This is a genomic window from Rhodococcus sp. WS3 (genome assembly GCF_003797085.1).
Classification (GTDB): Bacteria; Actinomycetota; Actinomycetes; order Mycobacteriales; family Mycobacteriaceae; genus Rhodococcus_F; species Rhodococcus_F globerula.
The window spans coordinates 1-57,671 of the sequence record NZ_RKMA01000005.1 but is presented as its reverse complement, the minus strand read 5'-3'; the positions used below and the strand labels follow the sequence as shown (position 1 = coordinate 57,671).

The following is a 57,671-nucleotide window of genomic DNA, read 5'->3' as shown; positions in this document are numbered from 1 at the left end:
ACCGAGTTGAGTGGTACGAGCCCGACGGAGAGTTCCTGGGAACCTGCACGGAGTTCCCTGGCTTGTCATGGCTTGCAGATACTCAAGCAGCCGCTCTGGACGGCATCCGCACAGCAGTTGCCGAAACGCTCGAGGACATGGCAGAGACCGGTGAGCGGATCCCCGAACCGCTCAGTGAGCGTGGATATTCGGGAAAGTTTCAGGTGCGGATCACGCCGACCTTGCACCGGAAGCTTGCCCGCGACGCCGCTGAGGAAGGTGTGTCGCTTAACGCGTTGGTCTCCGAACGTCTCGCCTCTGCCTGCTCGATGGGCGTTGGGTCGGGAAAGTTGTCGTCGACGACGGCCGGAAACTAGTCCATTCCCTCCGTAACGTTATGTGGCGTGCTGGATTTGGAGGGTGAACCAGTCGGTGAGCCATTGGATTGCGTTGCGGCCGGAGTTGTCGACGGTGAGTTGCGTGTAGTTGGTGTGTGCGCCGGAGGCGACGAACGTGGCGGCGTCGAGTCCTTGGCCGACGAGTGCTGTTAGGTCTTCCGCGTCTTGTGTTTCGGCCATTGTGGTCAGGGAGCTGGTTAGTCCGCTCAAGTCCATGTTCTGGGTTTGGCGGCTGATCTGCGTGGACGAGACGGATGGGGAACTTTCTTTGCCCAGTAGTGATGTGTCGGTCTGTTTTGGGTTGCCGGTGATCATTGTTGTTGCGGCGGAGGCGAGGTCGAGTCCGATCGGGAGTAGTCCGGCGAGTGCGGCGGGGTTTCCTTCGAGTACCTGCCAGGCGATTTCTTGGATCTGTCCGACGTTGTTGGCGATCGCGATGATGTCGACTCCGGAGAGAAAGTCGCAGACGGCGGTCGCGATCTGCGTGGTGCCGGTCGGGTCCGGGATGGCGGAGAGGATCTGCGAAATCCATGTGAGGTCGACGTCGGCGGCCATTTTCACCAGTGGTGCGAATTGGTTGTTGAGGTCTCCTGCGATCTGGTGGGCTCCGGGGACATCGAGAGCGGCCACTTTCTGCGGCAGCATCGCGAGATTATTCAGGATCGCTGGGTAGTTGATGGAGGTGATGCCGGTGGCGATGTTGAGGACTTGATCGACTACGACCTGTGCCTTGAGGACTGACAGCACGCTCGATGCCTGGCCGAGGATCTCCGGCGGTGTGGTGGCTAGGGGCGCTACTTGGTTGCTTAGTGCCGCGGCGGTGGCGGCGAGCGTGCCGGCTTCCGGTGAACTTGTCGTCAGGGATGTGTTCCCTGTGTCGATCAATTGCGTTGCAGTGGACGCGATCCTGTTTACGTTTGACAACGCGACCGACAGATCCGAATCGTGGGCGTCTGCGAGTACTTGGTTGGCCGCGTTTTTCGGGGTACCTGCTGGGGCGCTGGACAGGTTGCTGGTCGACTCCGGGTTCGCAGTCCCGGAAGTGAGAAGGTCCGCCAACGGGCTCAAGGTGCCCAGCAATGACGTTGCGCTGTGGGCGATGTTCGAGATGTTGATTGCTTGACCTGCGGGAGGATTGACCGCTGCTGTCAGGTCTGCAACGTCGGCGCCGATGCCGCTGAGGTCGGCGTGGGAGAAATCGGACGTCAGTGCCGTTGCCAGACGTGAGCCGCTGCCGACGATTGTGGAGTCGGGTGATGCGCCGGGTGACTTACTCAGGACGGTTCCGAGCGCTCCGAGAACACTGTTGCGGCCTTTGTCGATGGAGCAGTAGAGGTCTTTCGGGTCGCAGATGGTCGCGACTCGTCCTGTGAGCGTGCCCATTCCCTGGGGGCGGGGGTCTGCGATTCCGGTTCCGGCGGCGGATGGGCCGACGACGGATTCCCCGGCGGTTCCTCGGCCGGGGTCCGCGAGCAGTCCGACGGCGAGGACCTTGTCGGCGCTGATCGGGCCTTTCTCGTTTCCGATGGCGGAGGCGATGTCTCCGGTGGCATCGGCGCCTTGGGAGTAGCCGGAGAAGATGAATTCCGTCTGGGGGCATTTCGCGGCGACAGTGCTTACTTTGTCGTTGATGGCGTCGATTGCCGTTGTTTTGCTGTCGCCGTAGGTTTTTCCTTGATCGAATGCGGATGCAGCGTACGGGGTGTAGAACAGTTCGACTGTGTCGCCGTATGTCGATTTCAGCGTGTTTCCCACTGTTGCGAGCATTCCGACGGGAACGCCGGGATCGGCGTCGGACGTGGTTTCCCACGTCCCCGGGGTCATCACCGCAAGGACCTCGGTGCATCCAGCCGGTGTCGCGGATGCGAGTGAGGGAACCGTGAGCGCTAAAGTTCCGGCTCCGAGCGTGGACATGGCGAGCCCGAGTGTTAGTGCGTGGCGGCTGGAATCGGTCTTTCTGGTACGTCGACGGCTCGATGATGTTGGTGCGTTGTACATGTGGGTACCTCATCTGCCGCCGGAGAATGCTTGCCCGGCAGATGAGGTGGAGTCCGTTTCTGCCGGGATGATTGTGCGTTCAGTGTCGACGGCGGTGGGTACGGACGACAAAGTCACTGTGGATAACTTCGCCGGTTGGCTGGTGAACGAGAGGCCAATGTGTTGGGGAGGATGGGTCGGTACCTCTAGTGATCGGGAGCTGACTACGCCCATCCTCCGCGGGTGGATGTTCTTTGAGCGCCAAATTATCAATGCTGCGTATTTTTCTAGGGACTAGGGTCCCGGGATTGGCGCTTGACGCAGTCTCTCGATCAGGAAGCTCGTCGGCCAGTGGGTGCGATCAGCAGACCGACGAGAGTCCAGTTGCTCCAAGGGACCGGGTGGGGAATCAGCGCGCCTAGAGGGCTGTTTCACCGCAGGGAGAAACCATGTGTGGGGTTCACAGTGGCGCCAGCATGGGGAGTAGGGCGGCGCCCGCGGATACGATAATGCCTGCGGCGCCGGCAACGATGCCGAGTAGGGCCCGTAGCGAGGCTGCTTCGTCATCGGCGACCGCGGGCCGTGACGTGGCGACGGTGCCGCACACCGCGGCGGCTACTCCCAGTACGAAGCCGAGTCCGACCATCCAGAACGCCGCAATGGACAGTGCCCCCAGGGTGATCGACGCCGCGGGTAACCGCGAGCGGTGTTGCTGCTGCGTGTCGTTGTCGCCGTAGGAGGCACACGGGAGGTTGTCGGTGTGGCGGCTGTGGGGGACGGTGGTCATGCTCCTCCTTCGTGTCGTCGGTAGTCGTGTCGACGGGCATCTGTCGGCATTCGCGGTCCGGGGATGTCTTCGGTCTGTTCGATCGAAGAATTCGCGCGGGGGTGGTCGAGACCGCGTCTGTGGCTGATCGTCGCGATCGGCCGAAGGCCAGTGGCTTGTGACGGACTCGGCCAGGGCCTTTGCTTGTGGCGTAGGCCTCATCAAAATTTAGCACTCATGCACGTCGAGTGCTAACTCTTTTCACTAAGTAACTTTCACCGGCCGCTGATATCGACCAGATTGTCGTTCACGGCCGATTGTCGTTTCTGGCTGCGGTATCGGATGTCGAGGTGTATCGACGTGGGGTTTCCCTGGCTCGAGTAGCAGGCCACCGCTTTCGATGCGAGGCCCCACCGAGCATCGCGGCCGATAGCGGATCATCCCAGCCTGAGATTGTGTGACGTTCAACGGTGAAGATTACGCCCTTGTGGTACGTCAGGTACGATAGGTACTTCAAGTTGGACTTGCCTTCGACTGGTAAGGAGCGCCATGAGTACCGAAATTGCCCGATCGCAGACATCTGTCGCCGGCTACGACATCGATTCCGTGGCGGTGGAGCACCTGACCGCAGCAATCCGCACCGACGGTCTCCCTCACGCATTCAGCGTCCACGTGGCGGAAATGTGGCAGGCCTACACCACCGAACTGCACCCTTCCCGCCCCGTTCCGGAGCGCGGTCGAGAGAAAGCCACGCGAGATTACGACCTCCACGCACCGGCAGGGAAAGGCACTGCCAGCGGTGACATCGTCACCGCGGTCGCACAACTTTCAGCAGCTTCCCTGACCGGCACACAGCGTCTGGCGCTCGCGCAGCTTCTCATCGCGTCGGTCTCTGTATCCGATGAGGTCTCGACGACACCACCGGAGACCTCCACAGATGACGAGGATCCATCCAGGTCAACAGCATTGGCGAATGCACGAAGGTCAATTCTCGATTCCCTCGATGTCCTCGACTCCAAGGACGTCGCCCGCATACTCGCTCCGACAAGTGAAGCGACCCGCAGCGTCGCGCAGAAACGTCGCAAGGCCGGTGAGCTGATCGGCCTGCCCATCGGGACCCGACCCAACTACAAGTACCCAGCGTTTCAGCTCGACGAGGAGCGGCACAAGATCCACGACGTGGTTCGGCACGCGAACCTGCGGCTCCATGTCGAGCGGGACCCGTACGGCGCGGCGAGTTGGTGGCTGACGAGTACGGATCTGCTCGACGGAAACAGTCCGCTCGAGGATCTCGAGGCCGGGCAGCTCACGGAGATCGCGGTCGACAACGTGCTCGACTACTCGCGTCGAGGCATGTGAGCGGGTGCGCAAGTACAACGGAGCGCCTGCACACACCGCGATCGTGCCGGCTGGGGCGGAACTGTGGCGTGTTCACCGCACCGACAGCCGCTACCCTGCAAACAGTTTCAACTCGACGGGGATCGCACCGCTGACCGATGCAGTGGCTTTCGATATCAGAAAGCACCGAGGTTTACCGCGCCAGGGTCGGTTCGATCCGGTCCATGACGACACGGTCTGTCCTGGAGGATCGGGGTTGGGCGGATACCTGTACGTCGGATTATCGGTAGGTGCCGTGGTGGCAGAGGGAATTCTGCGAGGTACCGACATCCCCAAATCCAAGTTGCTTTCCTACGCGGCGGTCGCCGACTTCTCGCTGACGAAACTGACACTTGGAGAAGATATTTCGGTGGTCTCCCTCGACACTCAGGTTGGACTGGCTGCGATCAACCAGGACGGATCGTTGGTCGGGTGCACGTGGCGGGACTACCGGGATTCGCGTGTAACCTGCACGGACATCTTGGTGGGGACTCCGGGTGCTTTGGGTGTCCGCTACCCCTGCCGACACGGCAAGGACGAACGTGCTGTCATGCTCGTCGACCGCCGTAACTCGCTGCCCGTGGACATAACGGACACCAGTGATCTCTCTGTGCCGGGATGGGGACTGGACCTGGTCCGCCGAACCCTCAGGCTTGGATTCGACCTGGATATCGACCTTCCCTGATTACTCTCCGCTGGCCCAGGTGGAACAAATGTCGCACGCGTAGTTTTCGGGAAATCGGGGACAGTTGCGTTGTTTGTCTGGGAACCTTCGACCTCTTCGACTACGGCGAGCGCGACTACGACATGCTGTTCGCGTCGAAACTCGACCTACTTCTGGAAGAAAACGAGAGCGAAAAGCAATTTTTGACGGCACTCACCCCCCGAATGGCACTGAAAGACATGGCCTTTCGGCGACATGACCGCGTCGGTGCGTGAGGTCGTGGCCACGGTCAATGTGCTTCTTGGTGCGGGGGCTGACCCGTGGGGAGTGGCCTCGTGGTGGTTGGCGCCGTCCACGCGACTGCCGCAGGGGCGAACTCCGGCTGATCTCGCGGTAGATCCGGATCCTGCCGCCCATCGGAAGCTCGAACGACTTGCCTCCGCGGTGCTAGCTGACTGATGCCGGATATAGAACCACCGGCCGGAGGCCTGTTCCGGCCGGCTCATCGCAGCACACTTGCCGCCGGCACGACGGTGTGGCGAGTCCACAGCAGCCGCCGCAGCGCGTTGGCACCCAATCCCACCGCGCAACCGGACGAGCTTTCCGGTGGCCGATTCGACTCCCTCGACGCCCCGCGTACGCCTACCTGTATATCGCTGACAGCCCGGACGGAGCGATCGCCGAAACTATCTGCCGGGATCTGCCTTTGGACCCGACCGTTGCGAGGATTGTGCCTGCCAGTGCGGTGACGGGCCGCACCTTGACCGCGTTGACGCTCACCCGCACCGTTACCGTTGCGGCGCTGCACGGCCGGCACCTGTCTGCGGTCGGTCAGGATTTGTGGTTGACCAAATGTGAAGCGCGACATTACGTCACCACGCGCAGGTGGGCACACGCGATCCATGCTGTCGACCCTGTTATCGGGGGACTCGCGTACCGCCTTCGGCACAACGAGGACACTCTCGCGTGGGTCCTGACCGCGGATCCGGCCGTCATGTCGCATCCGGCTCTTGCAGTCGATTCGTCTGTCGCTGCATTGCCTCTCGATCGTGATTGCCTCTCGATCGAGGCAGAGGCCGCGATCTGGTAGAACGCATCGTCGCCGATCACAGTGCCATTCTCTCCCCAACATGAGCGCATGACGTGGTCCCGGGGCGATATCTCTCGAAGGAGGGGTCGCCGGCAACGTGGATAGACATGCGACCATTGGCATCAAAGAATTTTGCTCATCGCGCCGCTTCGAGCTGAACGATTTCGTCACATTGATTGGAGCGGAGCGGTGGCTGAGGCTGGGGCTTCGCCGCCACGACCGCAACAGATAGGAACTCTAAGTGACCGAGCCAATCAACGAGCTGTACCCGGTCGTTGAGCCGGTGTTTGCGAGTCGGCGGCGTCAGCAGCGCGCAACGATCACCAAAGCGAACATCCTCGAGGCCGCTGCAAAAGAATTTGCTTACAACGGTTACGCCGCAACATCACTCGCCGATCTCCTGACTGCCTCGGGGACGACCAAGGGCGCCGTGTATTTCCATTTCACGTCGAAGGAGGCAATTGCCCGAGAACTCGTTGCTCACTGGTCGGCAGCGCTTACTCATGCGGCCGCAGCCGCGCGCGACTCGCAGTCGCCTTCCGTCGCCCAGATCAGTTCATTTTTCGGGGACCTCGCTGCGAGCATCGCTGTCAGTTCGCTTGCCCGTGCGGGACTTCGGCTCACCACTGAAACCGGGATCGACGCGGCGCGAGAGGTGTTTGCTCAGTGGATGGATATCACGAGCAGTCTTGTCGATGCTGTAATCGCCTCAGGGCGGCTTCCCGACAACTCTACGACGCGGCAACTGTCGTGGAATCTGTGTGCGGGGTTCATCGGGACCGTGAACATCATCCGGGTTCTCGGGGATACCGGCGATTTCACTGCTCGCATGCAGAGCCTGGTCGCTATCCACCTGGCTGCATGTACAGCCGCGAAATCAAGCTGAATGTGTTGTCGACGAAGGCGCTGTAATTCTCCGTTGAGATGGTGTGCAGCGGCAGACAGGGTTTCCGGAACAATGGGATTGCTGATGCGGGCCACGATGACGCCATCGATTGTTGGATGGCTGCTCGTGATTAGTCCGCGGATTCGGCCCTGCTGACTCTTGTGACTTCGCCTCGACCGGCGATTTCGCACGCACCGCACAGGTCGGGGGACTTCGAAAGTCCCGAGAGATGCCGGAGGCTCGGTGTTGCGGTAGTCATCTGGACATATTCATCGGGACCCGTCCGTATGCACCAGGCGCCGCGGTTATCGCAGTTGACGTACGTCGGCGAATGCCCAGTCCCACCAGCCAATGCCATTGGCGTCCATGATTTCCGTCAACGGCTCCTGCGACGAGGAAGGGTCTACGTTCCAAGGCGCTACGTCGACTACAAACGACTACACGCTGGTGCCGAGCCGCCAGAGCTTCTTCCAAGGCGCTACGTCGACTACAAACGACTACACGCTGGTGCCGAGCCGCCAGAGCTTCCTAGTCAACCACCAGCGCGTTGGGGAGCAGGCCGTCGCCCGACTACGTGTTGGAGTCGGGTTCGAATGTCATGGGCGACGAGTATCTCAGTGCTGTCCTGTGAACCGCTCCACGAACGGTTTACGGTTCAACCAACTCGGGCAGTAGCTGGTTGGCCCACCGGACTGTTCCCCCGACCCTTCCGGTGGCCACACCGCGTGCCGGGCTGGATACACAAACCCCCGGCCCGGCACGCCACCGCCAGGATTTCGGGACAGGCATAGTAAGCCGTTCGAAGAGCTCCCGCACTAACGACATTTCGGCCGGGGCTACCGGTACGTAAATGCCGAAGTCAAGATTCCACCGGTACGGTCGATCGGGCCCCGCCGCCCGGAGTTGAAAACACAGCTCCTCCGCAGGGGCGTCAGGCCCCGCCGGATCACAGTCCCCCGCTCGTCCAGCGGGGCCTGTGCACGGCCGAGCATGGGGAGCGGATTTAGGATTTGTAGGTCGGGTATGCCTGTGGGGCGGCACTGCATTCACGGGTGGGAATCAGGACCGCAGATCTGCCTACCGGCTGTCACTCGCCGGGGGTGGAAGTAGGGGAAAGTGCATCGCATCGGAAAGCGATGCGCACCCGCCGACGCTTAGTTCTCGGATCGGGCGTCGGCGGGTTCTCCGCTCGTAATAGATCCTCACATCTACTGCAGGGCGTAGCGATTCTTACCGCCACCCGTACCCGGTATCAGGCGCCGACATTCCTCGGACGCCAGCCATTCGAGCCTCCGACGGCCGGCGGGATCACTGACCTTGATCGTTGCCCTGATCACGGGATTCTTGGTGTGGAAAGCGAACACTGGCGCAACCGATCAGCGTGAGCTGCAGGCCAAGCGTGAAGAGTGGTGGCGGCGGTTTCAATACGCCGCCGAGCTCGCCTTGGACGAGAACAACGAACGCCGCGCCAACATCGGTGTTCTGATGGTGCGGAAGATGGTGACCAGCACTCTTGCTGGTCCGGATGAGTTGGCCGCTGCGGACGTCATTCTTCATGAAGTGCTCGCATTGGGTGATACTGACAGTGAAGACTCGGAGGATCAGTTATGGCGGACTTGACACCGCAAGGCGCGGCGCATGTCACTGATGCGCAGATCAATGCCGCGCGGACCAAGTTGATCATCGACAAGAAGTTGAAGAGGGCGTCGAAGCCTCAGATCAAGCGATTGGCTCAGCTCAAGACCAGTGGTGAGCGGCGCCTCATCGCTAGCTGACCTCTCAATTCAATGCTCGGCCGGCAATGTTCGGCCGTATCCTGAAAAGAACCAACGCCGCCCCGGTTCCGGGACGGCGTTGGTGTTTTCTGTAGGTCCCTACTCTGACGCAGGCACCGCCTGTCGGAGGGACACTCCGGCTGATCCAGCGCTCGATGCCGACCGGGCCACTCATCGAAAGCTTGCACGGCCTGCCCCGCGGTGCTGTCCGACAGATATGTGGCCCTCGATCCCTCTACAGCGGAGTTGTGAAAATACGTTGTCTTCTGAAACTGGCGTATGCGATTACAGGCTGTGACCTATCCAGCGTTCGTACTCCTCGGCTGGGGCCAACTTCGGAAAGAATTCGCGGCGCAGGTCGGCAATGAGTTGCAGATAGTCGGATCCGTCGGTGAGTGCAGCGGTCCGCAGTCCGTTGAACACAGCCGACAGCGGTTCTTCCATGCTTGCGTCGATCAACGCGCGACTGGCGACAAGCGCAGCCGACGCTTGCCTCTCTCCGTTGTCATCTGTCGTCGACAGTTCGATCCGGGACTCGGACTGAAAGGCCTCCCACACATGTGCACCAGCGTGATCGTCGAACGGGTACGGCAACGGATCGGCGTTGTCCAACGCATCGAGTCCGGCGCGAATCCACTCAATCTCGGCGATGCCGGCGATCGTGTACGCGCGACGAGCCGACCATGCCGCGATTCGCCGCAGTTTCGGTGCTCGACATCGGACCAGGGCATCGACGAGCATCCGGTCGTGACCTGCGAATTCCTGAGCGTAGTACTGGCCTCGGAGTGTGTCCGTAGGTGGACGTCCACCCCATCGGATTGCTTCCTCCTTGGCCCACGTCGCCATCTGCTCGTAGCCGTACTTCAGGTAGAGGGTCGCATCTCCCGCCGGATCAGGATCCCAGAAGTTCCGAACCGCGTGGGTCACGATCTCGTCCTTCCAAGCGGCATCGGTCTTGCGGAGTCTGCGCATGGCAGCGGGCTGGGTCACCTTCCACACCTGCACCAAATATGATTCCGTTGGTTCAGTCACCGTGAGATCCCAATTGAGGTCGCGGCCCTGCGCCGACACTCGGAACGTGTGCAGTCCCTTGGTGATCGACACTCGCGCGAAGTCCGGTAACAGCTCCCCATCCGTGGTGATGACCCGGACCTGTTTGCTGACTTTGATCGTCGCTTCTTCCACTACCTCCCACGAGGAGGAAGAAGGATCGAGCTCGTCAGGCTCGTGGTCCAACACCTCGACCGTCAACGAGGCAGGGCCGTACGCGATCCCGGTCATGATGGTGACAAAGTTCGGGCCTACCTCGATCACGCTGCCAGTTTCCGACGGCTCGTACGTCTCGGCGGTCTGTGATCCGACGACGAACTGATGATGGTCGACAACAGCGGTCCCGGTCTGTTTCACCCCTGGAATCTATCCCACAGTTCATGGTCCCGAATGCAGCGCAGCGCTGTGCTCCTTGGTTTCGAATATCGAGCGCCGCAGGTGCGGCGTATCTGTCCAGAAGGCGTCCCGGGAGCTTGCTATTGCAGAAATGTTGAGGTGGGTAACCACTGGGGCAGTGGCGCGTTGGGGCCCTTCGCACTTCGTTACGTGCACCCCTCAATACCAGTACCTCCGTCGCGAGTTTGCGGCGGATGGTGCGCGCGAGTGGAGGTGGTCGGGGGAGAATCCGTGAATGAACGAACAGAACGGCGAAACCAATGCCGTGACGGGTGTTGGCTCTCGGGTCAAGGTCACTGTGCCTGGTCCCGGCAGCGGCGGCGTGGCATATACCGGTGTGGTGATCGAGGACTACGCGGACATGGTCATCGATTCGGAGTCGGTGGGGCGGGATTGGGCTCCGGTTCATCGGTGGGCTATCGCGTTGGATGACGGAAGGCTGATTTTTGCCGATGACGACGATCTTGCGGCCCCCGACTGACGGATAGCTCTTAGCTCATGCGGGCGTTCTCGCCGAGAGTTGTTCCCGCAGCTGTTTCATGATGTCGGCACGAGTGTGAGCGTGAGCGACGTGTGAATCCCGCTCACGGGCTTCGCGTCGACGTGCTGCTTGTTCGGCTAGGCGGGTCCGATCGTTTTCACGGGAACGTTCGGCGGGGGAAGGTTGTGACCAGTCGATCTGTGCCAGTCGCCAGCGCAGGAACGCAGTCGGTCGTGTGAGCTGCGCGGGCCAGACCCAACCCCGGGATTGGGTGTCTGTGGTGAGTTCACGGGCGATGTCGCGACCCGTCCACCGGGTGACGTCGATGTCGGCGTTGGCCAGAACATCGCAGATCTGGCCGACGTGTTTGGTCGTTTTCAGCGCCGGGATGTGAGCGATCAGTTGGGCGGCGGTGCGTTGCAACATGATTGGTCGTGGCGTGGATTTTTGTTGGTTCGTCGGCTTGCCCGCTCGCGTGTGCGCGTGCGTTGGTGAGAACTTGAAAACAAGCGATTGAAGAACAAATCCCCCAGAGGGGGATAGGGGGCCACGGCCGCCGGTTTGTGGAGAAGTTCGCGGCGCTGTGCGGGCGCGGTACGCGGCACTGCGGAGGGCTGCGCGGGTGGCGCGGGTGGCCTTCTTCATTGGGGGTGCGAGCGCCTGGACCGCAGCGCGGGGTGAGATGAGTGCCCAGACAGAGGCTGCCCGGAACTGCCTGTGCCCATGGTGCGCTTCGGCGGCCATCGATTCGAGTTTCGTGAGGTAGCGGCCGCGTTCTTGCTCGACGGCCATGCCGAGGGCGCCCAGGACTCGTCTGGCTCGTTTGACGACAGTAACGCTGACGCCGGCGCGGTTGGCGATCCTCTCGCGTGATGCGGTGACGCCGCGCCCGGTCTTTCCTTCTGCCAGGGAGGCATGTGTGACGGCGACAGCGAATGCTGCTTCGGTGCTGATGGTGTTTTTCTTGCAGATTTCGGTGCCGGTGGGGGAGTTGAGCAGGGTTCGGACTTGGTGCTGCCATTGGGCACGGCTCGTCCAGACGGGGGTTCGTGCGCGGCGGCCAGTGGTTACTGGCAGAGCCCAGGAGTTTCCTCGCTGCCCGCTTTCGGCATTCAGCGCTTCGATGCGGGCGACGTTTTCGGTGGCCTCACGTACTGCTGTGGCCCATTCCTCGGCGTCTTCTGTCGTGGGTCCGGCAGCCCTCGTGGCGGCAGCGTCGGTATGCGACGCGCCGAAAGCGCTGTTTTTGTGAACGGTTGTGCCTGGTTCAGGGTGTGAGCTACCCTGAGACAAGACCTGCACGGTTTTGTCCCTTCGGGGATATGCAGTACCGAAGTTGAAGCTCCACACTTCTTCTTCACCAGTTACGACCGGAGCCCTGCCAGGGGCTCTCGTTTAGCTCGACGAACTTTGTTTCACAAACCCCCGCAAGGGGGTTTCGTCGTATCTGGGGTTGTACTGCGGCTATGGAGTTAGATATCGAGGTCGTTCACATGCGCGTACTCGGTGGGTGCGAAAAAGCCTTTCGGTAGATGGATATAGCCACCCCACATCACAGCACGCGGAGCCACCTTTTTCGGGGAGCCACGCGGAGCTGGATTCAGCCATCGGGGCAGCTCAAGCACCTTTCCAGGGATGATGTAGTGCACCGTCATGAGTGAGCCTCACGCAGTGAAAACAGGGCTCCGACAACGCCTGCCAACCCAAGAATCGCAGTGAGAATCAGAAATGTCATCGATCGCTCGCAGTCTCACTCGTGGGGCAATTAAGGATTCCTCGCAACACGGACGCGACAATGCGAATCTGCTCGACCGAGGCGGTCTCCGGATCGGATGCCACGAGGTCGACTGTGTCGATGATTGATGCGAACTCGTCGGCAACCGCCGAGTGGGTGGGGGCGAGAATCAGCGGGCCGTACATATCGACCAATTCGGCAAGATCCATCACAGCTACGGGTACGGTACCGCTGAGGCGATGGACTTTCAGGGTGTTGCCAATACCCAGGATTACCCACGTGCGCCCTTCACGGTCTACTGCAATCTGATGGTTCATGCGGCCTTCCGATCGTGCGATTCGATCTGGCGGTCCCACGCCGCGTAAGCGTCGCTGATGAAGATGGCTGTGATCGACTCTTGATGCCGACAAAGGACAGCTTCGATGACGCAGAGAATTGCTTCCAACCCGCCGAAGTCATTTCCCGCAAGGTGATCGCGTGCATCAATGCAGGTGTCAGTGAGCGCGGTCCAGGCCATCTTCAGGCTGTGGGTATTGGCTGTGGCAAGGCCTGCAGCGGAGAGGGTTTCGAGGGCAGACCACTGTTCGACCGTGGCGCTCTGCATCGCTGTTGCACGGCACGCCATTGCAGCCTGGTCAGCTGCGATCCGAGGGAATTCGGGAACGGCAGTCACCAGCCCCCACGTCTGGTCGGCGTAGAGGTCCGCGAACCAAGTCCACCGGTCGGCTGCTGGGTGGCAGTCGCTGGCCGGGGCTTCGACGATGCCCCGAGCGAGTGCGTCGAGTTGGGCGACAGGCGAGGGGCCCGTCATGCTGCCGCTACTTCGAATAGTGAGAGCTGTGATGCTTTGGAAGGGGTTACTGGAACAGCACTGGGTGCTGTTGTCAGGGGTGCGGGTTTCTGCTTCCTGGTCTGCCTCTTCGCGTTCTTCGTCCGGCCCCGAGCAACGGCAAACTCTTCGATCTTGTCGGCCGGAATCTCTCGGCCGGAGATGGTGAAGAGGCGGCCAGCCTGAATCTGCTCGCGAACTGTTTTCCCCGCAGCGAGCCTTTCCTCGAGTTCGGCGGTGCACTGCGTAAGTAGCGGGCATGCCGAGCACGCGGCGATCGCCCGCTTCCACGGCGCCGGTTGGTGTCCGCTGACGGTCCAACCCACGCCCTTTCCCGCGCACAAACCTTGATTTGCCCGGGGCTGGGTCACAGGTGCTTTGCCGCGGCTTTCGAGCTCTGCGGCGATGCGGCGCGATGACGGGCACTGCCGCATTTGAGCGGAGTAGACGAATCCGCAGCGCCGGCACCGTCCCTTACCGGTGTGCGTGTTCGACATCGCGCGCAGTTTCACGGTCGAGTAACGGGCGAGAGGTGACTTCGGGTTATCGGAGCGGGCATCGCCTGAGGAAAGCTCGCGTAGAGCAGTGGCGACGGGCGGACAAAGCGGAAGAGTAGGTGTGTAGGTGAAGTCACAGGCCACGCAAGACGTGCCGGCGGCGTTCGGAAGATGTTTGGCGAGAATCTCGCGAAAAGGTCCGTAGGCAACGCGGTCGCCGTCGTCGAGATTGCCACTCGTGGCTTTGGAATGGGTATCAGCTAGGCGAACGGCCCTAGTGCCATCTAACGTGTTCATTGCAGGTCCTCACATATCTGCATGGGGATTGCTGGGCGGCTAACCCACCAGTCCCGCGGCTGTCCGACTGTGGCTAAACAGTCGGCGGCTGGATGGTCCCCTGACTGTGGCTAAACAGTCAGGGGACCAGTTACATCAGTTCATTCCCTCCTCCGTTTCGTGCGTCTGGTGCACTCCAACATGACGATCACGTCTAAAACTATCTGACATTATTAAGTTATGTGCGAATGTTAATAGCGGGAGGGCATGGTGTCTAGGGAATCTGTAGGCGGTGCGATGAAAAGGGTGAGCGTGAGTCGACGTGTGCTGCGTGGCTTCGAGCCTGCGCGCCTGGTCGAACTTCGCACTGCCCATGGTCTCTCCCGCCCCGACCTCGGTCGGATCGCCGACGTGTCCTTGCAGACCATTCACAAGTGGGAATCCGGCGGCCAGTCGCCTCAGATCGACGTCCTTATGCGTGTTGTCCAAGCCCTCGGCGCTTCGGTTTCCGACCTCGTCGACATCAAACCGGAAGATCGATATCCCGGAGATTGGCGTGTACTTCAGGGGCTCACGCAACCGGAGTTGGGAGCAAGAGCCGGCATCAGTACGTCGATGGTCGGAGCGATCGAACGCGGCGACTCCCGTCTTACCGACAACTTTGCCCAGAAGCTCGCCGATGCGCTGGGCATTCCGGAGAGTGAGCTCCGTGCGAGCTATGAACGGGTTCGGAGTCGCCCGCCAGGAACGCCGGCGTAAAGACGCAAAGCCGCCCGGCGTCTCGACACAGTCCGTCCGCTGTCCCACCGTAAGCCTCTCTCGTTCAAACCCGCCCTGATGTTGGTCAGCGTATGGCGGAGAGCTTTCAATCGCAAGTTGCTAACGTTTTGCGCGATTGCGAGGATAGACCTCAGTGAGATGAGTTAATGGCTTCGTCAGAACAATGAGACACAAGACTGAAAGGTTGGGCGGATTGATGAGCACTACTTTTGCCGAACGGCTCCGGTACCTCTTCGACAATGTTCACCCGCGAAGTCGCGGTCCGTATACACAGACAGAAATCGTCGATATGCTTCGTTTCAGCGGTAGCAAGATGACCACCGGGTACATGTCTCAACTGCTCAGCGGGAAGCGCACATCACCGGGCGTGGAGGTAGTTCGAGACATCTGTCGGGTTTTCAAGGTTCCGATGGACTATTTCGGAGACGAAGAGACTTACGAAGAGGTCAAGCAACAGATTGAGTGGATTCAAGGGCTGCGCGATTCAGCAGACGGAAACATCGCCGCTCGGACCTACGATCCATTCCGCAAGTTGGCCAGCCGAGACGACGACGACTCCTAAGCGATCACGACGTAAGTAAGACCAGCTGCGATTGCCCCTGCGATTGCACCAGCAACGACCTGCCCCTTTGTATGGTCCCCAAGGTGAACCCGAGACCATCCGATCATCGGCGTAAGCGCCAGCGCCAATAGCCACCACGGCGAAACCGACAAGGCCAGGACAACTGCAATCGCTGCGGAAGCCCCAGTATGGCCACTGACTTTCCAATGCAAAGCACTTGTGATGACCGCAGCTACAGCCAGCGCCGCCAGACCCGAAGACAAGAACGCAATCATCTCGATCGGCGCACCAGCGACGACCTGAACTATCAGTGCACCCAGGGTGACAACCAGCAATGATGCGATCAACATGTGGCGTTCGTTGATCCTGGTGACGTGATGATCACTGATCTTTGCTCGCCGCATACCCACCAGAATGAAGATCATCGGAACGACGCCGCCGAATACGGCGACGAAGACTCCCCAGCCCGGTGCCCCTACAGCCATACCGATGATCATCGACGCAACGATATTGAGAATCCACGGCGCCCCGACCTCGGTAATGACGCGTGCAGCTTTGTCAGCCGCGGTGCGAGGGACTCGGGTGTCGATGTCTGTCATTGTCCTGCGACCATCTTTCTTTCGTTCTCAATTGTCATTTGATAGGCGCTGCCCAGCGCCGCTGCCCATGCAGTATCAGTCGTGTCGGTGCCGGGGAAGAAACTGTTGTACCCCAAGCCGTCAGCCACTCGGCCAGTAACGAGCCAGTCTGCGATTGCCGACGCTGCGACTGCTGGGGGAAGCTGGGCACCAGTCGGCAAATCGCTTTGCTCCACCTCGAGGCTGAGCGCATCGAGCACTTCCGCCGCCTTGTCGTTGACTTGCTCTGACGCACTGCTGCCCGGCTTGGAGCCTCGCTCTGCGCCTGGCCACCGGATTAGCAACTCCTCGCGTAGAGGAGTGAACTGCTGGAGGGCGTTCCTCGCGCGAAACCAGTTCAATGCCAGGGCGAGCGACATTCCAGCCCCGAGAAACAAAACACCAGATAGTGCCAGCAATCGAGAAATCGCGAAGGGCGTGGGCGTCGGCTCCATGAACCCGTAGCGCGCGGCGAGGAGATACCCGATCCGCAGCGCAGCGTAGGCGGTGAGGATTGCTGCGCCAGGGGTGACCAGGAGTAGTGCCCGCCCTGTGACGGTCTGACGATCTGCCTGGGTAATAGCGACGACCGTCACCATCAGCGCCACCAAGAATGGATAGGTCATCCCCAAGATCAGACCCTCGGCAAATCCTGGAAGGAATGCGTACTCGTTGTCGAAAGTGAGATTGTCGACGTTCGCCGGCCACGGGCGACTGAAGAAGAAGATGAACGCGAGTGAGCCTGTGAGGATCGACAGCGTGATGTGAGCGCGAATGAGATTTTTGCGCAGACCGACCTTGCTCGTCGTCACGTCGGTGAACCCGATCGCGGTGCCGGCGCAGATTCCGCAGACCATCAACATCTTCAGTGCAGCGGGAAAGCTCTCTCCGAAGGTGTTGCTGGCGAACGCTTCCACCGGCCGGATGTTGACAAGCATGTGGATCGACATGCAGGCAAGCCCGAGAAAGGCTCCTGCGAGAGTCAACGAACGCCGAAACCACCACCGGTGCAACCGGGTTGCTGCCACCACGGCCAATAACGCCGCAGCCAATACAGTGATCAACCGAAAGCCTCGTCGAGTCGTGACCTGAGTCCAGGGCTCCGGTTGATGCGGCTGCCCCCGTTCAGCCGGTGTAGCAGCAGGTTGCCAAACGCTTCCGCGTCGGCTTCCTCCGGAGATTTCGTGTCGTCGCAGTCGCGTTGCAGCATCAGAGCGGCGAGGTCGTGGCTCTCCGGAGGCAGGACCTCGCGTGCGAGTTCGATTGCCGGCTTCCCGACGTGCCCCAAAACGATATGGCCAAGTTCGTGGGCGATGGTCCGTTCACGCGCGTGGACCCACCGTCCGTACTTCACCTCGTCGTAGTCCGGATGTCGGATCCATTGGCCGAAAATTCGATTGGGCAGATCGGGACCCTCGTGGATCACCAGAGGGCGACCTCGGTCGCGTGCGAGTGCTTCGGCAAGACCTGTCAGCGACCTCAATTCGTCACCTTCGGCAATGCGGAACAAGCGGTCGACTGCGCGAGCCACCGTCGACGTATCTGCCACTTCACGAGCCTCCTCTCGTCAGCCCTTCTGTCGCCGACCACGTAACGGTAGTGTCCCGTTTGCGAATTTTCGTAGTCGGGGTATCACCTCTCGCTGTAGCTGAAGTTCGCCACCGATGACGCCGTACCGCGTCTCGCATGCGACGCACTAGGGTCTGCACAATGTCAATTCGCTTGCGCCCAACCCGCCGCGGTACAGCTTGTGTAGCCATTACAGCAGGAGTCTTCTTGCTGACAGCCAGTGCGCTTACGCCCACCTTTGTCGCGGATCGTCTCGTAAAGATTCCGCTGAGCATCGAGGCAGCCACTGTCTCGACCGGAACGGCTGAGTTGCTTGACGCTGCAGCTCTCGCCAAGGGAACGCTGACTGTTGACGCGAATGTACCGATCACGGTCAATCAGCTTGTCACCGTGCAGGAACCGTCGAACGCGGACGTCGTGACCTTGCAGTCTGCGATGCAGATGACACGTGATGACCGGTCCGGGCAGGCTGCGATCGTGAATGCGAGCGTCGATCTGGTGACAGTAGATCGGCGCACAGGGACCGCGGTCGACGAGCCGGTCGGCTCCATCCAGTCGTCGTCCGACAAGCCCGCGGACCCCGTGGCGCATGAGGGGCACCAGTTCAAGCTCCCCTTCGACACTCAGAAGCAGTCCTACCCCTACTTCGACACCACGTTGCGGGAGAGCCGTGACCTGGATTTCGTCGGCGAGGCGGAGCTTGAAGGCTTGCCGGTCTACCAGTTTCACCAGCAAATTGAACCGGCTCTGATCAGCGGCACGGTTTCGGTGACCCCATCTGATTTGGGGCGGGACGGGACCGCTCCGGTGACACTGAAGCGTTTCTACGGCATCACTCGCGATCTGTGGGTCGAGCCGGTTACCGGAGCTGTGGTGCAGGTTGAGCAGCATTACCGCCAGTACCTCGGCACGGATGTCAACGATCCCCAGGCCATCACCATCATCGACGTTGTACCGAATTTCGACCCACAAACACTCAGTGAGCAGGTCGCGTTCGCGAGCAAGTACAAAAATCTCATCCAGTGGGGGACGGTGTACGGTCCGGCGCTCGGAGCTGTGGCGGGACTGCTCCTTCTCGCAGGTGGTATCTACCTCGGTGTCACGTCGGGGAGACACCGTGAAACCCCACCCCTTCTGATCGAACCGAAGCGGACCGCAGAGGAAAACGCCGAACTCATGCTCTCCTGACGCCCAGGTTTGCCAACACCCGCTCCGACCAGTCGGGGCGGGCTTTTTTGTGCGTATGAACAGGGACACAAAAAGTGCCTTCTAACTGGCTAAACGACACGTCCCTAACGGGATCTAGTTACTGCGGTCCCCGAAGTTCTGCATAGGCAGCCTGAGCTTTCGGGAGGGCCGCGGTGTACTCGGAATTCGAGGTCTCACCGTTCTTGTAGAAGTGTTCCTTCTCGTTGTACCCGCGAGGATCTGCATGCTGAACAGCCAGGGCATAGGCCACCGGATCAGCAGCGTTGATCGAGATGGTCGCGGAGTTGTCCATAAATGTGTCCGTCGCGGCTCTGACCGCATCAGTGGAATCAGCTGCAATGTTGTATCGGAAGCGCCAACCGAATACGTCGCGGATATCTGTTGCCGGCGCGGCCATCGAAAGTCCCGACGTCCAACCAGTTTCAGCTTCGCTCGCGAGTAGCGCAGCGAGTGCCTGGCCCGGTGTACCGCCCCGCAGCTCCACGGCTTCGACGACCGCTGTCGCGTTGTCACGTTCAATCTTGACGCCGAGATCGCTGACGGCTTCGGCACCGAACGGAGAAACGGTCGTTGTGGATGCGCTGGTAGTAGCAGGGGAGCGAGTGGCCGGCGGTGAATCGTCGCTACTGCATGAAGACAGTCCGACAGCGAGACCGGCAGTGATCAGCGCTGCGATGACGCTTTTTCGGTACAAGGGGTCCTCCAGGATCAGTAGCGGATGTCGTCGATGAGCCAGCGGTCGCCTTCTCTGACGAGGGTGACCCAGACCGTGGTGTCAGGTTTGACCGTAGCGGTGCTGCTGTCGGCAATCGCGGTCTGCTTGATCGTGGCCACGCGTTGGATGGTCCTCTCGGTGTCCTGAGGGCAGCCTGAACATTCGACACTGACGTCCGCGATGACCTTCGCCTGTTGCTGTGCCCACTTGTCCCACTGCACGCTCGGGCCACGCTCGGTGCGAGCGTCGATGACCATACGGGCCGCGAGTTTGTCGGTCAGCCACTCTCGAGCCCGTCCGTAGGCGTCGTTCTGGGTCATATCGGTGGCCGGGTACCAGGTGAATGCCACGGTCAGACCCTGCCGGGCGATTTCCTCGGCTGCTCGAGCTTCAGTTGGGGGTTCGGTGAGCTCGATGTCAGCCGGCACTTCGGTTGCGGTGATCGCCGTCGCCGATGCGGTCGCAGATGGTGCACCGGCCGTGGTGTCCTCGACGTCTGGGCGGGAGACGAACGAGTAAGCCAGGAAGGTGACACCTGCCACCACCAGCACCACGATAACGAGCGTTCGTGCTCTCATCTGGCTCTTCTCCCTTACTCCGATCAGGCCGTTGAGCAGGATAAACGACACGTCCCCTAAGTTCCGAAGGGGTGCCTGCCCCTAAAGCGTCGACCGGGCACCGCCAGGCGATCGCATTGCTGGGAGAGGACGGTCTGTGACCATCAGGTGAGGCCGAATGAAGAACTGTCCTCGACCTCGCCTGAAAATGGCACTTGAAATGCGTAGACGACACGTCCCCTACATCACGCGGCGGGCCTTCATCCCTGACTGAAGTGGAGCTTCCTTCACGACATCGCCAGTGGTAGGCGCGTGGACCATCAGCCCATCGCCCGCGTAGATGCCCACGTGACCCGGACCATTTGCCTCCCAGCTACCGAAGACCAAGTCTCCGGCCTGGGCTTGGTCAATCGGGATCTCGACTCCGACGGTCCATTGCTGTTCGGAGGTCCGCGGGAGGGAAACTTTGCCGGCGCTGGCCGCATAGACCGCGTAGGACGTCAAACCTGAGCAATCGAAACCTCCACCTGTCGGGCCTCCTGTTCCGCCGCCGCCCCACACATACGGAGTTCCGAGGTACTCCCTCGCAGCCATCACGGCCTGCATGTTTCCGCCTGTGGAGGTGGGAACGAACCGGCCGCGGGAGTTCGGGTTGGTGAAGGTGGCGCGCGCTGCGGTGATTTTTGCGACGTAGTTCTGAGTTTCGACGTAGGGAGGGACGCCGTTGTACTGCTGAACGGCTCCAGGACCGGCGTTGTATGCCGCGAGCGTCAACTCGATCGCATCTCCGGGAATATCAGATACGTCTCGGTGGAGAGCGCACATGAACTCGGCCTGCGACATGACCGCATCGCCGATCGAGTTGGGGTCGATCTTCCCGTCACCGTCGTGGTCCTTGCCCCAGGTCGCCCACGTTCCGGGCATGAACTGAGCTGGACCCAACGCCCCGCTGGGGGATACGGGGGCATTCTTGCCGTGGCGGAAACCGTTCTCTTGCTGGAGCTGTGCCGCCAATAGAGGGGAGTCGATTTCCGGGCACACACTGCCGGCTCGTCGAAGCCACGGCTCGAACTCGGCCGGCACGATGTTGAATGCCAGCTCGCCGCCGCCGGCCATGCCGAAACCTGCGCAGTCGGCGGCAGTTGATCGCGCTGCGGCGAGTTGCACATTGCTGCTACTGCTGACGTCGACGTCCGGGCTGCCGCCGTCGCTGCTCTGGCGGGAGATGTCCGGGAGAACGGTGATTGGGTCGAGGGCGGTTCCGCCCTGCATCTTGCCGCCTTCCCAATACTCGAAGTGCAGATGAGGACCAGTCGACGAACCGGCGTTTCCGATGTTGGCGATGTGGTCACCGGCTTTGACGTGTTGGCCTGTCTTGACGAGGACACCGTCGGCGAACATGTGACCGTAGACGGTGCTTACGGGTTTTCCGCCGACGTTCGAGTCGATGACCACCCAGTTCTCAAAACCGACACCTGGACCCTCGCCCGACGATCCTGCCGCGACAACGTTGCCGTCGAGGGCGGCGAGGATCGGGGTGCCGACGGGGCCGGCCAAGTCCACACCTCGGTGCTGCGCGTTCCAACGCTCACCGAATCCCGAAGTGTATGTGGCAGTGCCGGGTTTGACTGGCATCTGGATTGGGCCGGCCACCGCCAGTTCCGCACCTCCAGCGGGCAGCTGTGTGCCGCCGTCGCTGCTCGAGCGTGAACCGCTGTCGCTGTTCGAGGTGGCGCTTCGGCAAGCATCCCGCGGAATGACCGGCGCACCAGTGGAACACGCGGAAGTGCCGATGACGATGGACGCTGCGCCGACCAACAGAAGTGCCTTCTGACGCCTGCTCGTCTTCACAGTCCACCCGGAATCGGAGTATCGAGATCCGGGATCGGAATCGGGCCCGGCACTGGTGTCGCGGTAGCGCTAGGAGTCGTAGTGGCTGCAGGTTCGTCGAGATCGAAGGTCGACGCAGGTGAGGACGTGGGCGCACTTGACGAGGACGGCTGGGGCACTGTCGTTTCGGTCTCGCTGGTCGTTGAGGTGGTCGATTTGCTCGGCGTGGTTGTGGGCGCAGGCGGAGTGATCTTTACGACCTTGGACAGATCAAGTGTCGGTAGAGGACTTCCGACCACCCATCGCTTCCCTCCGCTCGTCTCTTCGACAGTGAGCGCGATCCGCATATCTCCGGCTTGGGTTGGAACAGTCACTTCAGCAGTACGCGCGCCGTCAGGGGCGGCCGTCAGTGCGCTGATGGTCGGACCGGTGATGACCACGGGAGTCCGTGGTCGGGCTGCCAAGACGTACTCTCCGGGCTTGGTGGAGGTGTAGCGCCCGATTGCGTTGGACCACTTAATATCTGATGTGGTGGTGTCGATGAAAGCGTGCGCGTAGGCCATTGCAGTCGCCGGCGCATTCGATGCGACCCAGGCGGCGGTTTTGGCGACGACCAGGGACTCACTCACCTCGTCCAGGTCGTAGTTGATCACCTCTGCCGGCGTGACCGGTTCGACGGTGGTGTCGGCCTCCTGAGCTGTCGCACGCGGCATCGGGTCCTCTCCGAACACCGCACCTAGCGCGAATAGGAACACCACGACACCGGTCACCGTGATCGCCAGGTGGGTGCGTGAGTAGAGCACCCACCGACGAATAGGTGCGAGAACGGGATTGGTTCCGGACTGAGACATCAGATGTACCGGTCCCTTGTGGTCGTGTCGGCCGGGGCAGCAGCGGTCCAGACCCTCGCGTTCGGTGCCTCACTTGCTGGTGTGCGGCGGGGCGTGGACGCGGGGGACTGGCTCGTCGAGTGCTTGTCACGGGTGGGGGTGTAGACCTTCATCGGTGCGATCGCGGAGCGGTCCCCACCGTCCCAACGCTGTCCGACACTGGCGGACAGAAGTTCCTTGCGTTCCTGGGCTTGGCTGTTGGCCTCGTCCTGGTCGAGGAACTTCCCGGCGCGGGCGCCGGACTTGATTGCGCGCTCGGCGTCTTGACCGTCTACTCCGCCCTTGCCTCGGGCCATGTCGCGACTGGCCACGGCTGCGATTCCCGCAATACGTGCATCGCGCTCAGCCGCTGCGTCACCTGCTTGGACCAATCGAGCTGATCTGCTCTGGCCCTGCGTTTTCCGAGCGTCCGCGCGGGACTGGGTCAGTGCCTGCTGCCTGCGATTGTTGAGCGCGCGGCCCTCAGGCCTGGTCGACGTCTCGCCGTCACTCTCACTGGTTTTGCCGTGTCGACGTTCCCAGCGTTCACCGGCCTTGTCTGCGAGTTTTCCTCCAGCGGTTCCCCCCGCCGGACCGGCAACGGTAGTGGCGGCGGCAGTGAATGCCTTGCGTTTGATCGCTTGTTTTGCTCCTCGGGCCTTGCGGTTGACCATGCTCGCGTTGTTGCGGCTGAACGTCTGGCTCATGCGTTTGAACGGCCGCATGATGGCCCAGCACACGACCGTCAGCAGCACCATGAACCACAGCCGCCAGGACCCGTCGACGGTGCCGTTGGCATTGACGTACAGCTGTACCAGCGCCATCAGATAGAGGGCGACGATGACAGCGCCGGCCACTCCCCACATGTAGGCAGTGCCGAGCATCCGCAGGATGCGGGTCAGCCACCCGGGCGCCGCGACCGCGAAGGGAATCCAGACCGGTGCGAACAAGACCGCGAACCGAATCGAAAGCAGCGCTACCAATTTCAGCAGAGAAGCGCCGATCCACAACAGCGACGGCATGCCCAGCTTGAGCATGCTCATGAAGCCTGTGGACGTGCGCCCGGAGTCCTTGCCCTGGAACTGTCGGTAGGAGAGCTGATAGTCCGAGTCCAACTTTTCGACGATGGTGCGGAACTTGTCGGCCTTTTCCTCGGCGAGGGTCTCCTGCGCCTTCGGATCGTCCTTCACTTCCTGTTGCTGCTCATACGTGAACGCCAACGAATCCCGCAGGTCCGGGCCGAGTTTTGCTGTGTCCTCGGGGTCGTAGTTGGTGCCGAACCAGCCCTTACGCCAGTCCGGGAGGAAAATCTTGTCGACCAGCACGTTTCGCGGATCGGTGCTGCCTCCCGCCAGGGTGCCGCCATCTTGCCCCTCCCCGAACTGCACCGAGAAAATCTGGTCCTGCGTCTCGGTGATCAGTGAGCCGAAGGTGTCGTCGGCTACCTGAAGTGCCTTCTGCGGAGCGCCGACCATCAGTGCCCCTAAAGCCAAGCCGGCAGCGGCGACCCCGGCGATTTTGGTGATCCCGGCAGAATCTGAGTGCAGGGCCCTCCACAGGATCATTGCGCTCACGATGACCAACGCAATCCCCAACCACTGACCGTAAATACCCCGCATGCCCTCGCTGATTGAGAAGACGATGTTGTCGAAATTCGCCAGGGCAGATTCGACTCCGGCATCCGCCGCGGCCTGCCCGGTCTTGGTTTGGTCGTCGAGCCAGAACGCCGCCGCAGCCATCGACTTGCCGATAGTCAGGAATGTGTTGCCCAAGGTGGTGTCCCCAACAGCCCCTGGTGCGCGCACCAGGTCTTCGCCGCAGCCAAGGTCGTAGGTGTGCCATTTGAGCCCGGCCCACCCGTACGTTTCGTAACCGGTACCGCCAGAAGCGGAGTGTTCGGCGCTGGTTGAGTCGAAGGTGGTCTCGAGCACTGCATTCGGGAACTCCGGTGACGGGACGTCCTTGCAGTCGAATCCGCTGGCGGACGCGACGTCACCACCGAGGCCGATCAGTGAGACGGTGGCGAGCATCAGTATCACCAGAACGCGCCCCACAAACCCTGTACGCCACCCAAAATGGCGCGGTGCTGTGGATTTTCCGGAATGCGCGCTCCGGGTTCTCAGCGGGCTCATACCGCATGTCCCATTGCTGCTCGGGTGGCCCGCGAGTCCAGGGCGTCGAACACGTGCGCCAGGTGCACGAAGTGCGTCCAGTCGCTGCGAATAAGTTCGATGTCGTCGGCCATCTTCACGATGAACCGGCGTGCCTGGTCCAAGTGGTCAGTGTTGGTGTCTTCATCGAGGGTGTCCTCGCCGCCGCCGCCAAGATTGGCAAGTAGCGACTCGTAGCCTTCTCCGATGGGCAGGTTCAGCAGCTTCAGAGCACCCTCGATCGCGTGTGCGTTGCCGCCGAGATCGCCGATGATGACCTCGTAGGTCAGCGCTGATTTGTCGTCTGTGCCATCAACTCCGAGGTAATCGTCGGGAAGCTGCGAGCACACCAGCGCCCGAACCTTGTACTTACGGCTGTCACGCGCGATCCGCAGGTTCAGGGTCCGGCCGGCACCCGTCTGCTCGAGGTATTTGTTCTCGTCGAGGAACAGCACCTTGCGCTCGTAGCGCGGCAGTTCGTAGACGAGACGGTTCGCAAGCCACGCGGCCATGTGCATCAGCGGTCCGGCCATGCGCTGCTGTGGAGTCCACTGCGATGGGTCTGTGCCCTCCGGTGGCAGTTGCAGGCCGGGCATGGTCAGGACCGTGAGGCGAATGCGGTCGTTGATGATGTCGTCGATGTCGCCGGTGGTGCCGCGCTCCGGGAAGAGCACTCGGGCTTCTGCCAGATCGGACATCATCGCCAGGTCCTGGTGCAGGCTCTTCGCGCACGACCGCAGATCGACGTTGTCGTCTTCTTTTGCGATCCGTTCGATGGCGTCGAGAACTTCGCGGAGGTTGTGGTGCCGTTCGCCGCCGACGATGTTTGCCGCGCTCGCAAGCACGGTCTCGGTCCACTCGTGCTCGAGGCGGGCAGGGGTGAGCATCATCTTCAGAACAGAGACCGCCACCGAGATGCGTTCGGCGTTCGCGGCACGCATATCGGCCTCGTATTGCCCCTGCGCTGCCGCCTGGGGGTTGGGGTCGTCCTGGTAGTCGACGCTGGTCGCGTCGTACTCCGGATCATCGCGGCGCGGGTCGATGATCACCCGGTACGGGTTGAGCGAGCCGGGGCGCGAGGTGCGACCGGTCAACGCTTGCACTTCGGCGATGCCGCGCAACTCGGGCAATTGAGCGAGTTTTTTCAGCGGGCCGGACGGGTCGAGCACGACGCCGTAGGCACCGGCACGCACAGCCTGGTAGACGAGTACTCCAGCGAGGAACGTCTTGCCAGATCCGGGGAGGGCGACGATCGGCGTCAATCCGGACTTGTGCTTTTTCTCGTGCGCTGCGAACAGATCCCATACGGCCGGTCGCGGCGCGATCGACGCGGTTTGACCGACCACTACACCGGTGCGGTCACCGATCCGGTCACCGACCGCTGCCATGCCGGAGGAGAGGGCTTCGACGTTCATCCGCCGGCAGTGCGCGATATTGGCCAGGGGCTCACCAGGGATGAACTCGCGCAGAAGTTGGTACTGGCCGTGTTCTTGTTCGAGGCGGATGCGAGGGGCGTACATCTCCTGCAACATCGAGACCTTTTCCTTGGCCTCCTTCGGCGTCGAACCGACGATGAGAACCCGGTACCAGCCCTCGGTGCGCACCGACAAGCCGGAATGGTCTTCCTCGATGTCGGAGATGACCTGCCGCGCAAGCGCATGCTGCTCAGCCAGCTCCTGCGGCGGAACCTGGTCGTGCTCGATTGTGTAGTGGTCGAACTGCGCCTCGATCTTCGACGTCAACCGTCGCAAGTTCCGAACGGTTTGGCTTTTGGTCTTGAGCTTGATCCGTTCCGACCACTCCAGCGGCTCACCGGACGGATCGCCGAGCACCTGCCACGGCAGCATCTTCTCCGGGATTGGTAGGGGCGCCATACGCCCGACCGTGAGGACGATCGCGTAGCCGGTGTAGTTCCGGCCACCCACCTGACCGTGCACGGTCGTGTAGCCATCGCCGGGGGTGAGTTCAAGGTTGGTGAGGTCTTCGAGCGTCGCGACGTCGGACTCTTCCCAGCCGCCCCCACCGGAGATAACCCCTTCTGCGTCCAGCGGCAGTCCGAGAGTTGCCGAGCGCAGAAGTAGGTAGTCCATTTCGGCGGGGGTCGCGGGCTTGGCATTGACGCCTTCACCGGACAGATGCCGTTCGATCGTGGCGAGGTGATCGGCGATCGCCTTCTGCTCGCCCAGAAACGCATTGCGTGCCCATTTGCCCACAAGCTCAGCGATCTTGCCCAGTAGTGGCATGTCGATCACTGGAACAAGCCATTGGCCGAGCGTGTCGAGCCCCTGGGCCATTGCCGAGCGCTTCGGCAGTTCAATGCCCCAGTAGCGGCCCTTCTGTGTGGGGTTGCCCCACAGCATTGCGTGCTGCTGCCCGCGCAAGTAGTCCGCCCATGACAGTGCTCCGGGTACGTCTGGAATCGGTTCGGCCCACGCGTCATGCTTCTGCGCCCACTGGCGCACCGGCCACGGAGTGCGCACGAGACGGCGGTGCATCCCGCTCACGCCGGATTCGGCAAGGTTCGCCAACACCATGCCCTCGTTCTGAATGTAGCGGCGCTGCTTGCCGACTGGGCGCATGTTCCACGGACCGGGCGACTGTACGAACCATGCCGTTGATTGGCGGCACGTGCGAGTGATGTTGCCCTCCACCCCGACCAGTTCGAGACGCACGGCCTTGCGCTCCCGATCGGCACGTTTCTTTGCCGCAGTGTGCTGTCGGGTGAACTCCGCATCCGAAGGGGTGTTCTTGTTGCGTTTCTTCCCGCGTCGGCTGCCTTTTCCGTTCGGCTCCGGTTCTGCCTCAGGCGTCGGCGTAGAGGTCGGTTCAGGCGTCGCAATGCCGATCTCCGGGGCTTGCGACCATGCCAGTTCCCGGACGGGTGCCGGGGCAGAGGCAGCAGATGGCGCGGGCCGGTTGGTGGACGCGCGATTCGCAGCCATAGCGGCCGCCCACGACGGTGGTAACGCGCCCGGCGGAACGATGGCCGGCTCCGGTTCGTCGAAGTTCGGATCGAACAATGCGGCGATCTCGTTATCGGGATGCAAAGTCATCGGGGGGACTCACCTTCGATTGGCGTGACGGCGGGTGTGCGACCAGTGGCGCGCGAGATGGTGGAAAGACGGAGCGTGACCGTCTGCCCGGGCTTCGGAGGGCGCGGCGCGTTCAGGTCGTTCCACGCGGCCCGGATTACGGATCGGACCGGGCGATCGGCGTTGACGACTTTGGTCACTTTCGAGGTCAGGACGAAGACGATCCCGATCATCACGATGAGGGAGTTGAAGCCCAGCGGAATGTGTACGACACCGCGCGCGATGACGAAGACGATCACCATCAGCGCGGCTCCGAGTCCAAGCGCTGAATAGCGAATCCGGAACGGAAGTGTGAACCCGGTCGGCCCGAGGTAATGCTGATCCACCCGGTGCAGCAAATCGTCATTGTCGATCACAGTCGGCTTTCCTTCGCTCGTAGCGTGGGTAGATCAGACCTGGATGCCGAACAGGCTCAGCAGCCAGTTGCCGATGCCGGTCGCAGCGCTATCGCTTTGTGCGATACCGAAAAAGGCAAGTCCAACGAGGGACAGACCGCCGACAGTGAAGACCTTCGAGAGATTGCCTCGCAGACCGCCCACCAGGACCGCACACGCGATAAGAACGAGGATCGTGACAATGACGTTGTCACCGAGCCAGGAACGAACGCCTGTGGTGTTGACATCGGTTGTTTGGGCGAGCAAGTCGACGGTTCCGGGGGTCATGGTCGTCAGATTGACGACCGTGGACGTGAGAGACATGAGAACGCTCCATCGCTGAGTTCGGCCAGTGCACCTGAATGTGGATGCGCGCGACCGTAAGTCGATTTCGCTTTTTATCTCAACGGGGTGTCTGCGTCCGGAACGGTTCATCGGCAGGGTTTTCACAGCAGAGCTGGGTCCGAAAGTCGTTCAAGAGACATGTGCGCGGCGGTGCGCCCGCCAATTTTCGCAGTGCCTCGGTGGTCGTTCGGTAACGGCGCTGTGCGCGAGAGTAATTCGTGGTGGTTGCCAACTGGTACAGCAGGGGCGCGTGTTGGCGCGGCGGCGAGGGCCTAGGGGGCGTAGGGGATATGGGCAGGCATATGGACCCAGTCAGAGCGAGATGGAGCGGGTGCGCAGGCATGCTTGCTGCACGCCCTATAGGTGCGTTCTGGCAACGGCGGGTCAGCGTGAGCCCATAGGGGCGAATTGGGTATTGGTGCGCTGGGGTACGGAGAACGCGCTCAGATGCGCGGTGAAAATGGCGCCGGATTCGGAGCCGGAATTCGGTGATGGATTCGAGCGCTCGAAAAAGCGCTTCCCACCCCCACCCCCTCCGGGGGCCACTCCCCCCGGCGTTCCTTGGGGGGAGTGTACTTCAGAATTACGCTCAGCGCCAACGCAATTCGGAACGCCCTAGTGAAACGCTATGCGCAGTGCCCGAGGTCGCGCACTGACGTCCATTCACCACTCGCATGCCGTCACGCGCTCCGTCCCGCTCACATTACCGCTTGATTCTCCGGATGCACCTCCTCGCCGCATCGCCTCTTGCATCGCTCGATCGACCGCTGCAATGAGCGTTAGTCGCAGCGCCTGAAGACTCCCAGGAGAAGCGCTCGGTGAGCGATGAACGAGCGCGCCGAACAGCATCCGATGAAGCGCTATGCGAACCACCGGCATCACCGCTCACGAAACGCTGATTTCGGCGACCTCGCACGCGGGGAGTCGAGCGTTCGCCAGAGGATACGTCGAACGCGTTGGTGCCCAGGGCAACTCCGGGAAACGGGAAGCGTCAGGGGAGGGGGACACCCCGTTGAGGAAAGAGGCGGGTTTCTGCCACTGTGCACCAAGACGCCCCACGGATGACGTTCGGAAGATATCAGCACAAACGAAAGGCGCAGGCGGTGAACGGAAATCAGGACCCACTCAAGGACTGGCTGGTCGCGACGTGGCGTGACCTTTTCGGTGAGTCCAATCAACGAGGCGAGGACGCGAAGCAATCGCATATCAGCCGTTTCACGCCACTCTCGCCGATCATCGTTGTCGCCGCTGGCATTGCTGTGTACTCCCCACGCATCATGGCGGCGGCAGGCAATGCAGCGGTTGTCGATGCACTTGCCAAGCTCCATAGCTACCGGACACTGCTCGTTGTCGTTGCCGCCACTTTCATCGCGATTGACGTCCTGCGTTACCGCACGCACAAGTGGTCACAGGTACTCGAATCGGTGGTGCGCCAAGGCTCCGGTCATCTACCGAAGAAGATCACCGTCAGCTTTCCCCCCGGGTGGCGCGTGATCCGCCGCGCAACGGTCAAGATGCAACGCGGTGCAGTGATCCGGCCAAAGCAATTCGAGGAACTCTCCCGCGCGATCGAAGCCGCATTCCCCGGCAACGACAAGTGGGAGGTCAAGGTTCGCCATGAGGCACAGCACGACCGCATCGTCATCAGCCGCGAGACGATCACCCCCGACACGCGCTCCGACCGTCAGAAGGTTCTCCAGTCGGCGCTCGATGGCACCTCGATCTTCAAGGACCCGAAAGTGACGGTCTCGGCGCGGGACCAGGACGGCGTCGAGACCGGATACCGGATCTCGTTCGAGAAGTCGATGAACGCCGGCGCCAAGGGCTTCCAGATGAAGGTCGAGGAAGCTCTCACTTCTCTTGCCGGTCAGCACGAGTCCGGCCGCAACTGGACCACCGACTGGTACCCGGACAAGGGGTACCTGAACATGCGGCTCGTTGCACCGATGCCCTCCCGCGTCGACCACCCCTTGGAGTTGGTCGACGAGAACCTGCGGCATCTGCCGTATGCGACCGGCGTGGCCGACCGGACCATGTACTGGGACATCTCCACCAGCTCCAACAAGCCGCACTGCTTGATCGTCGGTCCGACCGGTGGCGGCAAGACGTCGGTGATCCGCACCTTGCTGACCGAGGCTGCACGCCGCGGAATCCCTTTCGTCGGAGTCGATCCGAAGATGATCGAACTCGACGGACTCGAGGGCTACCCCGGCTGCGGCGCGGTCATCTACGACGCGCTACGCGCAGCGATGTTCGTGCGGGCTTTGCACTCGGAGATGATGGCGCGCAATGCCTACATCCACGACATGAAGATCGAGGGCTCACAGCTGCCGTTGATGATCGCGGTGCTCGACGAGTTCTTCATTCTCTCCGGCAAGTGGCAGCGTCTGATGAAGACCGGTGACGACGAGACCCGCGCACTGCTCAAGGAGCTCGATCCGCTCGGCGCATGGGCCGATCTCGCCGTCCTTGCCCGTTCGGCCGGCATCCGGTTGCTGCTGGGCGTGCAGCGCCCCGATGCCGGGTTGTTCGGTGGCGCTTCGGGTAACGCCCGCGACAACTTCGGCACCCGCATCAGTCTCGGCAACCTGTCCCAGGACGGCGCGCTGATGATGTGGGGAGACTCCACAGTGGGCCGCGAAGTCGACACTTCTGTCAAGGGGCGCGGCATCGCACTCGGGGACGACGGCAACCCTGTCGACGCGCAGATGTGGTGGACCCCAAACGTCGATCGGCATCCGAATAAGTGGGGGCAGCTTTCAGCGGAGGACAAGGCGATCATCAACGGTCTCGCCCCTTCCGAAGCGCCTGGATTCACCTGCTACGCAAACGAGCTTGCCGAGTTCATCGCTTCAGAGCGCGCTCTGGCCAAACATGCCCGCAAGAACGGTAGGGCGCTTGAGCCCGTCGTGATCGGTACCGGTGAAGAAGATTCCAGCGCAGCGGCCCCGGTACCTGGCGCTGAGTTCGTCGCCGAATCCAAGCCCGAACTACCTGTGGACGACGATTTCGCGGACGTCATTCCCGCATCTGCTGTCAAGGCGGGAATGACCGTTCTGGTCGACGACGAAGGCGGGGAACTTGTTCCCGTCACCGTCGACTCGGTCGACGTCGAGCGCAATGCCAAGGGCGACGTCACTGCGACCGTACTGATTGTCGGCACCGGCCGCGTGAAGACACGAATCGCGTTCGACGGCACCGGCGTCGTCGTACTCCCCGAAGCCGACCTCGAAGGAGCGTCGGTGTGATCCCCAAGTTGTCCGTTTCACCACCACCGGAAGGAACACCCATGACCCGCCGCATTTCCCAGTCGATCACCCCGACCTCCGAGGACGTGGCCGCGCTGCGCGGACCGTTCATCTCCAAGGGCGCGAATGACCCCATCATCAAGGCGCTGAGGGATTACTTCAAGGACTCAGCTCCCACTTGGCTGGCAAAGCTCAGCGAGGAACAGGAGCTGACCCGCGAACGGCTCGCAGAAATCCGCGACGCCTCAGCGAAGCGACGCGTTGTCATCGAAGCGTTGCCAGAAGGAACAGCCCGAGACAAAGCGCTCGCTGAGCTGGAGGCAACGGAGGCCGTCGTCTCCGACATGGACACGGCACTGGCCGGTGCCAGTGCCTTCGGAGTCAGCTAACGATGACGACGCTGACAGTAGATGTCGAGATCACTTCCAAGACCACTGCCCGTGCAACTCTGCCGGACGCCGATGTACCGCATATGGATCTGGAGGCCACCGAGAACAGGTCTCTCTCGGCGGTTGTGCACGAGTTCCTGACCAGAGTCGCCAAGGGACAGGACTCCGACGTCGAGGTTGTCTACCGGACGGGAAGGGACACCAAGTTTCTGACCGTCAGCCCGGACGGCAAGGCGAAAGAGCGCGCCCCGAGCACGCCCCTGCCGATCGTCAGGAACACCCCTGAGACAGTGGCGGCAGAGAACGTGTCTCCGCCGCTGGCCGGGCCGGTGGTTGTTGCGGCTGAACCGATCGAATACGAGGCTGTACCGGAACCCGTCCACGCGCCCGCGCAAGCGCCGAGGACAGAGCCGGAGTCGGTCGTTGCACCCGCCCCGTCCCCGGCGGCGCAGTGGACAGCAGAGCCGGTCACAGGGCCAGTTAGCGTCCCGCTGCCCGTGCTCTCGCAACTGTCTGCCCCGCGCGCCAACCCTGCAGAAAGCGATCCTGCGCGGCTTGGTGTGCGGGGTCGGCTCAATGCCGTGCTCGGACTCAAACTCGCGCCGAAGTCGGACTCACTCGAGATGCGGTTGCGCGGTGCGCAAACGACGATCGAACGCGCTCTCCCCGAAGGCGCGATGATCACCTTCGCCAACGTCAAGGGCGGCGTCGGAAAAACGCCGATGTCGATCAGCTTGGCCGAAGCACTGGCCGAACACCGTGGCCCGGCAACAGTCACCTGCCTTGATCTCGGTGAGGTCGGTGGCAGCTTCGCCGACCGTGTGGCCGTTCCTCCGGCTGCGGGGCAGGACGTCGTCAGTCTGCTGGCCGGTATCGACCCGGCCGCTACTGACGTTCCGCCGTCCAGAGTGGCGCGTTTCCTGACTCGCCAACCAGCCGGGTCCGACATCGTCACCGGCAGGGTAGGAGTCGACGCGACCCTGACCTACAAGGAAGCGGCTGCACTCGGAATGATCCTTGGTCGGCACCGCGATCTACTGGTCACCGACACCGGCAACTCGAGCCTGTCCGCCAGCTGGCAATGGGCGATCCGGGCGTCGCACGTGGTTGTCATTCCTGTCCCTTTGCGCCGGGATGCAGCCGTGGCAGCGCAACGCACCCTCTCGACGATTGCGGCGGTCCGACCAGACGTCCTCGCGCGCACGGTCGTTGTCATCACCGACGGCCCTGGCGATGCTCCGATGGTCGAAACCGAGGCGGTCGACGCGTTCTCTGCGCTGGGAGTGCCGGTGTGCAGGATGCCGTTCGAGCCGTTGTTCGCCTCCGGCGAGCGCATTGCACTCAGCCAGCTGCGCAGAGAAACACGTGATGCGTTGACCGTCCTTGCCGCGACCGCTGTCGATCTGATGGTGGGCGCCGTGGACTGATGCGCTGGCACAGCCCACACCGGCAGTGACCGTCCTACTTCCGATCCGATTCCACGAAGATCCCCGGCCCCCTAAAGGCTGAAACCAGATGAAAGGCGATGCTCATGAGCAATGACATCACTACCGGTAACCGAGCTGCCCGCCGGAACTCGGGTGGTCGACACCGCAAGACTCAGCACCAGGCCACGACCGCGCTGGTCGTCGCCGCAGCAGTATCCGCAGGGATTGTGTTCGCGCCCCTAGCTGGTGCAGCGCCGACTCAGGGCGGCACCACAGGCGGAGGCACCCAGGGAGGAACATCGGCGCCGGCGCCCGCTCCCGCGTACGTGCCCGAGGCCCCTGCCGAACCGATCTACTGGACCGCGCCCCCGGCGCAGCAGCCGCAGTACACCGCGATCCCGAACTACGACTACGGCACCGGGCAGTACGCAGGAAACGACAACTACGTTGCACCACTCGACTACTCGACGTTGCACGCGCCGGTAGCTGTCGAGGCAGCGCCGATCTACATCGCGCCACCGGAAAAGATCATGATCGGCGACTACCACCTCAATCAGGCGAATTGGATCACCGACGAGGACCGTGAGCGCACCAACAACACCGCCGGACTGATCCGTTCCCAGGTGGCCACGGCCTGGAAGTCTGTCGGTGTCGAACCGGACCGCGCTGACCGCGTCGCCGCCGCGCAGATGACAGGAGCCGTCACTGGTTTCGTCGCCGCAGGAGCGGCGTGCGCTGTGCCCGGTGCACTCCTCGGTGGCACAGGCGGCGGTCTCTACGGTGCCGCGCTCGGTGGTGTAGTTCCCCTGCCCATTCCGCTGCTCCCCGAGGCCACCACCGGTGTCGCTGGCACCGCACTTGGAGCGGTCGGCGGCGGCTTGCTCGCCGCAGCTCCCTGCGCTCTCGCTGGTGGCGCGCTCGGCTTCGTCGGCGGAACCGCATTCGGTGCAGGCGACGACGAGGGCCAGCCGATCGAAATCGCCCTCCCCGACATCGACCAGCCCACCATCATCAACGAGACCGAGACCGTCCTGGGCCAGTGGGAACAGTCCGGCCCGGTCGGTGAAGCCACCGCGTCCGGGATCCGTGACGTTGTCGCCGTAGCTCCCTCGATCGACCAGCAGGCCCGCTACTGGGTCGCCGTGCAGCCCGGTGGACAGCAGGTCATCGAGGCAGTCGACGGTGCGCTGGAGACGTTCTTCGATGGTTCCGCTGGAACGGCCGCAGAGATGATTTCAACCGCTTTTGGCCTGGGTGCTGGAGCCCCGGTCACTGCCTGACCACGAAAGGTGGGTGGACACCATGAAGCTCAGCAATAAGCCCCAACGGCACCCCGCCGTCGTCGACCTTCTCGGTGGCACACCCGCCACCGCTCAGCCGGGCGCAGCTGCGAAATCAGCTTCGCCCGGCGGGCCGGTGGCCTTGCCACCCTTGGTCGCACCACCGAACGCGCCCCACTCCGGCGACGATTCGCAGCCCCGCCGAACGAACAAGAAACTCGTTATCGCCGGTGTAGCCGGGCTTGCTGTTGTGGCGATTATCGGCGGCACGATGTGGGGCGGTGATGGAAACCAGCCCGAGAGCACAGCGGCCGCCTCCACCACCACGGAGACCGCGTTGGACGCCCTCCCGATTCTCGACCTGCCGGAAACGAGCGCCACGACCACACCTGCATCCTCCGATGTCGACGACGAATGTCGCGCTGACCGTGGTGATCAGAACAGCGGTGCAGGTGTGATTGCCGCGTGGAACCACGCCTACTACATCGCGCGCAACGCGGTCACGGCTCGTGCGCTGGCCACGCCGAATTCCTCTGTCGTTCCGGCAGAACAGCTTCAGGGATTCATCGACTCTGTACCCGTCGGCACCAATTACTGCATGCGCGCCAAAGCACTGTCCGAGGACGTCTATCTCGTGGATCTGTCCGAGCTACGACCCGAAGGCGCAGAGCGCATAACCCAAACCGTCACCACCAAGAAGATCGACGGCAAGTGGTTCGTCGACGTCTTCAATTGACCGGACACACGACAGGACGCCGAATGCCCTTCTCTCGCAACACCTTCACCAACACCTTCACCAAAGCCGCCGCCACGCTCGCTAGCGCCGTGATCCTGGTCGGGTGTGGAAGCGACGACACCCGCGAAGCCGCCTCGGTCAGCACATCGACCAGCGGCACCATCGTCACCGACACCAGCACCGACCTCGGCAGCATTGTGATCGGTTGGGGTGAACAGCATTCCGACAGCGAAATCACCACGCCCAAACCCGAAGACGTCACCGCGCGCTGCACCGGACGCGGCGACGAACTGGCCGTCGACATCGCAGCACCGCACGGCTGGAAGATCCACGCCAACCATGGATCTCAGACCCTCACCATCGGCAACGTCGACCAAGACCTCCCCACCGTAGACATCGACACCACCAACCAGTTCCTCGAGATCCTCCAGTCCGTCGACTGGTCCGAGACCGACCAGATCGACATCGCCGCCACTACCGACGCTCGCGAAGCTTGGAACCCCGCACACAGTTGCCGCGTCCAACTCTCCATTCACATCGACTGCCGCTGACCAGCGCACACGACACGTCCCGCCCAGTGGTTCACGTCGACTTGTGCTCGCGGTCCGGCTAGCGGAAAGTGCCCTGCTCCGAACTTCGGAGCTGGGAACTTCGCTTGTTGGACACGCATCGACTGTGAATAACCATCAGTGGATTGTTGTCGCAACGAATATCAGGCCCTCCGACTCCGCGCTGATGTGCTGGTCAGCACCTGTTAGACGAGTCAGGAATGTCTCGACACCCCGTTGAGGCGAAACGCCGAAGTGGGGGACTGTAGGCGCCTGTGTCCCTTTCGGCAATTGAGGTGCCCATGCCCGTCAGATATGTGAGAAGCCGCCGTGCCGTTGCACTGATCGCCGCCGTGACCGTTGCAGGTGCCGGCGTCGCGCTCACCGCTCCTACGATTGCCAATGCGGCGCCGACCAAGTGTGCAGCGACGTTCAACCTGTTCATTCCCGGCACCTGGGAAACCACCGAAGATGCTGACCCTTCAGTGCCGGTGGGCATGCTCAAGCCTGTGGCCGATGCTCTCAAGAGCGCGCATGGCAGCGAGGCCGTGCTTTACACGCTGCCGTACATGGCGCGCGCATTCGACAACGGCCACACCTACGCAGACAGCAAAGCCGACGCCCTCACCAAGTCGAAGCAGGTCTTGTCGAAGGTCGAGAATGAGTGCCCGAAAACGAAATTCACTATTGTCGGCTACTCGCAGGGTGCGGACGCTGCCGGTGACCTGGCATCTGAGATCGGGAATGGCAAGGGCCCTGTGGACGCTGGTCGAGTCCTCGCAGTCGGCTTGCTCGCTGATCCTGGTGCCGGGACGAAAGGTGCTGCGACGGTCGGCCCGCGGACTTCGGGCCGCGGTATCGCCGACCCGCGCCCACAGGGGATGGGTGCGCTCTCTGGCCGTGTGGCCTCGATCTGCGATCCGGGAGACCTGTATTGCTCGATCGAGAAGGGGTCGAGCCCCCTACTCGGTTCGCTCGGTTCGATTCTGACCGAAAGTCCCAGCGGCGCCGCTACCGACACGTTGGCCGGCGGGAACAGTCAACTCGCTACCGCGTTGACGTCGGACTTCTCCGGCTCCGATCTGCCTGCGCTGGCGGCGAACGTGGCCGCCCTCGGGCAGCAGCTCACAGAACCGGCCGTCGACATCAATCAGGTGGCGGTGGCCGCGTCATCTATCGCGAAGACTCTCGCTCCATTGGCGGACCTGCTCGACTCGGGAGCGGCGAATCCGCAAGCGAACGGTCAACTCGCGGCCGCGCCCGTTGGTACTGCCGAGTACAACGCCTCCGAAGTCCTCACCAAGGCGGGGCAATCCGATCTCACTGCAGCTCTCGATACGGCCACGAAGCTCGTCGACACCGCGACCACGCTCACCGGCGGTAACGGCGGTGAATCGCTGCGCCTGCCGTCGACCTCTACGGAGGTGCAAACCCTGACCACGGCTGCAGAGTCCCTCGGCGTACAGGTCGCTCCACTCGCGTCGACCCCCTCCGATGCGCTCACCTCGGCCACCAGCGTGCTGGCGGTACTGAAACCGACGGTGGTGGTCAATCAGGTTCTCAATGTTGCCACCGGTATCACCTCGCTCGACATGCCTGGCATCCTCGAGAATCTGACTGTGCTGCCGCAGAAGGTCGCCGCGCTCGATGCGCGCGGTGCCCACGAGATCGCGGGCCAACTGAACAATCAGTTCTCACCGTTGGTCACGATGGCGGCAGCTGTTGATCTGACATGGGTCTCGCAGGTGCTTTCGGTCATCCCCGACCCTTCCGGCGCTTCCCAGATCGCGGCGCTCGTCGCGTCGATCCTCGCGAACGTCGACGTCATCAAGTTGGCGAACATCGTCGGGCAGATCCAGGAGATCGCCTGGGCTGCTGTCGAAAAGCTCCTTCCTCCGCCCGGTCAGCTGCCCGACCCGCTCGGCGCAGCCGCAGCCCTGACCGGACTCGTTCCGGTCGGCCTGGATCTGGCGTCGGTGGCGATGAACATGCTCTCCGGTAAGGCCACCAAGACCCCGCCCGCGCTGCTGGGCAAGCAGGCGAACGCGGTCTCCACGAGCATCACCACCGCGGCGGAAAACCTGGATCTGCCGCAACTGTCGAACTCGTTGATCACACTGTCCCAGTCACAAGGGGCCGAGGACCTCGCCTCCCTGGTCGGCGAAGGTTTGCGCGCCGCAGACTTTTTCACCTCCGGTGCCCACACCAACTACAACGCCCTCGTCGTCGACAACGCTGGACGTAGTGCCATCGTGTGGCTGGCGGATTGGCTCAATCTTCAGATCGGACGTGCTGTATGAGCCGCCGAGCCCACAACCCCGCCGCCCGCTGGACGACGTGTGAGAAGTGCGGTCACCGCGGATACCACACCCGCGGTGATGCGAAGGCAGTTCGCAAACGACACCACGGCGCCAAAGGGATGGCCGTCTTCTCCTGCCCCCACACCGAGGGCTTGTTTCACGTCGGACACCGGCCAAACGCGTTGAGCAGCGGGGAGATCAACCGCGGACTACTACGCGCACAAGCCCGGAGATCCGCCGATGCAACAGAGGATTCCAGTGTCGCGTCTGCCACGACATGTCCTGTGTCGGCGTCATCCTCGGAAGGATGCACACCGCACCTCTGTGTCCCTGCACGCCGACGGCATCCGATTAGAAAAGGAAACTCTGGAATGAACTCCGCTGACCCCGAACATCATGCCCACGTAAGTAATTCGCGTCTCGCCGATCGTGTCACTGCCCGCCGGCAGGTTGAGCGCTCCGAGAACACGTGCGGGAGGTCAGTGCCGGACGCCTTCACCGTGATACCGGGCGACAAGGGATCACCGGTCGTCATCCATGTTCCGCATTCCTCGCGCCTGATCCCACCCGGGATCCGCGCCGACCTGATGCTCACGGACAAGGAGTTGGCCGCCGAGTTGGACGAGGCCACCGACACCGCCACCGACGAGATCGCAATCGCCGCCCTCGCCCATGTCCGGCTGCGGCCCACGATCGTGATCAACCATCTCTCCCGCCTGGTCATCGATCCCGAACGGTTCCCCGACGGCGACCGCGCTGAGGCGTTCGGCCGCGGCGCGGTCTACACCCGCACCTGCTCGGGGGCGCGGCTGCGCGCCGAACCTTATCCTCTTCGGGCGGAACTGCTCGAGGCGTATTTCCGTCCCTACGCCGACGCCGTCACCGATGCCGTTGCCGACAGGCTGAACGTGTGCGGGCGGGCGATCGTCATCGACCTGCACTCGTATCCGGAGAAGCCGTCCGCGTTCGAAGACGCTGGCGCGCCGCGGCCATCGTTGTGCATCGGCACCGACCCCCAGCACACCCCAGGATGGCTGATCGCTGCTGCCCGTGGCGCTTTCGCGTCCCTCGGTGAGATCTCCGAGAACACGCCCTACATCGGCACGTACGTGCCGCTGCGGTACTACGGCACCGATGACCGGGTGTCGTCGGTGATGATCGAAGTGCGCCGCGACACCTACCTGACCGATCTAGCCGCACCGCACCCTGAACGCATCGCGCAGCTCGGCCGCCATCTCGCCGCCCTGATCGACGCAGTCAGCGATCGAGCCGCTGATGTGTAAACCCAAACCCGGCCCACGCTGCACCCCGCACATCCGCGCACGTCTTGACAACGCCGGCGCCCGAATCGATTCGGCCCGCGCCAAACTCGACAAGAATCCCAGCGACGCGCGCCTGCAGCGGCGTGTTGCCGCCGCCGAAGCCGCCTACAGCGGCACCCGCGATCTCTACGACTCCACCCCCGGCGGCCAGAACGAACTCCGCACAGCTATCGCCGCCGACCCCGACCACCGCGCCGAGCTGGCCCGGCGCCTGGCCGCGGGGCAGCAGTTGCGCTCCGAACAAACCGAGGCACTGCGCTGCGTCCGAAGCGGCGTGGCGGACAATGACAATGAGAAAGGAGAACACGATGGACGAACCGATGACGCAGGAACGCCGCGAGGGCTTTTGGAGGCAGTACGGCTGGAGCCCGGAACTACCGGAGGACCAGCGGAAGGCGATCGAGGCGCGCTACACGGATCCGAAGATCGAGGAAGCCCAAGCGCTCGGCTTCTGATCGACAGACAACAGGTTCGACCGGTCGCCGACCACACTCTTCCCGAGGCAGAACGCGCCGGCTTTGCGAAGCGTAACTTGTCCGCTCCCACGCTCTACGAGTTGGCGCCCGCGGACGCCGGCGTCTACCGGGAGCAGATGCTCGAGCTCACCCGCAAGAATCCGCATGCAGCGTCGGTTCATGTCTACGACGAGGCCGAATACCGGCAGATGCGACTGTTGGTCACCGACGACGGAAAGGCCGGCGTCGCACTCAAAGACGACGAAATCGTCTCCGCGTTTGCGCACAAGGACTGCGCACATCCCAGGTCGGTGCAATCGATGATCCGCCAGGCCACCCGGCTGGGAGGCCATCGCCTCGACTGTTTCGATACCGTCCTGCCGGATATGTATGCGGACGCTGGATTCGTCCCCGTCGCGCGCTTGGCCTGGAACGACGACTATGCACCCGAGGGCTGGGACTACCAGCTGTTCGGCACCTTCAACGGCGGGCGGCCCGATGTGGTGTTCATGGCGTATGACCCCAACCGTGTCGGCGGCATCTACACGCCTGGGACGGGGGAGTACGTCGCCGACTACGACGTCGGTATCACCCGCGCCCAGGCGTACATGCCCGGCATGTCGACAACAGGGGGAGCGAGCACTATGTAACGACACGGCCGAGGACATCAGGAGTGTCCTGGATTATCAGATACTGCGGATAACATGAACGCGATATTCATTCAGCAATACAACGAAGAGGGTTCTCTGTGGCCGAAATCATTATTCGCCAACTTATCGACGATCTCGATGGGAAACCCATCGACACCGGATTGGGACACGAGGTCACCTTCTCCTATCAGGGCGTTGATTATCGGATCGATCTACGGCCTACCAATGCTGACAAGATCGAAGCGGTATTCGCCCCGTATATCAATGCGGCGGAGAAGGTTTCCTCTGCTGGCAAGCCCCGTACGAAAACCTCGACCGCGGCTAAAGCGTCGGGTTCCGGTCGATCCGCCGAGCAATTGAAAGCGATCCGGGCCTGGGCCGGTAAGAACGGCTTCGATGTCTCCCCCCGCGGGCGGATCAAAGCCGAGGTCATCGATGCGTTCGACGCCGCACACTGAATGCTAGTAAACAGCATCTTTTTTCGTTGAGAACCAACGAGCAGAGCACGTGTGCCATGTGATTCTCGCCGGCGAGAGAAGAAGAATTTTCAGGCGAGTTCGAGACCACCCTCGGCGGCGAAGACAAGAGGGCCGTCGTCGAGAGGGCAATCGCCCACCACAGCACCGGCGCCCAATCCCGCCCAAGTCAGAGCTATCGATGGCGGTATCGGCGCAGAACTCGACGAGGACACCGGCCTGCGCGAAATAACCGGACTGCGATCCGGAGGCCGACATCGCCATGAACTGCTAATTAACCACACAATGGCATCAGTAGGTTCAAAGCCAGAATCGGATATGGATCTGATTCTGGCTGAGAATCTACCGGTCCGCGTGCGGTGGTGCTGTGTTCGGAGATCGAAGTTTGGAGATCGAATTGCTGTGGTCGGGCCGGTGTTTCCATACCCCACCTAGACCGTTATGCACGTTGATCGCGGTCATTCCGTACCTGGCACGTGGGAATACAGTGCTTTCGGCAGCTTAGTTTTACGATTGTCGTGCAATCTGTACCGGATCCATTGTCGTGCAGGATCTTTCACATATATCCACCATTCGATCAGCATGTTGAGGAAGCTGATACCGGCGGACGGTGCCGGTAATCTGTGCAGGTTCCGGTTCGGCAAAGACCACGATCATGATGCCGATGACGGCGCTGGTTGTGACGACGATCGAATACATGAGACGCCCGTGCCTATAGAACACACATACCTGCTCCGCAGGAAGTCGAAGTTAACATGGCCCTTCGCTTATGGCTGCTTTTCTACCCCTCGAAAATAGCTGGCGGAAGGCACGGGAGGGCATTCTGGGTCGGCTCCCACCCTGCGCGGCCAGCTGCCCCCGTACCCGAAAGCCTAGGGCCAGTCACTTCCGAACCGTCATATTTCCCCTATCGGGTCACAGGCCCGTCTTGGCACGGAGAGGCGCCGTCTAGTGTTGGTGAGCTATACGCAACTTACGACTCTGCGAGGGAACAATGACATACGAATTGCTTAGGACTGCCGTCGAGAAGAACACAGGCGTTATGGTTGTCGGAACGGGCGTGTCGATTCAATCTGTCGATTCGAATGTTCGACACATTACTTGGCCTGGTCTAATTGCCGATGGGGTGCAGTATGCAATGGACAACACTCTCCCAGCTGATACATGGTCGGACTGGGTGAAATCGGACCTTTTGCAGGCAGAAACCCAGCCCGAGGCGCTTCTACATGCGGCCGACAAGCTTCACAGTCAGCTTGGGGCGGCACACTTCAGGTCCTGGTTGAATCAGTCAATCGGCTGCCTTTCGGTTGACGACGATCGGCTGATGAAAGCCATCGATGCATTGCGGCAGCCAATATCCACGACAAACTACGATACGTTGATTGAGAAAGCGACAGCACGAGAGTCAACCTCTTGGAAAGACGTATCTGCGATGCAGGCGGCGTTTCAGGGACGGTCTACTGACGTTATGCACCTACATGGGGTTTGGAGGGACCCATCATCGATTGTGTTCGGCGCCAAGAGCTATGGGATGATAAAGTCTGACTTTGGCGCTCAGCTCCTCTTGAAGTTGGCAGGATATTCAAAATCAATGATTTTCGTTGGAGCTGGGGCTGGAATAAAAGATCCGAATATTGGCTCATTGATTAACGACGTTAGAGACTCAATTAAAGATTCTACCAATTTTCACTTTTTGCTGTGTTTGGAAGGCGATAAAGCCGATCTTGCTGAAGAGTTTTCAGGGTTTCCGATATTGCCGGTATCTTATGGAGAAGGATATTCGGATCTTGCGCCTTTCTTGGAAAAGTTAAAGATAGATTGCTGGGGCAACGGGGATGCTTCGGAAAAATTGAGTCGAGCGTCTGCCTCGAGGAATGCCATTGCGGATAAAGTGCGAAAAGAAATAATTACGTCGAGCCATGCTGAAAGTCCTGAAACTTTAGCAATGGAAGATATGCTAATACCGCCGGTATTATTGCCAGTTGCTCATGAGGAGTTGATGGCAACTATCGATGGTTCGAAAACAAGAGTCCGATGCGACGTCCATTCGGACGCGCAATCTATCGACGCGATGATCATTGTTGGTGCAGAAGCCTCAGGTCTAACTTCCGCTCTGGAATGGGTGGTTCATGAACGTGCGAGCGAATCGATCAATTTGACACCAGTCATGGTTGAATTTCCCAGCTTCGGCGTGCAGTTTCGCCCGATGGAGAGAGCAATCCGAAAAGAAATGAATGGATTTGGATTTTACTTGGCAGATTCGGAGCCATTACCGGACATCGTGGTGGCTGTTGATAACGTAATGGCTCCGCGACGAAAGGAGTCTGACATGGGTAAAATCTTTGATAGAATGCTGACTGACCTTAAGTCAGATAGTATCAAGTCCTTTGTTCTGGGATGCCGACCGGGAGCAGAGGTCGGCATTTCCACTCAACTTCGCCAAGCTGGTTTCGAGCCTGTTCTGCGGTATATTGGTCGAGTCACAACAGCGGATGCGACGAAATTGGCCAAGTTGGTTGCACCGAATCGAGCTAGTGAGTTAGCTGAGAAAGCTCTTTCCATTGCAAGAAAAGAGCATCTTTCGCGAACTCCTATGACATTAGCCCTGCTATTCGACGTGCTATTGCGCGGGGAGGTTACATTAGCTACGTCGTCAGCTACCTCGTTATTGGATGCTTATATTAGCTTGCTTTTAGGGCGTGGTAATCCATTTGAGGATGCTCGATTAACTTTGGATTCAATTGAGAGAGAGGCTATATTAGCTTCATTAGCCGAGGATTACGTCCGTAGGGGTATCGGCTCAATGTCACAATCTGACGCCATTCAATGCCTTGAAAATTTATTTAATGAAGTTGGATGGAGTGATGATCCGACGGAGGTTTTGGCAAATTTGAAGGCTCGACATATTATCAGTTACAGCAAAGGGCAAGTTAAGTTCACGCAAACTAGTTTCCTCCACCTGTTTGCTGCGAAAAGGGCGGTCGAGTCTCCAGATTTCAAAGCGTTCCTAATGAAGAAACCACTCTATTATGCACCAATTGTTTCGCATTATGCTGCCTTGACCAGAAATGATGAGGACATTCTGCGAACCGTGGGTAATCTCGTTAATGTCAGCTATGAAGAGACTCCGTATACTGGTAAAATATTTAGTAGTCTGGGATCGCAGTCAATTTTACCTGATAATGGACTGGAAAGTGCTCTCGACGAAATGTTTCCCAAAGAGAGTACTTCGACCGATTCCAGCCTCTATGGAGTCGATCAGAATGATGAAGACCTTTCGACTGATTCAAATGGAATCACAAAAACTTTTAAAGGCGATGCTACCGAAAATCAACTAGAACCTGATGATTATTTGTCGGAGAATTTTGAAGATGAAGATGCTGCTCCCTTTCCATCCCAAAATGTTGATGATGCTCCAGCGTTGATGCGGGCAATATCTGCTGTTACCTTGGTTTCAAATGTACTTAGAGACTCGGAGCTTGTTCGAAATCTTGAGCTAAAGAAATCTATTATGGCTAGCACTCTGATTGTGTGGGGCCGTTTGGTTGAGTTGTTAGACCACGACGAGGATCTGCGTGAGGTTGCTCAGCAGGTTGCACAGAACCTGGTTCAAACCTTCGAAATAGCGGAAAATGACCGAGAAGATTTTGAATTCAGACTTACTTCGACTTTCGGTTTTATGATTGGATCTCAAGGTATGGTTTCCAATCTTGCCTCGCGAAAATTAAACCGTGCTTTGGATCTGTGTTTTATTGATGAAGAGTTCGTCAGTGACGTGGGCGGCTCTGTTATGGGCGCCTATCTTGCATCAGTTATGGGATCAGATTCTTGGCCTAAAAAATTCATAAAAATGGAAGCGGAGCACAATAATATTCTTGTTGTTTCTTTACTGTTCTCGCTTTATGCTCAGTACGGATATTTTTATGGTACGAATGAACCGGATGATCTCCATGATCTGGAGGTGTTCCTTTGCAATGCGGAGATAAGTCGAAAAAAAATAACTAGAAGTTCAGAGCAGCAAGCTGAGCGCGCAAGACTTACGATTAAGCTTCGGGAGACCCGAACGAAAATTATCTCTGAGCGAGCAGCCAAAGAGGCGATTGAAAAACAGAGAGTAAGGGTTGCAGCGTTGGAGTGACCGCTCCGTCAATGGCAAGTTCGGTTTCTAACTCACCGATACGACGTATGTCGACTGGGCTGCCAATAGGATTACGACCGTGAGTGTAATGGCGACGTGCGAGAGCTCGGCAGGAAGGTCCGAGACCAGATCCTTTGTCCGGGTGCCATCGGCTGGATCGGCAATGTCGAATCGTAGTGGCCGTTGTCCATTGTCTTTTCGATGCGACGACCTGGAGCAGCGGCTCTTGATTGCTATGCACCTTCGCAGATACTCGGGTGTTGCGGTCGCCACACCCGAAGCCCCGCCGACGAAAGGAACTCAACGGCGTGAAGTGGAAGGATGGCCTCTTTCTCCTTTGGTCTACCTTCGTTTGGAGCGTGGCGATTCTCGCTGCCGCTCACTACGAAGGAGCCCCGAGTTGGCTCCATGATTTGCCAGCAACGCCGGGAAGCGATGCGGTCTTGTGGCAGGTTCAGACGATGTTCCTTTCGGTGGGATTCGCTGGCCTCGCGATCGCGGCGCAGCTCTTCGCTGAGACTCCGCTGGCGATTGGCGCGTCCCGTGGCCGCGTTCTGGAATACGTGCGTGCAGGGTGGTTTGTTGGGGTCGGACTTACGGCCAATGCTGTCATGGCTGTGGAAACCATCTGGTTGCCAAGCAGCATCGGTGCTCTCGGTGTCACCATCTTTTGGTTCGTGCCGACGGTGGTGCTGTTGGTGCGCTCGTACGTCAGGCTCATGCATCTCTTCGGTCGCCCGTCGCTACTCGATGAAGTTGTGCGGGTTTCTCTGGTTGAGGCTCTGGCCAGTCGCCTGACTACCGTGTCGCGTAACTACGCCGGGGCGAGGCGTCGATTGGATTCCCTCTTCGAGTCACAGTTTTTGGTCGGGGGCCTTAAGACATCTGAAGTAACGTTGCGCGTTCCGGTCCCACAGGTCGGGCTTGTCGTCAAAGCGATCGAGCCCGAGGTGGTCCGCCGAGCAATCACATCCCTCGGGCCTCGGACGAAGGGAGGCGGAGCAGGCGACGGTGGGAGCGTTGATCGTTACACACCACCCCAGGCGACTCTGGACATCGAACCGGGCGACCGAACTAGGGTCGGAGAGACAGCCTTCCGCATCCACACGGCACAAGAACTGACTCGGGGAGATCGGGATCGACTCGTCCGACTTTTTCAGTCGAGTATCGAGTTCGAGCCCTCGGGATCAGTCACACCTGACGAGGAGACGGATCGAGAGATCGTTATCTTGAAGGATGCTGTCGCCACGAGCTTGCGTTCGGGCGCCTACGGAACGGCCGAGCGAGCTCTCGGGCTGCTCGGCCACGTCGTACGTGGGGTCTGGACTGCACGACCGGAGAGCTTGGACTCGTCTCGCAGGTCTTCGTCCACCCGGAGCAACTGGTTGTACCGCAGCCTCAGCGAGGTTGAACAGGATGCATTGCTGTCCCCACGGGCAAGCGGTCTCTTCATCGATCAGGCGATGACGCGCGCAGTCGACGCGCCTCGAATCGGGTCGACGGAGTACGTCGACGAATGCCTGCGCAGCTTCACGCGCATCTGGTCCGATGTGCTTCGGAACGGCAACAGCGAGTTCGACTCGATGCCCGCCCACATCGTAACGTGCCTGCAGAACCTCGCCGCGTACTCGTTCGCAGCCGAGGAACGGAGCCACGACCTGCAGGCCCGGGCTACCTGGGCGATAGTCGAGCTCGTCAAGTTGGCACTTGACGCAAAGAATCTCGAGGCTGCCCGCCTGGCAGCGACGGAGTTGAGTGCCCTGTTCGAGTTCGCTGATGCAGACGGTGGCGCGCGCGCAAACGTTCGGACAGGTCAATTGGTTCTCAGCGGCTGGCTCGACTACCTCGCAGACAAAGAAGATGATCGGGACCCCGATGATCCACACTTTAGAGCGCTTGTAACGCCAAAAGGTACGTGGTCCGACATCCTCGCCGCTCGCGTCTCGGCGGAGCGCGGAACTACTCCGTTCAGCCGTTGGGGTTGGTGGGAGATGCGGACTTCCGCCTCCGTCCGTGTACAGCGTGTTGAACTCCCGCACTACATTGACCGGGCCGAGCTGGCCGCGCTCGCCTCGTCGTATGGCCACCTCCCTCCAGCAGCCAAGCAGGAGACAGCATCTGAGTACAAGCGCCTTCTGCAGCTGCTGGATGAGGGAACTCGCGACTTAAGCACTGAGGAATCGATACTCAAGCAGAAGCTCACCGATGAGGTCGATAAGTGGGATGCAGCCGAGGACGGACGGCTAGCACAGGAGCCGTTGTCGAAGTCCCGAGTCGACGTACTTCGGAACTCGCTGCGGGAGACATTGGATGCCAGAGGAGGGCTCACCGCGGAGGTCCCCGTTGTAGCCGACGTCCCTGAGTCAGTAACTAATTCGCGCCCGATCCTCGGTATGAACTTCCTGGTCCCGAGGCACTACCTCGTCGACAAGGTCTTCAACCAGACGTATGCCGACCCGAAACAACTTGGCGAAATGATTGCCCACGGTTTCGTCGAAGGCGAAGAACAAGCGATTGTGAAGGAGCTCCGCGCTTACCAAAGCAACCTGCTAGAACCAACAGCTCAAGCGATTCGACAGAAGATTGAATCCCTTGGAAATGAGGCTGAACACTACGTCCTCGTCACCCCGTATGGAGGGTTGATGGACCTTCCGGACTGGTACTCGACTGAGTTCAGGGAGGCGCTGGCTCGGGTGACTCACATGCAGACGGGCGTCCTCGATAGCGAGGCGATCCTCTTCGACCGACGCAGCACCCTTGGCCGTTATCGCAAGCCCGAAGAGAAGGACGGCCTGACAGCGATCGAAGGCACTTCAATCGCGATCGGAGTGTTCGAAGACGTGCAAGGCTATGTCGAGCCTCAGGTTCGAATCGAGACCGGCGAGTATTTTGTTGTCTGGGCAGGCGCCGCACCGCGCGTTTACAGATTTGCTTTGCCACCAGCCGCGGAGGCAGATGGCGGTGAGATGACAGACGATGGACGGTGCGGGCAATCTTGAACTAGTCGCTTGCGGAATGACACGTACTTCACCCGGCGAGATCATTGCTGACCACCATCGAGTAGCGGCGTCATGTCTCCTCTCGGTCGTCGGCGGTGTTGCACGCCATAACCACGCTTGCGCGGACGACGCATCGAGCTGCGGTCCGCGCGTCTCAATTTCTCGGCGTTCGGGCCGTGTCCGAGTTGGTGGCGGCGGTGCGGTGGGCCCCATCGACCACGCAGGAAACCGGACGATCGCGGAGACGGTGGTCCTCTGGTCACGACTCTCTGGCCTGTTCTGGGTGCCTACGTCACCGGCACACATCACCGTGGTTCGCCGTCCCGAAGCCCGTCCGGCGTTCCATCATTCCGCGTTCGTTTACCGCGTAACACGGTGCGGAAGTACAGCGGAACCGCTGTCATTTAGTTCTGAATGACGCAGCGCACTTTCCGTCGTGGGTTTTGCGCGCTATGTCCCCGCCGACTGGATGTAGGCCGCGAACACGCGGCTCCCGGTGTCGCGGTCTAGACGCTTTACGAGAGCCGCGACGATGCGGCTCGTGGACTCTGGACCGACGGCGTCGAGGAGCCCGCGGCACAGGATGTCGACGAGCTGGGCTAGGGCGTCAGCTCCGGGGTAATGCTGGTCGCGGAGAGCACCGGCCGCGGTGATGATGTGCTCGGTGACTCTTCCTGCGTCCTCGGGAACTCCGGCGCCGTCGACTCCCTCTGCGCCTTCGATGGCGGTAGTGAAGAATGGGTCTGCGTTGACGACTACCCATGCCAGGAGTGCAGAGACGACTTTGGGACGAGCCTGCGGATCAGTGGCAAGCGCGAGGCCGTTAGCGGCTAGGTGCGTCCAGGCGGCCGTCGTCTCGGAATCCATGTCACTGGGGCGGAGTCGGATGAGGGACCGGAACTCGTTGATGGCCTCGGGGATGTCGCGCCAGGCGGCGGGGCGGGAGATAGCGATGGCGAATGGGCTGTCGAATCTCCACTCGGACTGGTAGGCGAGGCTGTGCCAATGTTGGTCGATAGGTAGGTCGACAACGTTGTTGTCACGGAATGCTGCGATAGCGGCGGTGAGGTCGGCGTCATTGTCGAGTGCTCGGATGAGGTCGATCGACCCGAACGCGGGGACCCCCATGGTGCGGGCGAAGCGGCGAATGACGATGTCGTCGGCCCAGACTGCGACGCCGAGTTCTTGTGCGGCGGTGATCGCACTGAGCCACCGATCGTGGCGAGCACCCGGCGCGACGGGTGCGACGGGTGCGACCTGGAGGCCTTGAACGTCAGCCCAGACTTGCTCGGCGGCGTCGGCGTGCGCTCGCGCTTCGTCGGGGGAGATCTCGCTGAAAACGGGTTGTTGCGCGCGGCTGTCCCACCCCAGGGTTGCGGTCGATTTCATCGCGAGGCTGGTGCGAGCGCGGGCGATGTCCTCGCGGACGGGGCCGGGGACGATGACGGTATCGAAGTTCGCGGCCAGCTTCTTGAACGCTCGGCCAGTTAGGGGGGCGACCACGAGGGCGGTGGTGTCGACCACGGTCCGTCCACCGAGGGCACCGCGTGCTGTCTGTTCGCCGAGGTCTGCGTCGTTGTCCACGGCCAAAATGAAGCCGAGATCGCGACGGATGAGGCTCTCGGTGGTGGTGCGTCCCGCGGCGTCGGAGAGAGCCGCGAGAGGGAAGCGGCCAATGCGGACCTGGCGCGCGAGTTCTTCGAGTGCTTGCTGGCGAGCGTTCCCGGTGCGAAGGAACTCAATGAGCGGGTCGAGGTTGTCGTCTTCGATGGTGAGGCGGGTGATCGAGGTGTTCTCGCCGTGTTGTGTGAAGTAATTTTCGGTGTAGTCACGGAAGTCGGCGATTTGCGTCTCGGAGAAGCTTGTCGAGTCGGGTGCGGTGAACACGACCGACATGGCTGCTGCGGCGATCTGCTCATCGTCGGTCCAGTCTGCGGCAGCACGCATGAACATCGTGTACAGCTTGGGATCGCCGAGATCGGCGACGGTTGAGCCGGTTCGGGCGTCGCCGTGTGCACGCTGCTCGTCAATTGCGCGTCGGATGATGGATAGGAACAGCTGGGCTTTCTCACGTTCGTTGAAGCTGACCGCGGGAGCTTGGAGGAGAACCGTGAGTGCCTTCTCGAACTTCTCTTGGAAGAACAGCGCTTCGGCGAGCCGCCAGTACTCGATTTCGGGGACCGGCAGGTTGTTTTCACCCAGCTCCTGGATGACTTGCTCGGTCCGGCGTTCGGTGTCGGACCATTTGGACTCGCTGCGAGCGATCCATTGGAGTGCACGAAATACTTTCAGGCGCGCCAGCTTACTGTCGTCGCGGCCCAAGATGTTAAGGGCAATCTCGCGGGCGATCTCGACCAGGCCGTTGGCCATCGCCAGCGCCAATGCTTCGGTAGCCAGCGGAATGTCACCGCGGGATATTCCTTCGTCGAACACCATGCGAGCCGCTTCCTCAGCACGGTTGCTCGCGACGAGCGCGTCGGCGTGGGCCTCTAGCGCGAGTTCGTTGCGTTCGAGGCCGCGGACACACCGGAGGGCTCCTTCGTGGTCGCATTGGCTGAGAAGAACGCGCGCACGCATTACTTCGGCTAGGTCGGGGTCGATTTTCCCGAGTCGCATGATGTGTGCAGTGACGGTTTCTTGCTCGGGTTCATCGAGCGAATTGAATCTGCGGGCAAGCGCCATAAGGGCTTGGAAGTCGTCGTGATGGCCGCCTGCTGACAGCTCGAGCGCGGCGAAAAGCGCTGTCTTGGCTTCGGAGGCCATTTGCGGGCGGCTTCCGAGTACGGCGGCACGCATCAACTCACCCTCGGCCTTGTTCACGTTCTTCGCCGCGAGCGCGAGCGCGAGCTCATCGTTGCCCGTGGCCCGTGCGATGAATGCGCCTAGCCGGACCACCTCAGGGTCTCGCGATTCCTGCTGCGATGCAAGGCCATCGGGTGCCGGCAACAGCATGCGCAGCGCACCCGTGTAGTCGCCCTGAATTGACCGGGCCCGCGCTGCGGCGGCGAGGGCGCTCCCCGTGGAGCCGCCCCAGTCGCGGAGCGCATCTCGCACCGACATTGCTTCGGTCTCCACCTGCCTGGCGCTGCGCGAGATCTCGTCGGCGACGTCGGCAGCTGCGCGACCGACCGTAGATACCAGCACCCCGAGTGTCGTCTGAGCGAGCGTCAACCGGGTCCCCTCGGCGTTCGGGCGAAGCTCGACAGCCCACTGCGCAAGTCGCATACCGTCGTCGGCCAAGTCGCGAGTCACCGGGTTGCCGCGCAGGGTACGTGCCGCGAGCCCGGACTGGACGCCGAGTTGGTCGGCCGCGCCCGGCGCCAGCATCAGGAGCGCGAGCTGCCGGAGTATGGTCGCAGCGATCAGGTCCCGCAGCTCCGGGTGGAGATTCACGACCTGTACGGGTTCGGCCGGTGTGCGAAGCACGCCTGTCGGATCGATGAGGCCCAGTGAGGCGAGCGCTACCTCCGCTCTTCCTTTGGTTTTTGCGAGGTCTTGGTTCAAGACCGCACGGTAGACGTCGATAACTGGTTTGAGCCGGGCGAGGACGTCATCGTCGAAGTCATCAAGGGAAGATGGGCCGGGCTCGTCCGTGTTATCGCCATCGTTAACGTCGGCGTCGTTGCCGATGCGCTCAAGCCGCGCGACCAGGGTGAAGTACGCGCTCGCGTCCAGGTCGCCGGTGAGCCTCGCGGCCTCTGCGGCCTGGACGAAGGCGCGCCACGCGACCTTCGACCCGGACACTGATGCCAGCGACGCGACAAGGGCCCAGGCATCGCCGGTGTCGTCCTCGCGTAGCCATGCAGGGGGACGGTGAAGCGCTCTGCTGAGCCAGGTCGAAGCGGTGACGCCGGAGGCGCGCATCTCGGCGATGGCGTTCCGCGCCGCGCTCGCCCGGGTAGACGAGCGGCGCCCTAGGCGGTCTATCCAGGTCTGGGCCGCTCCCGGCAGTGTGACTACAGGTGAGTCCACTTGATCGCCGGAGGGGCCTGAAGTCGGGGGCAGTTGCCCTCCTCGCTTGAAGTCGTCGGGGTGGGCGAAGACCAGAATGTCGCGCAGCAGAGCGGCAGCGTTCCCTGCAGCAAGCGGCTGCTGGTCGTCGTTCCCGGCCTCTGACTTGTCGCCGATGAAGTCCGAGATACCGCGGACGGCCAAGACCGGGAGGTCGTGGATGTCCGACCCAGCCGCGAGGCCGAACGATTCCATGTCGAGGGCGGCTGCGTCCTGGAAGCGGTTGCAGATCTCCTGCAACACGGGGCTGTTCGTGTCCGCCTGAACAGCTTCGACGGACACGATGGGTGCGACGAACGCGTGTGGGTGCTTGACGTTGTAGTGCAGGCTGCGGGGCGAAGGAGTCCACTCGCTGTCGGCGATGCAAGCGTTTACGACGGCGACTAGCGGCGTCGGCGTGGCATACGTCTTGTCGCGGCCGAGGAGCTTCGATCCGGTCGTGCTAGCCACCTGCTTGCCTGCATACGGGTTGTGGATTCGGCTCGCGACCACGACGTCGAGGGGGCGCTGGTCGTCTGGTTTCAGCCCAGCGGCCGTGCCGACGAACGCGACGAGGTTCGCGCGTAGGTTCTGGGCGGCGAGGCCAACGAGCGCTGCCGATGTTGCGTTGCCCATTCCAGCGCGGGCGAGGTATACGGTCCAGTCGATGTTGTCGCCGGGCACCTCGCCGCGAACCATCCAAATGCCGCCCATACGTAGGCGTTCGGCGTTCACCAAGCGGTTGCGAACTTCGGTGTGCTCAAGTTCGACCGCGGTGACCACAAGGGCGACCCGTTCCTGCGGCGACCCGTCCAGTTCCGCGAGTCCGGCAACGTCCGCGGTCGTTGTCCAAAGAGTCGCACGCCCCTCTTTCCGTGAATCGACCAGCGCGTACTTCTCCAGCGCCTTGAGTGCCCGGTTCGCGGTGTTGGGCGCGACGCCGGCGATATCGGCTACCTGTCGGCCGCTTAGCGGTTGGGCAGATCGCCGCAGCATCCGGAGGATGTTGAGTTCGAGCGCAGTGAAAGTCATGCCCCAATACTGACAGCTGCGCATTACATGTGCAAACTGATTTATTGATTGCACATGCAGTGCGCTATCTGTTGGTCTTCGCCTTGTGGGGCTTTTTCGTGTGTGTGCGTGTTTAGGTGAACCGTGCCGGTTTTGATGCCGCATCCGTTTTGTGGATGCAGATCATGCCCAAGCGTTATCCGCCCGAGTAGCGTGAGCGAGCCGTCCGGGTGGTCCTCGACCACCTCGACGAATACCGGTCCGTCTACTCCGCATGCCAGGTGATAGGCGCGAAACTCGGCATCGGTGCCGAATCGCTGCGGAACTGGACCAAGCAAGCTCAGGTCGATGCGCAGCAGGTGCCCGGAGCGAGCACCGCGGAGCAGTTCGGATCAAGGAATTGGATTGTAAGAGCAGACAACCTTAGTAAGGCAACGAAATTGAATAAGTCGGCATCGATGTCGGGAGGGAACTCGACCCTCGCCGCGCTGATTGTCCAGTTCATCGGGGGTGGTGAATTGAACTGGTCATCGCAACACGGTTCTGTGGATGTGAGTGTACTTGTTCGGCAAGGACTTCCGCTGACTTTCGCCATTTGAGTTCTTTGCGAGGACGATTGTTGAGTGCGTCAGCAACTGCGTCGACTTCACATCGATTGTATCGGGACTGATCAGTACCCTTTGGAAAAATGCTGTCGCAGAAGGCTATTGGTGTTCGTTCGTCCCGCGCTGCCACGGACTGTAAGGATCGCAGGAATAGACGCAGATTCCGGTGGCATCGGCGAGGTCCGCGTGTCGCGCCATTTCCTTCCCCCAGTCCCTGGCCAACGATCGGTGGAGATACCCCGGCAGAGGCAACAATGCTGTAGTCAACGCATCACTGGCAGCCTCCGACCCCTACCCGGTGAGTGCCGGCCCGTTCTTCAAGCAGTCGTCTGCCGACGATCGCGACGCCGAGGCTTGTTGCGGCCCTTCCATCCCGCGACATCCGGTCCGGCGACCACTGTTCCGTCTTCGGCACAGACCTATCCGGAAAGCTTGTCTTGCAAGTACTCTCGCAACCGTTCGTACTCCGCGAGCTTCGCCGAGTTCGGGCTTCTTGCGGCGAGGTCGGCCTTCCACTGCGCGGTAGATGCACGGTACTCGATCTGCCCGCTGCGGGTGGCGACGTTGCGCCGTAACTCTCGCGAGAAAAGTCGACGGTGATCGCCTGATGTGGCGCGCAATTTCTCGTAAACCGACCTTCTGGGCTCGCAATATCGCGATGCCCTCGCGCTCGCTGAACGAAAGGTATCTTCCCGAGACCGCGGTCAGCTCAAAGGGCTGCATACCCCCAGCATGCCGGAACCACCGAGTGCCGACCGGCCCCGATACGCCGCGGGCGATCGCGGCATCCTCGCTGGTGAGACCCTGACGATTTGCGACCAGAACGCTCGCTCGAGGTCGGGGTCGTTCCGGTGACCGCATAACCGCTCGACCGGTCAATGATGCTGCCCACCCAGGTGGCCGTCCCAATTACACCTCCATAGTTGGGGGTGGTGCGTCCAGCGGTTGAACCTAGCCAGTCTTCGCGTATCGGCACTGCAAACGTGCTGGTGATACCTAGGATTCTGAATTAATTTCGCCTTGACTCGCCCGGTGATACTGTCCCTCCGTTCAGATCAATCGTCAACGGAAAGAAGCACGAACGTGGCCGCAAGTATCGCCCAGCTCGAAACTCTCATCAGCAAGCACCGGAACGAACCCGATGCTGCTCTCTCGGACAAGATTCATGAGGTCGCGAAGGAGCTCGTAGATCGGGCCTTGCTCAGCCCGAAGGGTGCGTCTGAGTACCTCAGCGAGCTGTAAGCCGGCGGGCGGGTTGCTTCTTAGGACGCAACCTTCTTTCCCCGTTTGCTTATTCGTCCACCTTTCGCGCCTGCGATTCGCGCAAGCCTGCGCGGTTGGTGGGTGCGCGTTCTTCAGTCGTGTGGGGTCGACGGTGATGGCTGCGACGATGTCGGCGTTGATCGGATCGCTATAGGGATCCGGCGTCGCGATGCGGACAACGCCGGTTCTGCTCGGTCCAGACAGGGCGACTGTCGAGGTATCGCGTGGCAATCCCGTACAGCGATGCCGTGAGTGTGTTTACGGGCGCGGGACTTGTAAGTGCATCGATGACTACGGGCTATGAGAGTGTCGCCGGAACGGGTGTGTTCCCCGTGCCGTGAACGTACAACGTCCGTCACTCGAGCCCTGCCGCGGTCGGTGATCCATACGGACAAGGCCACCGGGGCGACCACAGCGTTGCTGCTCGCCGTCGCACAGCCGCGGGAGACCTCCGCCAACGTCTACTTCGTGGTGAACAACTCACTGAAGCTGTACTTCGGCGAGCTGGAGCCCAGCCGATAGACCGCGACGCGAATACAGAAGACCCCGCACCGAATCTGAACTGCTCCCCGGACGTTGGCACTGAATTTCTCAGTCCAATTTTCCGGGGAGCAGTTCAATCCTGGTGCGGGGTCTTTTGTCATCTGTGGACCAGTCGTGATGAATTGCTGGACGGCTTCGATGACTGGTGTGGTTGTGTTCGGTCAGACCAGGAAGGTCTCTACGCCCGGGTGTACGACGCTGAGGTCGCAGTTCGCGATCTGCGCCAACTTCACGATTCGGTCGATGTGGTCGGCCGAGACGAACCCGATGCCGTAGCCGTCCGAGCCGGTGTCGAGGATGATCAGCGCGGAGCCGAGTTCGCGGCACCGTGCGGCGAGTGGCCACAGGAAGTTTTCGAGTTCTTCGGGGTCCCAGCGGTCGTCGGACTCGTCGAACTCGTTGACCCAGTCCCAGTTCATTGCTGCTGGGCAGGCGGGCAGCTCGATCAGGGATTCGCGAATCATGCCAGGGGTGTCGTTGCAATCGCAATAGGCCATGCCGGCCTCGTAAAGTCCGCCGGCCGCGCGGATGTCGGGGCCGTCGGGATACAGGGCACGGAGCAACGCATTGGACGGAGCCCATGTGTCCGCGATTCCACGACCGGCGATTTCTTCAGCCAATCGTGCCTGGCTCGGCTTCGAGCCGGGTGCGATGAGTTCGACGATCTCGGACAAAGCCTGCGTTATCTGCTGTGTGTCGGGCATGCGGGGAGAGTATTCGCTGTCACCGACAGGTGTCCGTCCTGGTTTCCATCAGGTCGATCGCGCCAGACGGTGGTGTTCGCCGCGGAGGAACGCAGCGGACTCGGGATCGGCAAGGTCGCCAAGGTGTTGTGGCCTCTTCCGTCCGCAACCATCGCGATCAACGGGGCCCGACACGCGTTCCCACCCCAGGTCGACGCCGACTTGAAGGCCGGCACTGGTGCCGGCGGCGGGCGGGGAGCTGCTGTTGCTCGGTGATGGGGTGTGCGGAGGGCTCGGGAGGGTCGATTTTCGGATGTTTTTGAATTTTGTTGTGTTTCAGTAACTTTGGGTGATTGGTTGGTGTGTAATTGGTTTCGGTGGTTACGCATGGAAGTGCTTTAGATGGGCTCGAATTATGTTGTGGAAGTTAGGATTTCAAGGTTTTGCTGTTCTGTGTTGTTTTGCGGTTTGGGGTGGGGTCCTGTAGGATGGGAAGCATGATGTCGATGAGTTGGCAGACGTGAGACGGGGTAGCTTCGAACGACCCCCGCTCCTCCCCAGCTTCGTTTGGTACTTGGGTACCGATTTCACAGTTCCGTTCAAATCCTATGGTGACAAATACAATTCAAGAATTTAGAGGAGCGAAGCGAGTCGATCGACGGCGGCCTGGCTGGACTCGCTGCGAGCCGCGAAGCGGCTCCCTGGCGGGGAGCGAAGCGAGCCGCTTCCGTTCCCGATGCGGAGCATCGGGAGAGCGCCGCGG

Annotated in this window: 49 protein-coding genes and 1 pseudogene (1 of these 50 running past the window's edge); 28 read left to right on the top strand and 22 right to left on the bottom strand. The window is 61.2% G+C overall.

Annotated features, from left to right (window positions below; all coding sequences use genetic code 11):
• Positions 1–356, top strand: partial view of a type II toxin-antitoxin system HicB family antitoxin gene (locus EEB13_RS29830; protein ID WP_045063526.1) — the 3' portion only. The gene continues 28 nt to the left of window position 1, outside the view; 356 of the gene's 384 nt are visible here — the last part of the coding sequence; its start codon lies beyond the left edge, outside the window; its stop codon occupies positions 354–356.
• Between the two features lie 18 nt (positions 357–374).
• Here EEB13_RS29830 and EEB13_RS29825 read toward each other — a convergent pair whose 3' ends face one another.
• Both EEB13_RS29825 and EEB13_RS32175 read right to left on the bottom strand, forming a co-directional pair.
• Positions 375–2,375, bottom strand: coding sequence for a cutinase family protein (locus EEB13_RS29825; protein WP_315985042.1), 2,001 nt, complete (start codon positions 2,373–2,375; stop codon positions 375–377).
• Positions 2,376–2,814: 439 nt separating this feature from the next.
• Positions 2,815–3,141 carry a hypothetical protein gene (locus EEB13_RS32175; protein WP_045063533.1) on the bottom strand — a complete coding sequence of 109 codons (327 nt, stop codon included), beginning with the start codon at positions 3,139–3,141 and terminating at the stop codon, positions 2,815–2,817.
• A gap of 528 nt (positions 3,142–3,669) precedes the next feature.
• Between EEB13_RS32175 and EEB13_RS29815 the strand changes: the two genes are divergently transcribed.
• The 7 genes from EEB13_RS29815 (at position 3,670) to EEB13_RS31705 (ending at position 8,912) form a co-directional block, all read left to right on the top strand.
• The gene (locus EEB13_RS29815; RefSeq protein WP_045063535.1) at positions 3,670–4,479 is read left to right on the top strand and encodes a hypothetical protein; all 810 of its coding nucleotides are present in this window, start codon (positions 3,670–3,672) and stop codon (positions 4,477–4,479) included.
• 4 nt (positions 4,480–4,483) lie between these two features.
• On the top strand, positions 4,484–5,182 hold the full coding sequence (locus tag EEB13_RS32170) for a hypothetical protein (protein WP_261984682.1): 699 nt from the start codon (positions 4,484–4,486) through the stop codon (positions 5,180–5,182).
• Positions 5,183–5,416: 234 nt separating this feature from the next.
• Positions 5,417–5,620 carry a hypothetical protein gene (locus EEB13_RS29805; protein WP_187328649.1) on the top strand — a complete coding sequence of 68 codons (204 nt, stop codon included), beginning with the start codon at positions 5,417–5,419 and terminating at the stop codon, positions 5,618–5,620.
• A 76-nt stretch (positions 5,621–5,696) separates the two neighbouring features.
• Complete coding sequence (locus tag EEB13_RS29800; protein ID WP_162487709.1) at positions 5,697–6,251, top strand: RES domain-containing protein; 555 nt, start codon at positions 5,697–5,699, stop codon at positions 6,249–6,251.
• A 241-nt stretch (positions 6,252–6,492) separates the two neighbouring features.
• Positions 6,493–7,137, top strand: coding sequence for a TetR/AcrR family transcriptional regulator (locus tag EEB13_RS29795; RefSeq protein ID WP_141486940.1), 645 nt, complete (start codon positions 6,493–6,495; stop codon positions 7,135–7,137).
• A gap of 1,317 nt (positions 7,138–8,454) precedes the next feature.
• A complete protein-coding gene (locus tag EEB13_RS29790) occupies positions 8,455–8,757 on the top strand; it encodes a hypothetical protein (protein WP_052683286.1) in 303 nt (100 codons plus the stop codon).
• The gene (locus EEB13_RS31705; protein WP_187328648.1) at positions 8,745–8,912 is read left to right on the top strand and encodes a hypothetical protein; all 168 of its coding nucleotides are present in this window, start codon (positions 8,745–8,747) and stop codon (positions 8,910–8,912) included. The genes EEB13_RS29790 and EEB13_RS31705 overlap by 13 nt, the downstream gene beginning before the upstream one ends.
• Before the next feature lie 285 nt (positions 8,913–9,197).
• Here EEB13_RS31705 and EEB13_RS29785 read toward each other — a convergent pair whose 3' ends face one another.
• On the bottom strand, positions 9,198–10,319 hold the full coding sequence (locus EEB13_RS29785; protein ID WP_141486939.1) for a transposase: 1,122 nt from the start codon (positions 10,317–10,319) through the stop codon (positions 9,198–9,200).
• A gap of 274 nt (positions 10,320–10,593) precedes the next feature.
• Between EEB13_RS29785 and EEB13_RS29780 the strand changes: the two genes are divergently transcribed.
• Positions 10,594–10,839: a hypothetical protein gene (locus EEB13_RS29780; protein ID WP_141486938.1), complete on the top strand. Its 246-nt coding sequence runs from the start codon at positions 10,594–10,596 to the stop codon at positions 10,837–10,839.
• A 15-nt stretch (positions 10,840–10,854) separates the two neighbouring features.
• Here EEB13_RS29780 and EEB13_RS29775 read toward each other — a convergent pair whose 3' ends face one another.
• From EEB13_RS29775 to EEB13_RS29760, 4 genes are all read right to left on the bottom strand, one after another.
• Positions 10,855–12,141 carry a hypothetical protein gene (locus tag EEB13_RS29775; protein WP_141486937.1) on the bottom strand — a complete coding sequence of 429 codons (1,287 nt, stop codon included), beginning with the start codon at positions 12,139–12,141 and terminating at the stop codon, positions 10,855–10,857.
• A gap of 429 nt (positions 12,142–12,570) precedes the next feature.
• Entirely contained in the window at positions 12,571–12,891 is a 321-nt protein-coding gene (locus EEB13_RS29770) for a hypothetical protein (protein WP_141486936.1), read from the bottom strand.
• A complete protein-coding gene (locus EEB13_RS29765) occupies positions 12,888–13,385 on the bottom strand; it encodes a hypothetical protein (RefSeq protein WP_141486935.1) in 498 nt (165 codons plus the stop codon). The genes EEB13_RS29770 and EEB13_RS29765 overlap by 4 nt, the downstream gene beginning before the upstream one ends.
• Positions 13,382–13,900: a hypothetical protein gene (locus tag EEB13_RS29760; protein WP_141487013.1), complete on the bottom strand. Its 519-nt coding sequence runs from the start codon at positions 13,898–13,900 to the stop codon at positions 13,382–13,384. Before EEB13_RS29760 ends, EEB13_RS29765 begins: the two co-directional genes overlap by 4 nt.
• 588 nt (positions 13,901–14,488) lie before the next feature.
• Here EEB13_RS29760 and EEB13_RS29755 point away from each other — a divergent pair.
• Positions 14,489–14,935 (top strand): helix-turn-helix domain-containing protein, encoded by a 447-nt coding sequence (locus EEB13_RS29755; protein WP_239654566.1) that lies wholly within the window; start codon positions 14,489–14,491, stop codon positions 14,933–14,935.
• Between the two features lie 217 nt (positions 14,936–15,152).
• Positions 15,153–15,518, top strand: a complete 366-nt coding sequence (locus tag EEB13_RS29750) for a helix-turn-helix domain-containing protein (protein ID WP_045063547.1) — start codon at positions 15,153–15,155, stop codon at positions 15,516–15,518.
• On the opposite strand, the gene EEB13_RS29745 is transcribed toward EEB13_RS29750, so the two are convergent.
• The 3 genes from EEB13_RS29745 to EEB13_RS29735 are packed head-to-tail and all read right to left on the bottom strand — an operon-like array spanning position 15,515 to position 17,684.
• Positions 15,515–16,117, bottom strand: a complete 603-nt coding sequence (locus EEB13_RS29745) for a phosphatase PAP2 family protein (protein ID WP_141486934.1) — start codon at positions 16,115–16,117, stop codon at positions 15,515–15,517. The two genes, EEB13_RS29750 and EEB13_RS29745, sit on opposite strands and share 4 nt — an antisense overlap.
• Complete coding sequence (locus EEB13_RS29740; RefSeq protein ID WP_141486933.1) at positions 16,114–17,199, bottom strand: hypothetical protein; 1,086 nt, start codon at positions 17,197–17,199, stop codon at positions 16,114–16,116. Before EEB13_RS29740 ends, EEB13_RS29745 begins: the two co-directional genes overlap by 4 nt.
• On the bottom strand, positions 17,196–17,684 hold the full coding sequence (locus EEB13_RS29735; protein ID WP_045063551.1) for a hypothetical protein: 489 nt from the start codon (positions 17,682–17,684) through the stop codon (positions 17,196–17,198). Before EEB13_RS29735 ends, EEB13_RS29740 begins: the two co-directional genes overlap by 4 nt.
• A gap of 137 nt (positions 17,685–17,821) precedes the next feature.
• On the opposite strand from EEB13_RS29735, the gene EEB13_RS29730 reads away from it, so the two are divergent.
• Complete coding sequence (locus tag EEB13_RS29730) at positions 17,822–18,892, top strand: DUF3068 domain-containing protein (RefSeq protein WP_141486932.1); 1,071 nt, start codon at positions 17,822–17,824, stop codon at positions 18,890–18,892.
• A 118-nt stretch (positions 18,893–19,010) separates the two neighbouring features.
• Here EEB13_RS29730 and EEB13_RS29725 read toward each other — a convergent pair whose 3' ends face one another.
• The 8 genes from EEB13_RS29725 to EEB13_RS29690 form a co-directional block, all read right to left on the bottom strand.
• Complete coding sequence (locus tag EEB13_RS29725) at positions 19,011–19,607, bottom strand: hypothetical protein (protein ID WP_141486931.1); 597 nt, start codon at positions 19,605–19,607, stop codon at positions 19,011–19,013.
• 14 nt (positions 19,608–19,621) lie between these two features.
• Entirely contained in the window at positions 19,622–20,206 is a 585-nt protein-coding gene (locus EEB13_RS29720; RefSeq protein ID WP_141486930.1) for a hypothetical protein, read from the bottom strand.
• A 219-nt stretch (positions 20,207–20,425) separates the two neighbouring features.
• Positions 20,426–22,036: a peptidoglycan DD-metalloendopeptidase family protein gene (locus EEB13_RS29715; protein WP_141486929.1), complete on the bottom strand. Its 1,611-nt coding sequence runs from the start codon at positions 22,034–22,036 to the stop codon at positions 20,426–20,428.
• Entirely contained in the window at positions 22,033–22,866 is an 834-nt protein-coding gene (locus EEB13_RS29710; protein ID WP_141486928.1) for a hypothetical protein, read from the bottom strand. The genes EEB13_RS29715 and EEB13_RS29710 overlap by 4 nt, the downstream gene beginning before the upstream one ends.
• On the bottom strand, positions 22,866–25,016 hold the full coding sequence (locus tag EEB13_RS29705; protein WP_141486927.1) for a hypothetical protein: 2,151 nt from the start codon (positions 25,014–25,016) through the stop codon (positions 22,866–22,868). The genes EEB13_RS29710 and EEB13_RS29705 overlap by 1 nt, the downstream gene beginning before the upstream one ends.
• Positions 25,013–28,087: an ATP-binding protein gene (locus EEB13_RS29700; protein WP_141486926.1), complete on the bottom strand. Its 3,075-nt coding sequence runs from the start codon at positions 28,085–28,087 to the stop codon at positions 25,013–25,015. The genes EEB13_RS29705 and EEB13_RS29700 overlap by 4 nt, the downstream gene beginning before the upstream one ends.
• Positions 28,084–28,482, bottom strand: coding sequence for a hypothetical protein (locus EEB13_RS29695; protein ID WP_141486925.1), 399 nt, complete (start codon positions 28,480–28,482; stop codon positions 28,084–28,086). The genes EEB13_RS29700 and EEB13_RS29695 overlap by 4 nt, the downstream gene beginning before the upstream one ends.
• 33 nt (positions 28,483–28,515) lie before the next feature.
• Complete coding sequence (locus EEB13_RS29690; protein WP_141486924.1) at positions 28,516–28,824, bottom strand: hypothetical protein; 309 nt, start codon at positions 28,822–28,824, stop codon at positions 28,516–28,518.
• Positions 28,825–29,948: 1,124 nt separating this feature from the next.
• Between EEB13_RS29690 and EEB13_RS29685 the strand changes: the two genes are divergently transcribed.
• From EEB13_RS29685 to EEB13_RS29635, 10 genes are all read left to right on the top strand, one after another.
• Positions 29,949–32,093, top strand: coding sequence for an FtsK/SpoIIIE domain-containing protein (locus EEB13_RS29685; protein WP_141486923.1), 2,145 nt, complete (start codon positions 29,949–29,951; stop codon positions 32,091–32,093).
• A gap of 41 nt (positions 32,094–32,134) precedes the next feature.
• Entirely contained in the window at positions 32,135–32,482 is a 348-nt protein-coding gene (locus EEB13_RS29680) for a hypothetical protein (RefSeq protein ID WP_045063574.1), read from the top strand.
• 2 nt (positions 32,483–32,484) lie between these two features.
• Positions 32,485–33,909, top strand: coding sequence for a ParA family protein (locus EEB13_RS29675; protein WP_141486922.1), 1,425 nt, complete (start codon positions 32,485–32,487; stop codon positions 33,907–33,909).
• 104 nt (positions 33,910–34,013) lie between these two features.
• Positions 34,014–35,189: an insoluble domain protein gene (locus tag EEB13_RS29670; protein ID WP_141486921.1), complete on the top strand. Its 1,176-nt coding sequence runs from the start codon at positions 34,014–34,016 to the stop codon at positions 35,187–35,189.
• A gap of 22 nt (positions 35,190–35,211) precedes the next feature.
• A complete protein-coding gene (locus tag EEB13_RS29665) occupies positions 35,212–35,925 on the top strand; it encodes a hypothetical protein (RefSeq protein ID WP_141486920.1) in 714 nt (237 codons plus the stop codon).
• Between the two features lie 23 nt (positions 35,926–35,948).
• Positions 35,949–36,476: a hypothetical protein gene (locus EEB13_RS29660; protein ID WP_141486919.1), complete on the top strand. Its 528-nt coding sequence runs from the start codon at positions 35,949–35,951 to the stop codon at positions 36,474–36,476.
• Positions 36,477–36,775: 299 nt separating this feature from the next.
• Positions 36,776–38,773, top strand: coding sequence for a cutinase family protein (locus tag EEB13_RS29655; protein ID WP_141486918.1), 1,998 nt, complete (start codon positions 36,776–36,778; stop codon positions 38,771–38,773).
• Between the two features lie 371 nt (positions 38,774–39,144).
• On the top strand, positions 39,145–40,056 hold the full coding sequence (locus EEB13_RS29650) for an N-formylglutamate amidohydrolase (RefSeq protein ID WP_187328645.1): 912 nt from the start codon (positions 39,145–39,147) through the stop codon (positions 40,054–40,056).
• Positions 40,049–41,200, top strand: a complete 1,152-nt coding sequence (locus EEB13_RS32165) for a hypothetical protein (protein ID WP_261984679.1) — start codon at positions 40,049–40,051, stop codon at positions 41,198–41,200. The genes EEB13_RS29650 and EEB13_RS32165 overlap by 8 nt, the downstream gene beginning before the upstream one ends.
• A 98-nt stretch (positions 41,201–41,298) precedes the next feature.
• Entirely contained in the window at positions 41,299–41,658 is a 360-nt protein-coding gene (locus EEB13_RS29635) for a histone-like nucleoid-structuring protein Lsr2 (protein ID WP_141486916.1), read from the top strand.
• An 89-nt stretch (positions 41,659–41,747) separates the two neighbouring features.
• On the opposite strand, the gene EEB13_RS31700 is transcribed toward EEB13_RS29635, so the two are convergent.
• A complete protein-coding gene (locus EEB13_RS31700) occupies positions 41,748–41,891 on the bottom strand; it encodes a hypothetical protein (protein ID WP_187328644.1) in 144 nt (47 codons plus the stop codon).
• Between the two features lie 779 nt (positions 41,892–42,670).
• Here EEB13_RS31700 and EEB13_RS29630 point away from each other — a divergent pair.
• On the top strand, positions 42,671–45,814 hold the full coding sequence (locus tag EEB13_RS29630) for an SIR2 family protein (protein ID WP_141486915.1): 3,144 nt from the start codon (positions 42,671–42,673) through the stop codon (positions 45,812–45,814).
• 461 nt (positions 45,815–46,275) lie between these two features.
• Positions 46,276–48,813 carry a hypothetical protein gene (locus tag EEB13_RS29625; protein WP_141486914.1) on the top strand — a complete coding sequence of 846 codons (2,538 nt, stop codon included), beginning with the start codon at positions 46,276–46,278 and terminating at the stop codon, positions 48,811–48,813.
• A gap of 450 nt (positions 48,814–49,263) precedes the next feature.
• On the opposite strand, the gene EEB13_RS29620 is transcribed toward EEB13_RS29625, so the two are convergent.
• On the bottom strand, positions 49,264–53,835 hold the full coding sequence (locus tag EEB13_RS29620; RefSeq protein ID WP_187328643.1) for a PIN domain-containing protein: 4,572 nt from the start codon (positions 53,833–53,835) through the stop codon (positions 49,264–49,266).
• Positions 53,836–54,044: 209 nt separating this feature from the next.
• On the opposite strand from EEB13_RS29620, the gene EEB13_RS31695 reads away from it, so the two are divergent.
• On the top strand, positions 54,045–54,413 hold the full coding sequence (locus EEB13_RS31695; RefSeq protein WP_187328661.1) for a hypothetical protein: 369 nt from the start codon (positions 54,045–54,047) through the stop codon (positions 54,411–54,413).
• On the opposite strand, the pseudogene EEB13_RS29615 reads toward EEB13_RS31695, so the two are convergent.
• A pseudogene (locus tag EEB13_RS29615) lies at positions 54,316–55,142 on the bottom strand (IS30 family transposase). The gene EEB13_RS31695 and the pseudogene EEB13_RS29615 sit on opposite strands and share 98 nt — an antisense overlap.
• Positions 55,143–55,502: 360 nt before the next feature.
• Between EEB13_RS29615 and EEB13_RS31690 the strand changes: the two are divergent.
• Positions 55,503–55,661: a hypothetical protein gene (locus tag EEB13_RS31690; RefSeq protein WP_187328642.1), complete on the top strand. Its 159-nt coding sequence runs from the start codon at positions 55,503–55,505 to the stop codon at positions 55,659–55,661.
• A gap of 321 nt (positions 55,662–55,982) precedes the next feature.
• Positions 55,983–56,204, top strand: coding sequence for a hypothetical protein (locus EEB13_RS29610; protein WP_141486912.1), 222 nt, complete (start codon positions 55,983–55,985; stop codon positions 56,202–56,204).
• Positions 56,205–56,386: 182 nt separating this feature from the next.
• On the opposite strand, the gene EEB13_RS29605 is transcribed toward EEB13_RS29610, so the two are convergent.
• A complete protein-coding gene (locus EEB13_RS29605) occupies positions 56,387–56,929 on the bottom strand; it encodes a hypothetical protein (protein WP_141486911.1) in 543 nt (180 codons plus the stop codon).
• 69 nt (positions 56,930–56,998) lie between these two features.
• Between EEB13_RS29605 and EEB13_RS29600 the strand changes: the two genes are divergently transcribed.
• The gene (locus EEB13_RS29600) at positions 56,999–57,184 is read left to right on the top strand and encodes a hypothetical protein (protein ID WP_141486910.1); all 186 of its coding nucleotides are present in this window, start codon (positions 56,999–57,001) and stop codon (positions 57,182–57,184) included.
• Positions 57,185–57,671 lie beyond the last annotated feature (487 nt).

Excerpts from the sequence above, each read along its gene's own strand:
- EEB13_RS29745 (WP_141486934.1), bottom strand. The coding sequence starts at position 16,117 with ATGACAGACATCGACACCCGAGTCCCTCGCACCGCGGCTGACAAAGCT.
- EEB13_RS32175 (WP_045063533.1), bottom strand. The coding sequence starts at position 3,141 with ATGACCACCGTCCCCCACAGCCGCCACACCGACAACCTCCCGTGTGCC.
- EEB13_RS29675 (WP_141486922.1), top strand. The coding sequence starts at position 32,485 with ATGACGACGCTGACAGTAGATGTCGAGATCACTTCCAAGACCACTGCC.
- EEB13_RS29610 (WP_141486912.1), top strand. The coding sequence starts at position 55,983 with ATGAGAGTGTCGCCGGAACGGGTGTGTTCCCCGTGCCGTGAACGTACA.
- EEB13_RS29805 (WP_187328649.1), top strand. The coding sequence starts at position 5,417 with ATGACCGCGTCGGTGCGTGAGGTCGTGGCCACGGTCAATGTGCTTCTT.
- EEB13_RS29780 (WP_141486938.1), top strand. The coding sequence starts at position 10,594 with ATGAACGAACAGAACGGCGAAACCAATGCCGTGACGGGTGTTGGCTCT.
- EEB13_RS29625 (WP_141486914.1), top strand. The coding sequence starts at position 46,276 with ATGTTCCTTTCGGTGGGATTCGCTGGCCTCGCGATCGCGGCGCAGCTC.
- EEB13_RS29670 (WP_141486921.1), top strand. The coding sequence starts at position 34,014 with ATGAGCAATGACATCACTACCGGTAACCGAGCTGCCCGCCGGAACTCG.
- EEB13_RS29815 (WP_045063535.1), top strand. The coding sequence starts at position 3,670 with ATGAGTACCGAAATTGCCCGATCGCAGACATCTGTCGCCGGCTACGAC.
- EEB13_RS29680 (WP_045063574.1), top strand. The coding sequence starts at position 32,135 with ATGACCCGCCGCATTTCCCAGTCGATCACCCCGACCTCCGAGGACGTG.
- EEB13_RS29765 (WP_141486935.1), bottom strand. The coding sequence starts at position 13,385 with ATGACGGGCCCCTCGCCTGTCGCCCAACTCGACGCACTCGCTCGGGGC.
- EEB13_RS29700 (WP_141486926.1), bottom strand. The coding sequence starts at position 28,087 with ATGACTTTGCATCCCGATAACGAGATCGCCGCATTGTTCGATCCGAAC.
- EEB13_RS29770 (WP_141486936.1), bottom strand. The coding sequence starts at position 12,891 with ATGAACCATCAGATTGCAGTAGACCGTGAAGGGCGCACGTGGGTAATC.
- EEB13_RS31705 (WP_187328648.1), top strand. The coding sequence starts at position 8,745 with ATGGCGGACTTGACACCGCAAGGCGCGGCGCATGTCACTGATGCGCAG.
- EEB13_RS29660 (WP_141486919.1), top strand. The coding sequence starts at position 35,949 with ATGCCCTTCTCTCGCAACACCTTCACCAACACCTTCACCAAAGCCGCC.
- EEB13_RS29665 (WP_141486920.1), top strand. The coding sequence starts at position 35,212 with ATGAAGCTCAGCAATAAGCCCCAACGGCACCCCGCCGTCGTCGACCTT.
- EEB13_RS29760 (WP_141487013.1), bottom strand. The coding sequence starts at position 13,900 with ATGTCGAACACGCACACCGGTAAGGGACGGTGCCGGCGCTGCGGATTC.
- EEB13_RS29750 (WP_045063547.1), top strand. The coding sequence starts at position 15,153 with ATGAGCACTACTTTTGCCGAACGGCTCCGGTACCTCTTCGACAATGTT.
- EEB13_RS29710 (WP_141486928.1), bottom strand. The coding sequence starts at position 22,866 with ATGTCTCAGTCCGGAACCAATCCCGTTCTCGCACCTATTCGTCGGTGG.
- EEB13_RS29655 (WP_141486918.1), top strand. The coding sequence starts at position 36,776 with ATGCCCGTCAGATATGTGAGAAGCCGCCGTGCCGTTGCACTGATCGCC.
- EEB13_RS29705 (WP_141486927.1), bottom strand. The coding sequence starts at position 25,016 with ATGAGCCCGCTGAGAACCCGGAGCGCGCATTCCGGAAAATCCACAGCA.
- EEB13_RS29825 (WP_315985042.1), bottom strand. The coding sequence starts at position 2,375 with ATGTACAACGCACCAACATCATCGAGCCGTCGACGTACCAGAAAGACC.
- EEB13_RS29630 (WP_141486915.1), top strand. The coding sequence starts at position 42,671 with ATGACATACGAATTGCTTAGGACTGCCGTCGAGAAGAACACAGGCGTT.
- EEB13_RS29720 (WP_141486930.1), bottom strand. The coding sequence starts at position 20,206 with ATGAGAGCACGAACGCTCGTTATCGTGGTGCTGGTGGTGGCAGGTGTC.
- EEB13_RS29605 (WP_141486911.1), bottom strand. The coding sequence starts at position 56,929 with ATGCCCGACACACAGCAGATAACGCAGGCTTTGTCCGAGATCGTCGAA.
- EEB13_RS29730 (WP_141486932.1), top strand. The coding sequence starts at position 17,822 with ATGCGACGCACTAGGGTCTGCACAATGTCAATTCGCTTGCGCCCAACC.
- EEB13_RS29690 (WP_141486924.1), bottom strand. The coding sequence starts at position 28,824 with ATGTCTCTCACGTCCACGGTCGTCAATCTGACGACCATGACCCCCGGA.
- EEB13_RS32165 (WP_261984679.1), top strand. The coding sequence starts at position 40,049 with ATGTGTAAACCCAAACCCGGCCCACGCTGCACCCCGCACATCCGCGCA.
- EEB13_RS29650 (WP_187328645.1), top strand. The coding sequence starts at position 39,145 with ATGAACTCCGCTGACCCCGAACATCATGCCCACGTAAGTAATTCGCGT.
- EEB13_RS29620 (WP_187328643.1), bottom strand. The coding sequence starts at position 53,835 with ATGACTTTCACTGCGCTCGAACTCAACATCCTCCGGATGCTGCGGCGA.